Source organism: Micrococcus sp. HMSC067E09 (assembly GCF_001812555.1).
GTDB classification, from domain to species: domain Bacteria; phylum Actinomycetota; class Actinomycetes; order Actinomycetales; family Micrococcaceae; genus Micrococcus; species Micrococcus lylae.
On record NZ_KV809438.1, the window covers coordinates 65432 to 122174 of the forward strand.

Here is a 56743-nt window from a genome sequence, read left to right on the forward strand (position 1 = left end):
ATGCCGGCCGAGCGGACGCCGCGCAGACCGTTTCCGGCCCTGCCGACGCCCCGCAGACCGACACCGCCGACTCCGGACGCGAGACGGCCGCCCAGATGGACGGCTACTCCGTGACCGGCGTGCCCGGCTACGCGGGACCGGTCTCCGAGCGCGCCCGGCGCGAGATCGCCGAGGACGAGGCCAAGGCATCCGCCGCCGGCGCCTCGGACGCCGGTGCAGGCACAGCCGACACCGACAAGGTCGGCGCCGACCAGGCTGATGCGGACAAGGCCGCCACCGGCAATGCCGCCACCGGCAATGCCGGCACCGACCGTCATGAGGTCCAGTCCGAGGAGGCCCTCGGCGAGCACCACACCCCGGCCGCCCAGGGCCCGGTGTCCGTGGGTGCCTCCGGCACCGCGGCCGGCACCTCCGCCGAGGCCACGGCCTCGAAGCGTCAGGAGGACGGCTCCCTGAAGGAGACCATCGTGGAGACCGCCAAGGGTGCCGCTTCCGTGGCCGCGAAGGGGGCCGCCAAGGGCGCCGAGGCCGGCGCCAAGGGTGCTGTGAAGGGCGCCGCCTTCCTCCGCGAGAAGCTGGCCCAGGCCCAGGAGCGCCGCTGGAAGAAGTGATCCGCTGACAGGCGCCGCGGACGCACGCGGCTCCGGACAGACGACGGCCCCCTCACTTGCGAAAAGTGAGGGGGCCGTCGTCTGCCCATGGACGTCCTGCCGGATCAGACGCCCGGGATCTCATCTCCGGCGGCGGCCTTCACGGCCTCCTCGATCTTGGCGCCGGTCTCGGCGTCCACGTTCTTCCAGTACTCGAGGGCCTTGGAGAGCACCGGCTCCTTCACGCCGTCGAGGGCGCCGGCCACGGTCTGCACGAACTCGGCGCGCTCGGCGTCGGAGAACACCTCGCGGACCAGGATGCCGGCCTGGCCGAAGTCGTCGTCGTCCTTGCGGAGCGTCTGGGACTCGCGGGTCATCTCGCCGTCGGCCTCCCAGCCGTTGTCGACGCGGCCCTCCTCGTCGGACCACGAGTGGTCGAAGGAGTTGGGGACGTACTGCGGGGCGTTGCCCTGGTGGTGGTACGTCATCTGGCCGTCGAACGTGTAGGAGTTGACCGGGCACTTGGGCTGGTTGACCGGCAGCTGCGCGAAGTTCGTGCCGATGCGGTAGCGCGCCGCGTCGTGGTACGCGAAGGAGCGGGCCAGCAGCATGCGGTCCGGGGACAGGCCGATGCCCGGCACGGTGTTGCCCGGGGAGAACGCGGCCTGCTCGATCTGCGCGAAGTGGTTCTCCGGGTTCCGGTTCAGGGTCATGGTGCCGACCTTGATGCGCGGGTAGTCCTTCTGGGACCACACCTTGGTCAGGTCGAACGGGTTGTACCGGTAGGTCTTCGCCTCCTCGTACGGCATCACCTGCACGTACAGGTCCCACTTCGGGAAGTTCCCCGCGGCGATGGACTCGAACAGGTCCTGGCGGTGGTAGTCGGCGTTCTCGCCGGCCATCTTCACGGCCTCGTCATTGGTGAAGTTGTGCACGCCCTGCTGGGAGATGAAGTGGTACTTCACCCAGAAGCGCTCGCCCTCGGCGTTGACCCACATGTAGGTGTGGGAGCCGTAGCCGTTCATCTCCGCCCAGGTGCGAGGCAGGCCGCGCGGGCCCATCAGATAGGTGACCTGGTGGGCGGTCTCCGGGTTGTTCGCCCAGAAGTCCCACTGCATGGTGCCGTCACGCAGGCCGGAGTCCGGCAGGCGCTTCTGCGAGCGGATGAAGTGGGTGAACTTCATGGGGTCGCGCATGAAGAACACCGGGGTGTTGTTGCCGACCAGGTCGTAGTTGCCCTCCTCCGAGTAGAAGCGGAGGGAGAAGCCGCGCACGTCGCGCCAGGTGTCCGGGGAGCCCAGCTCACCGGCCACGGTGGAGAAGCGGGCGAGCATCTCGGTCTTGGTCCCCGGCTGGAACACGAGGGCCTTGGTGTACTGCGAGACGTCCTCGGTGACCTCGAACTCGCCGAACGCGCCGGAGCCCTTCGCGTGGGGACGGCGCTCCGGGATGTTCATCCGGTTGAAGTGCTGGTGTGTCTCCACGAGGTGGGAGTCGTGCAGGACGACCGGGCCGTCCGGGCCCACCGTCAGCGACTGGCGGTCCGACACGGCCGGGGCGCCCGACTGCGTCGTCGATCCGGTGGCGTGGGGAGTCTTCTTCTCGATCATGCTCACTCCTTGCGGTTCCGTCCGGGCCGGGCCCGGGTTTCCGCCCTCTTCCGGAGGGCTCACTCCACTGTGTCACCTGGCGTCCGAAGCTGTAAGGGGCGGTGTGCTCCGGCGGTGACGCCCACAGCGAAAGTGGTGCGGGCCGTCGTCGCCGAAGCGGCCATGGACGCACACCGCTGCGAGCGGCGCCACACCCCTGGCTAGGATGGTCCACGGAGCAGTCCGACCAGCCGAGGGTCGGAGCAGCCGACCGCCGAAGGGAAAGCCCGTGACCCAGCCCGATGTGAACACCCTCCCGCTGTCCGAGGTCGATCCAGAGATCGCCGCCGTCCTGGCCGACGAGCTGGGCCGTCAGCGCGGCACGCTCGAGATGATCGCCTCCGAGAACTTCGTGCCTCGCGCGATCCTCGAGACCCAGGGCTCGGTGCTGACCAACAAGTACGCGGAGGGCTACCCCGGCCGCCGCTACTACGGCGGCTGCGAGTTCGTGGACGTCGCCGAGAACCTCGCCATCGAGCGCGCCAAGGCGCTCTTCGGCGCAGAGCACGCCAACGTGCAGCCGCACGCCGGCGCCCAGGCGAACGTGGCCGTGATGACCGCCCTGATGGACCACGGGGACACCATGATGGGCATGTCCCTGGCGCACGGCGGCCACCTCACCCACGGCATGAAGATCAACTTCTCCGGCAAGAACTACACCATCGCCGCCTACGAGGTGGACCCGGAGACCTACACCGTGGACATGGACAAGGTCCGTGAGCAGGCGCTCGCCTCGAAGCCGAAGGTCATCGTGGCCGGCTGGTCCGCCTACCCGCGCCAGCTGGACTTCGCCGCGTTCCGTGAGATCGCGGACGAGGTCGGCGCCAAGCTCTGGGTGGACATGGCCCACTTCGCCGGCCTCGTGGCCGCGGGCCTGCACCCGAACCCGGTGCCGCACGCGGACGTGGTCTCCTCCACCGTGCACAAGACCCTCGCCGGCCCGCGCTCCGGCTTCATCCTCTGCAAGGAGGACCTGAAGAAGAAGATCAACTCGGCCGTGTTCCCCGGCCAGCAGGGCGGCCCGCTCATGCATGCGATCGCCGGCAAGGCCGTGGCCTTCAAGATCGCGGCCTCCGAGGAGTTCAAGGCCAAGCAGGAGCGCACCCTGGCCGGCGCCCAGATCCTGGCAGAGCGCCTCTCCGCGAAGGACATGCAGGACCAGGGCGTCTCCGTCCTCACCGGCGGCACCGACGTCCACCTGGTGCTCGTGGACCTGCGCAACTCGCAGCTGGACGGCCAGCAGGGCGAGGACATCCTGCACGAGGTCGGCATCACCGTGAACCGCAACTCCGTCCCGTGGGACCCGCGCCCGCCGATGACCACCTCCGGCCTGCGCATCGGCACCCCGGCCCTGGCCTCCCGCGGCTTCGGCGAGGCCGAGTTCCGCGAGGTCTCCGACGTCATCGCCGAGGCCCTCAAGCCCGGCGCGGACCTGGAGGCGCTGCGCGGCCGCGTGGCCCAGCTCGCCGACGACTTCCCGCTGTACGACGGCCTCGAGAACTGGTGACCGCCCAGATGACAGCACAGAAGCTGGACGGCAAGGCCACCGCGGCGGCCATCAAGGACGAGCTGCGCGGACGCGTGGCGCAGCTGGCCGAGCACGGCTTCACCCCGGGCCTGGGCACCGTCCTGGTGGGCGAGGACCCCGGCTCGCAGAAGTACGTGGCGGGCAAGCACCGCGACTGCGCGGAGGTCGGCATCCACTCCATCCAGAAGGAACTGCCGGCCGACGCCACCGAGGAGCAGATCCTCGAGGCCGTGCGCGAGCTGAACGAGGACCCGGACTGCACCGGGTACATCGTGCAGCTGCCGCTGCCGAAGCACGTGGACACCCAGAAGGTGCTCGAGGCCATCGACCCGGCCAAGGACGCCGACGGCCTGCACCCGATGAACCTGGGCCGCCTGGTCGCCTCCGTGGGCGGCGACCTGGACTCCCCGCTGCCGTGCACTCCGGCCGGCTGCGTGGAGCTGCTCAAGCGCCATGGCGTGGAGCTGGCGGGCAAGCACGTGCTGGTGATCGGCCGCGGCGTGACCATCGGCCGGCCCGCCGGCCTGGTGCTCACCCGCCGCGAGGTCAACGCCACGGTGACCCTGGCGCACACCGGCACCACCAACCTGGACGAGCTGCTGGCCGAGGCCGACGTGGTCATCGCCGCCGCCGGCTCCGCCCACATGGTGAAGCCGGAGCAGGTCAAGGAGGGCGTGATCGTCCTGGACGTGGGCGTCTCCCGGACCACGGACGCCGAGGGCCGTTCCCGCATCTCCGGGGACGTGGACCCGGCCGTGGCCGAGAAGGCCTCCTGGATGGCGCCGAACCCTGGCGGCGTGGGCCCGATGACCCGCGTCATGCTGCTCGCCAACGTGGTGGAGGCCGCCGAGCGGGCCGCCGCCTCGGGCGACTGGGCGGGGGAGACCCGCTGAGCCCGCTGGGCTGACCCGGCCGCCGTCCCCTGTGCGCGTCAGCCGTCGGGGGCGGAGTCTCGTCCGCGTCATGGTGCCGTCCATGCGTAGGATGCTGGCGTGAGCCACACCACCTCCTCTGCGGGCACCCCCGTGCCCTCCGCCACCGAGACCGCCACCGAGACCGCCGCCGGCACCTCGGGTACGTCCGTCATCCGCGCCCGCGGCCTGCGCAAGCACTACGGCGACTTCCACGCGGTCCAGGGCATCGACCTGGACGTCACACCGGGGGAGTGCTTCGGCCTGCTCGGCCCGAACGGCGCCGGCAAGTCCACCACCATGCGCATGCTCGCCGGCGTCTCCCAGCGCACGGCCGGAGAGCTGTCCATCATGGGCATCGACCCGGAGGAGGACGGCCCCGCGGTCCGCGCGCACCTGGGCGTGGTCCCGCAGCAGGACAACCTGGACGAGGAGCTCACCGCCCGGGACAACCTGCTGATCTACGGACGCTACTTCGGCCTGCCCTACTCCTACCTCAAGCCCAAGTCCCTGGAGCTGCTGGAGTTCGCGCAGCTCACGGACAAGGCGGACACCAAGGCCGACGCCCTCTCCGGCGGCATGAAGCGCCGCCTGGTGATCGCCCGTGCCCTGGTGAACGAGCCGCAGCTGCTGCTGTTGGACGAGCCGACCACCGGCCTGGACCCGCAGGCCCGCCACATCCTCTGGGACCGCCTCTACCGGCTGAAGGAGCGGGGCACCACGCTGGTGCTCACCACGCACTACATGGACGAGGCCGAGCAGCTCTGCGACCGGCTCGTGGTGGTGGACGGCGGGCAGATCATGGCCGCCGGCACCCCGCAGGCGCTGATCCGCGAGCACGCCTCCCGCGAGGTCCTGGAGGTCCGCTTCGGCACGGACCGCAACGAGGCCGCCGCCGAGGTGCTGCGGGCCGAGACCCGCGTGCACCGCATCGAGGTCCTCCCGGACCGTGTGCTGCTCTACGGCGACCGCGCTGACGAGCTCCAGGACGCCGTCACCGCGCTCGCCGAGGCCGGCCGCGTGACCGCCCCGGTCACCGCGCTGACCCGCCGCGCCTCCCTGGAGGACGTGTTCCTCATCCTCACCGGCCGCACCCTGGTGGACTGAGCATGGCCGAGACCTTCCCGACGACGGCCGCCTCCTCCGGCGGCCGCCCCGCCTCCTCGTCCGCGCGCCAGGATGCCGCAGGCGCCGCGCAGGGCGGTGCACCCGGCACCTCCACGGCGTCCGGCCCGCTCCAGCCGCCTTTCGGTCCGGCCGAGTCCGCGCGCCGGGTCAGGCGCCGCGGGCTCTGGTACTTCGCCGAGCACCAGCTGCGCTCCATGCGCCGCTACGGCTCGGTGCTGGTGGTCAACGCCGTGGGCGAGCCGCTGGTCTACCTGCTGGCCATGGGCCTCGGCCTGGCCACGCTGATCAGCGGCGGGGCCTCTGCCGAGGTGCTGGGCGGCGCCACGTACCTGCAGTTCATCGCGCCGGCGCTGCTGGCGTCCTCGGCGCTGATGACCGCCTCCGTGGAGTTCTCCTACCCGGTGATGGACGGCTTCAAGTGGCACCGGATCTACTATGCCCCGCAGGCCACCCCCATCAGCCCGACGCAGATCGCCGCCGGCCATCTGACCGCCGTGTCGCTGCGGTTCCTGGCCCAGTCCGCGGTGTTCTACCTGATCATGACGGCCTTCGGCGCCACGGACTCCCCGTGGTCCTGGCTGCAGGTGTTCTCCGCGACGCTCGGCGGCCTGGCGATCGGCTCCTGGATTATGGCGTTCGCCGCGTCCATCCGGGACGAGAAGGGCCAGTTCGCGCTGCTCCAGCGGTTCGTGGTGATGCCGCTGTTCCTGTTCTCCGCCACGTTCTACCCGCTGACCCAGCTGCCGCTGTCCCTGCAGTGGATCGGTTGGATCTCCCCGCAGTGGCACGCCGCCCAGCTCGGCCGCGTGCTGTCCTACGGCATGGACAACCCGGCCTGGCTGACCGCGGTGCACGTGCTCTACCTGATGGGCCTGGCCGCCTCCGGCGCCCTGGTGGCCGTCGCGATCTACACCCGCCGGCTCGGCTGGCGGTCCGGCCGCCCGGACCCGGACGCGGTGGTGACGCGGACGAAGGGGCCCCGCGGTTCCGTCCTGTCTCGCCGCGCCGAGCGCGCCTCATCGGCCCCGGCCGCCTCCGCGTCCTCGGCGGCGGAGGCCGCCGGCGAGGCGACCACCGCCGGCGAGGCGGCAGGACCCGGGGGAGCGGCCGTCGTCGGGACGCCGGGCACCACCGCCGGTGCCGTCCCGCCGATGCCGGAGATCACCGTGCGCACCGGCGCCCTGTCCGGCATGTACTCCGGCAACATCCGCGCCGTGCTGGAACGGGCGTTCCTGTCCCTGAAGTCGAACAACTGGGCGGTCTTCGTCTCCGGCTTCGCGGAGCCGGTGCTGTACCTGCTGTCCCTGGGCATCGGGCTGGGCTCGCTGATCGGCGAGCTGCCCGGCCCGGACGGAGAGCCGATCCCGTACGGCATGTACATCGCGCCGGCGCTGCTGGCGGTATCCGCCATGAACGGCGCCGTGTACGACTCCACCTGGAACGTCTTCTTCAAGCTGCGCTACGCGAAGACCTACCAGACCATGCTCGCCACCCGCCTCGGCCCCCTGGACGTGGCCCTCGGCGAGATCCTGATGGCACTGTTCCGCGGCGCCGTGTACGCCGCGTCCTTCCTGATCGTCATGGCGCTGATGGGGCTGGTGACCAGCTGGACCGCGCTGCTCATGGTGCCCGGCGCGCTGCTGGTGGCGTTCGGGTTCGCGGCGGTCGGCATGGCGGTGACCAGCTACATGAAGACGTTCCAGCACATGGACTGGATCATGATCGTGATGCTGCCGATGCTCCTGTTCTCCGCCACGTTCTTCCCGCTGCAGGTGTACCCCACCGGCGTGCAGTGGTTCATCCAGGCGCTGCCGCTGTGGCACGCGGTGGAGATGATGCGGCACCTGGCCGTCGGCGTGGTCACCTGGGCCACCGCCGGGCACATCCTCTATTTCGTGGTGATGGCCGCCGTGGGCCTGGTGTTCGCCTCGCGTCGCCTGGCCAGGCTCTTCCTGCGCTGACCAGGCCCTTCCTGCGCTGAGCCGTCAGGCGGCGCCGCGCTCCCGCCGGCGCTGCACGCCTCGGCGCGCCAGGTCTGCCGCACCGACGGCCAGCACCACGCACCAGCAGGCCAGCACGGCCCACAGGGCGTCCACCGCGGCCGCGCCGGAGGCCTCGCGCGCGGAGGCGTCCCGCATCCCCGCGGCGGTCACGAAGTACACACCGGTCACCGCGGCGATGCCGGTGGAGGTGCCGATGCGCTGGATGGTCTGGGAGACGCCACCGGCGGCACCGGCCTCGCGGGGGGCCACGTCGTCCATCATGAGCACCTGGGTGCTGGTCATGATCAGCGCCTGGGACACGCCCTGGGGCAGCAGGATCAGTGCCACGGTCCAGAACGGCCAGGACCCGTCCGTCACGCGTGCGAACGCCAGGATCAGCAGCAGCGCGGAGACCACGGCCAGCACCCCGCCGGCGAACACGAACCATGGGCCGAACCGGTCCACCCGCGCACCGATCCACGCCGAGAGCGACACCACCATCAGTGCCGAGCCGAGGGTGGAGACGCCGGCCAGGAACGGACTCAGCCCCAGCCCGTCCTGGGCGAACATCGCCACCACGGCGAACGCGGCCGGCATGGCGGCCATGTACACGGTCACCTGCAGGGTGCCGAGGCTGAAGGACGGGCGGCGGAACAGGGCCGGATCCACCATCGGGTACACGCCGGTCTGCACGGCGGTCCGCCGCACCCGCACCTCCCACGCCCACCAGGCGATCACCAGCACGACGGCTACGGCCAGCAGCCACAGTGCGTCCGTGAGGATGAACGGGAGCATCAGGCAGACGGTGGCGGCGGCCAGCAGCGTCATGCCCACCGGATCCAGGTACTTCAGCCCCCTGGGCACCAGGTCTGCTGAGGTCTGCGTCGGCGGGTGCAGCCAGAGCAGGCCCATCACCAGGGCGGCCAGGCCCAGCGGCACGTTCATCAGGAACAGCCAGCGCCAGCCCCAGTCGTCCCCCGCCACGCCGAGCAGCGCGCCGCCGGCAGGCGGGCCCACCGCCACGCCCAGGCCGATCACGGTGCCGAAGAACCCGTAGGCCCGGCCGCGTGCACGCCCGGTGAAGGAGGACTGGATGACGCCGATGATCTGCGGGTTGAACAGGCCCGCCCCGCAGCCCATGAGCAGACGCGAGGCGTTGAGCATCAGCGCGTTCGCGGCCAACCCGGACAGCAGCGAGCCGATCACGTAGACGAGGATGCCGGCCAGGAACAGCGGCTTGCGGCCCCAGAGGTCGCCGGCACGGCCGGCGGCCACGAGCACCACGCCGTAGGTCAGGGTGTAGCCGGAGAGCACCCACTGCAGGTCCGTGGCGGTGGCGCCGAGGCCTCGCTCGATCGCCGGCACCGCCACGTTCACCACGGACACGCTCATCAAGGCCAGGAACAGCGGCATGAGCAGCACCAGCAGGATGCGGGTCTGCTCCGGGCTGAAGCGCGTGGAGGTCGCCTCCGGGGTCGTCTCGGTCATCGGGACAGGATAGGCCAGGGGCCTCGATGAACGGTTCCGATCGCTTCAGGAGCCTGACTTGACGAGAAAGAGTTGCAGCAGCAAGAAGCTCAAGCTAATGTTCCGGGCAGGGGTCAATTGTGGCCAGATGTTATTAAGTATCCATGAGGGTCTTTTAAAGAGAAAAGAATGGAGGGTGCCCATGAGCTCGTGGATCAGCACCTACGCAGGATTCCTGCCCCTGCTCGTCGGCCTCGGCGTGGCCGTTGCCGTCGTCCTGGCCGTCCTGAGGTGGCGGGGGCTGCCGCGCGGCTGGTCCCTGGACCGGGTGACGGCGCTCTGGCTGTTCGTGATGTGGCTCATGGGCGTCGCGGTGGTCACCCTCGTCGGCACCGTCGGCATGGGCGGTGGCTACGACAGGCCCCTGTCCGACCGCGTGGACCTGGTCCCACTGCGCTCCGTGTTCACCGCCGCGGACGGCGTGGCCGCCACCTCGTACCTCGAGCCCCTGTTCAACATCGCGATGTTCGCCGTCGGTGGGCTTGTGGCGGCGTGGGCCTTCCGCTGGTCCGTGGCCCGCACAGCGGTGGTCTTCCTCGCGCTCGGAGTGGGCATCGAGCTGCTGCAGACCGTGGTCCCGGGCGATCGGTCCATCACCGTCGACGACGTCCTCTGGGCCGTGCTCGGCGGTGCCCTGGGCGCTCTCGTCGCCACCGCGCTCCGAGGCCGGTCCCGTCCAGCCTCCGGCGCCGCGCGCCCGGCCGCGCGCCCGGCCGCGCGCTGAGCCGCGGCGTCCCGCGCCCCGGTTCTCCTCGCGCCCACCGCCCCACGGAAAGGCCAGCGGCACGACGACGGACGGTGCCGTCGTCGGGACGCCTCACCTCGGTCCGGGCCCGAGTGGCACCGGCACCGCCGGTGCGGGAGAATGGAGGCTGATCCCGCACGCGAGCCCTCGAGGAGAGGAAGCACACCCATGGCCAACGCCCTGCCCGGTGCCCCCGGCACGCCCCGCAACGCACGAGGAGGAGGGCTGCAGGTCGGCGGTCTGGGCTTCGCGGTGATGGTCACCGTGCTGCTGGTGGCGCTGCTGTTCGCGGCCAACCAGAACTCGGTCATCGGCTGGCTGCTCGTGGCGATCTCCGCCGGCTGGCTGATCTTCGCGATCGTCGTGTTCCTGCTGATGCGCAGGGGGATCCAGGGCGCCGCCCGCCGCGTGGACTCCATGGTCGCCAACACCGCCCGCCGCCAGGAGACCCCGGTGGCCGCCGGCGCGCAGACGTCCGCGGACCCGATGCGGGACACCAAGCTGGACCACTCCTTCAAGATCTGCCAGGTGCAGGTGAAGGTGGTGCGCGAGCAGCTCGCCTCCGGCGAGCTGGACCGGGACATGGTGGACAGGGCGCTGGAGACCATCGACATCACCGCCTCCAACGCGCGGGACATGATCAAGGGCGACCACGCCCGCAAGGGCGAGGACGAGGGCCCGGTGTCCGGAACGGTGGTGGGCTGACATGGCGCAGCTGCCGCAGAAGGACCCCGTCACCGGCAAATACCCCGAGCCCGCCGAGGGCGAGCCGATCATCCACGCCAACGCCGGCGCCCCCAAGGCCGAGGGCGCGGTGCGCATCGCCTCGGTCAACGTCAACGGCATCCGCGCCTCCCACCGCAAGGGCATGATCGGCTGGTTCGCCGGCCGCGGCGTGGACATCATGACCCTCCAGGAGGTCCGGGCCCCGCAGGAGATCACCGCCGCGCTGGTCCCGGAGATCGTGGACGGCGCCTGGGACGAGGTGCACCTGGTGGACGTGGAGGCCGCCGCCAAGGGCCGCGCCGGCGTGGCGATCGCCTCCCGGTTCCCCATCGAGGACGTCCGCCGCGGCCTGCGGGACGAGGACGGCCACGTCAACGACCGGGGCCGCTGGATCGAGGCCGACGTGCGCCTGCCGGACGGCTCCCTGCTCACCGTGGTGTCCGCCTACGTGCACACCGGCGGCGTCGGCACCCCCAAGCAGGAGGACAAGTACCGCTTCCTGGACGAGATGGTCCACCGCCTGCCCGAGCTCGCCGCCACCGGGAACGAGGTCCTGATCACCGGCGACCTCAACGTCGGCCACACCGAACGGGACATCAAGAACTGGAAGGGCAACCTGAAGAAGGCCGGCTTCCTGCCCGAGGAGCGCGCCTACTTCGACCGCTTCTTCGGCGAGCTCGGCTACGTGGACGTGGCCCGCACCCTCGCCGGGGACGTGGCCGGCCCCTACACCTGGTGGTCCATGCGCGGCAAGGCGTTCGACAACGACGCCGGCTGGCGCATCGACTACCACATGGCCACCCCGTCCCTCGCGGACCGCGCCACCGCCGCCGTGGTGGACCGCGCCCCGTCCTGGGGCACCCGCTTCTCCGACCACGCCCCGCTCGTGGCCGACTACCAGTACTGAGCGCCCCGCCCCGGGACGCCCGCAGCAGCCATGCGCGGCCGCCGCGCAGCAGACACGAAGAGACAAGAAGAGCAATGACGAAGAACACCGTGGCCGACGTCCTGGCCAAGGATCCGTCCACCACCGCCCACCTGGCCGGCGCCGGCACCGGCCACCGCGTGCTCTCCGGCATGCAGCCCTCGGCCGACTCCCTGCACCTGGGCAACTACCTGGGCGCACTGGTGAACTGGGTCCGCACCCAGGACGACTTCGACTCCTACTTCTTCATCCCGGACCTGCACGCCATCACCGTGCCGCAGGACCCGGCCTCCCTGGCCCAGCGCACCCGCGTGGCCGCCGCCCAGTACATCGCCGGCGGCATCGACCCGGAGCGCTCCACCCTGTTCGTCCAGTCCCAGGTGCCCGAGCACGCCCAGCTGGCCTGGGTGCTGACCTGCATGACCGGCATGGGCGAGGCGATGCGCATGACGCAGTTCAAGGACAAGGCCGCCAAGCAGGGCACGGACGCCGCCGGCGTGGGGCTGCTGGCCTACCCGATGCTCATGGCCGCCGACATCCTGCTCTACCAGCCGCACGGGGTGCCCGTGGGCGACGACCAGCGCCAGCACGTGGAGCTCACCCGCGACCTCGCCCAGCGGTTCAACCACCATTACGGGGAGACGTTCGTGCTGCCGACCGGCTTCTACCCGGAGGCCGGTGCCCGCATCTATGACCTGCAGGACCCGACCTCCAAGATGTCCAAGTCCGCCCAGTCCCCGAACGGCCTGATCAACATCCTCGACGAGCCGAAGGTGATCGCCAAGCGCATCAAGTCCGCCGTCACGGACACCGGCACCGAGGTCCGCTTCGACCGCGACCAGAAGCCGGGCGTGTCCAACCTGCTGACCATCCTGTCCGCGGTGACCCAGAAGCCGATCGCCGAGCTCGAGGCCGAGTTCGAGGGCAAGATGTACGGCCACCTGAAGGTCGCGGTCGCGGACGCCGTGGTGGAGGCCGTGACCCCCATCCGCGAACGGGCCCTCGGCCTGCTCGAGGACCCGGCCGAGCTGGACCGCCTGCTCGCCGCCGGAGCCCAGAAGGCCCGCGAGGTCGCCACCCCGGTGCTGGAGGACGTCTACCGGAAGGTCGGCTTCCTGCCGCCGGTCGGCTGAGTCCGACTGCACCGAAGATCGCAGACGCACGGCGGGGATCTCCTCCTGAGGGGGGAGGTCCCCGCCGTGCTCTCTGCAGGACACTGGTGGTGCCGGGGGATTCCCGACGACGGCCGCCCGCCTGCCGCGCTCGGCTCGCCCCGGTCCGCAGCAACCGACGACGAGAGGGACGCATGGCCACCGCAGCGCCGCCGACCGAGCCCACCCCACCCGAGGCCCCAGCCGGCCGACCAGACGCCGATCCGATCCTGGAGACCGAGAACCTCGTGAAGTCCTATGGCCAGGGCGAGGCCCGCTTCGACGCCCTGCGCGGACTCACCCTGCAGATCGGGCGCGGGGAGTCCGTGGCGATCGTGGGCAAGTCAGGCTCCGGCAAGTCCACGCTCATGCACCTGTTGGCCCTGCTGGACCGGCCCTCCCACGGCGTGGTCGCCATGGACGGACGGCCGGTGTCCGAGCTGAAGGCGAAGGCCGTGGCACAGCTGCGCAACGAGACCTTCGGGTTCGTGTTCCAGCAGTTCTTCCTCAACCCGGCCCAGACCGTGCTGGAGAACGTGGTGCTGCCGCTGAAGATCGCCGGTGTGCCGCGCAGCGAGCGGCGCCGCCGCGGCATGGAGGTGCTCGAGCGCCTGGAGTTGGCGGAGAAGGCGGACAACCGCGCCACCGACCTCTCCGGCGGCCAGAAACAGCGCGTGTGCATCGCCCGCGCGCTCGTGAACAACCCGACGGTGCTGTTCGCGGACGAGCCCACCGGCAACCTGGACACCGCCACCTCGGCGGTGGTGGAGGACATCCTCTTCGGCCTCAACCGGGACGAGGGCATCACCCTCGTGGTCGTCACCCACGATGAGGACCTCGCCGCCCGCTGCGGCCGGCGCGTCGAACTGCAGGACGGGCAGATCGTCTCCGATGCGCCCGTCGCCGCCCCGGCGGCGGGAGCCGCCCCCGGCGGGCACATGGCGACGGCGGACGGAACGGCGAGCCGCGCGGCCGTCGTCGGGAAGGAGGAGGACCGATGAAGACCGCAGACCTGTTCGGCACCGCCCTGACCAACACCCTGCGCTCCAAGCTGCGCACCATCCTGACGGTCATCGCGATCGTGATCGGCGCGTTCGCCCTCACCCTCACCTCCGGCCTCGGCGCCGGCGTCAACCGCTACGTGGACACCATGGTGGAGGGCTTCGGCGCCCCCGACGAGCTCTACGTCTCCAAGCAGGCGGACATGGTCACCGGCATGCCCACCAACAGCGCCCCCGCCGAGTACGACGCCGAGGAGGCTGGGGCCGGCGAGATGTTCGGCATGCCCCTGCTGACGCAGAAGGACGTCGACACCATCGAGGGGATCGAGCACATCAGCGAGGTGGAGACCACCCGCCTGGTGGAGCCGGACTACGTCCAGACGGCCGACGGCAAGAAGTGGCAGGTGGCCTTCATGGGCTCCTCCTTCGAGACCGAGACCGCCTCCACGGCCGCCGGGCGCATGCCCGCCGAGGACGCGGACGAGGTCACCGTCCCGCTCGCCTGGGTGGAGACCCTCGGCGGCAGGGACCCCGAGGACGTGCTGGGGGAGACGGTGACGCTCGTGGCCTCCGACCCGCTCGGCGAGGAGGGCTCCGTGGAGGCCGAGGTGGTGGGGGTGACCGAGACCCTCGCCTCCGGCTCCGGAGCCGGCCCCGTGCCGTCGGTGAAGGTGGAGGAAGCGCTGCACGAGATCCAGACCGAGGGGCTGCCCGAGGAGCAGCGGGACACCTGGTTCAACGCCACCGTGACCGTGCAGGACATGGAGGCCAACGAGGCGGCCGTGAAGCAGGCCCTGGCGGACGAGGGCTACACCGCGCAGACGCTGGAGGACCAGCTGGGCATGATCCGCGGCGTGATCGACGCGGTGACCTGGGTGTTCAACGGCTTCGGCCTGATCGCCCTGCTGGCGGCGTCCTTCGGCATCATCAACACCCTGCTGATGTCCGTGCAGGAGCGCACCCGGGAGATCGGCCTGATGAAGTCGCTCGGCATGACCAGCGGCAGGGTCTTCGGGCTGTTCTCCATGGAGGCCGTGGTGATCGGCCTGATGGGCTCGCTGATCGGCGTCGGAGGGGGGCTGGCCGTGGGACTCGTGGGCAACCGTCTGCTCGTGGACGGTCCGCTCAAGGACGTCACCGGGCTGCAGCTGTTCGCCGTGGAGCCGCTGTCCGTGCTCGGCATCGTGGCGCTGATCGTAGGCATCGCCTTCGTGGCCGGCGCCCTGCCCGCGGTGCGGGCGGCGCGCAAGGACCCGATCACCTCGCTGCGTTACGAGTGACCGGCCCTCGGTCCGCCTGCCATCCTTGGAGGCATGGACATGCACACACGCCGAGACCCCGACGATCCGCGCTGGCTCCTGGACGACCGCCCGCCCCGCTGGGGGAACGTCGTCCGGCTGATGCCCGTGGTGGTGCTGACCGTGGTGGTCTACGCCTTCGCCGTGGGACCGATGCCCAGCGCCCTCACCACGGGCGCCGGGGCCCTGATCATCGGCGCCGGCGTGCTCGCCGGACTGATGAAGGTCTCGGACGGTGCCCGTTGGGCAGGCCTGGTCTTCACCGTCCTGGTCATGCTCGGGACCCTGCTGTCCCTCGTCTTCCGCACGGCGGCCACCGGCAGCATCACGCTCTTCTCCGTGGTGACCGCCGTGCTGGTGCTCGCCGCCGGCGCCTTCTGGATCACCCAGGCCTTCCACGCCCAGGTCACCGCCTGGTTCAATGCCCGCCGCGACGGCTGAGAAGCACAGACCGCCCGAGAGAACCGAGAGGAATCACATGCCCGAGCAGAACGACCGCCCGTCCTACGGGCAGGACCCGGAGGGAAGGGGGCCCTACGGCGTGCCCCCGCAGGGCCAGGACCGGCAGTCACGCCCGGACTACGGGCCGACCGGCCAGGGCGCCTACGGCATGGGCCCGGGCCGCCCGCAGAACGCTCACGGCCGGCCGCCGCAGGGCGGGTACGGCCAGCCGCCGCACGGCGGGTACGGCCAGCCTCCGCACGGCGGGTACGGCCAGCCGCCGCAGGGCTGGCCGCAGCAGCCGCCGCCCGGCGACCGCTACGGCACCACGCCGTACGAGGCCTACGGGATGCAACGGCTCGAGGAGCCGCCGAAGTACCGCGCCCTGCTGACCGCCACGCTGGTCTCGCTGGCCGTCTACGTGGTGTCCGCCGTCCCGGGCTTCCTGATGCTCGGGGACGCCGCCGGCTTCCGCTCCATGATCGACGAGTCCATCGCCGAGCAGGGCCGGCAGCTGAGTGCGGACCAGCTGGAGTCGATCGACCAGGTGTTGGGCATCGTGACCGGCATGGGCATGGCGTTCATGGCCTTCTGGATGCTCGTGGTCGTCGGCCTCTACCTGCTCGTGTACGTCGGCCTTCGCGGTCGGAGGAACTGGGCCCGCGTCACCGGCATCGTCTTCGCGATCCTCGCCCTGGTCTTCACGCTCCCGAGTCTGTTCGCCCTGCCCTTCATGGGCGGTGCCGGCATGTTCTCGGCCGTCGTCAGCCTGGTCTCCGTGGCCGTGGACATCTGGTGGCTGGTGCTCGCCTTCAACGGCCAAATCTCCCGCTACCTGGAGCAGCGCGCGCTCATGTCCTGAGCCGTCCGCTTCCCCTGGCACCATGGAGTCCATGGACTCCTCCCTCACCGCGCACGACGCCGCAGCCCGCCATCCCTTCGTGGAGCAGGGGCTGCGGCGTCTGTCATCGGCCACCGTGGCCGCCGGGCTCGTGTCCGCCGCGGCCTCGGTGGGCACCGTCCTGCTGAACCGGGACCCCGGCTACGTGCGCGCCCTGCTGACTTCCCGAAACTGGGGGACCGCCGAGCCCACCGCCGCGGACGTGGCGGCGGCACAGAGCACCGTGCTGGACGCCGTGCTCGTGGGCGCCGTCCTGCTGGCGCTCACCGCGCTGCTCGTGTGGCTGGTGCGTCGCCCCTGGCGTCCTGTGCGCTGGGTCGGCAGCGTCCTGACCGTGCTGGGCGCTTTCACGGCCGCGTTCTGGGCCGTGGACGGCGGCACGATGGTCCTCACCGCCGGCGCGGCCGGAGCGGTCGTCCTGGTGCTTGTCGGAGCCATGCTCGTGACCTGCGCCCTGTGGCTGCTCGTGGCGCACTCGCAGACGGTGCGCGAGGCTCTCAACGGCTGACCTGACCCGGAAACGCCGAAGGGCCCGCCGCCCCGGAACGGGACGGCGGGCCCTTCGTGTGATCGTCAGGATCAGAAGGAGCGGGCCAGGATGGCCTGCTTGACCTCGGCGATCGCCTTGGTCACCTGGATGCCGCGCGGGCACGCCTCCGAGCAGTTGAAGGTGGTGCGGCAGCGCCACACGCCCTCCTTGTCGTTGAGGATCTCCAGGCGCATGTCACCGGCCTCATCACGGGAGTCGAAGATGAAGCGGTGCGCGTTGACGATCGCGGCCGGACCGAAGTACTGGCCGTCGGTCCAGAACACCGGGCAGGACGAGGTGCACGCGGCGCAGAGGATGCACTTCGTGGTGTCGTCGTAGATCTCCCGGTCCTTCTGGGACTGGTAGCGCTCACGGGTCGGCTCGTGGCCCGAGGTGACCAGGAAGGGCATGATCTCGCGGTAGGACTGGAAGAACGGCTCCATGTCCACGATCAGGTCCTTCTCCACCGGCAGGCCCTTGATGGCCTCGACCGTGATGGGCTTGGACAGGTCCAGGTCCTTCAGCAGGGTCTTGCAGGCCAGGCGGTTGCGGCCGTTGATGCGCATGGCATCGGAGCCGCAGATGCCGTGGGCGCAGGAACGGCGGAAGGTCAGGGAGCCGTCGTGCTCCCACTTGACCTTGTGCAGCGCGTCCAGGACGCGGTCGGTGCCGTACATGGTGAGCTTCCACTCGTCCCAGTACGACTCCTCGGAGGTCTCCGGCACGTAGCGGCGGACCTTGAGGATGATGTCGAAGCTCTCGACGGCGCCGGCGCCGTCGCCCGACTGGTTCAGCTCGACCTTGGAGGCCGGCTCGGCGGTCTCGTTCACGGTGCTCATCAGTACTTACGCTCCATCGGCTGGTAACGGGTGACGACGACGGGCTTGGTCTCGAACCGGATGCCCTTCACGCCCTCCATCTCGGCGGTCTCGTCGCGGTAGATCATGGTGTGCGCCATGAAGTTGGCGTCGTCGCGGTCCGGGTAGTCCTCGCGGTAGTGGCCGCCGCGGGACTCCTTGCGGCCCAGGGCCGCCAGGGTCATGGCCTCGGCGATGTCCAGCAGGTAGCCCAGCTCCATGCCCTCGAGCAGGTCGAGGTTGAAGCGCTTGCCCTTGTCCTGCACGGAGATGTTGAGGTAGCGCTCGCGCAGGTCCTCGATCTCGGCCAGGGCGCGGCGGATGGACTCCTCGGTGCGGAACACCTGCATGTCGGCGTCCATGACCTCCTGGAGGCGCGAGCGCAGCGCGGCCACCTTCTCGGTGCCGGTCGCGGAGCGCAGGTTCTCGATCTGCTCCACCACACGGGCCTCGCCGTTCTCCGGCAGCTCGACGAACTCGGCGTCGTGCGCGTACTCGGCGGCGAAGATGCCGGCGCGACGGCCGAACACGTTGATGTCGAGCAGGGAGTTGGTGCCGAGGCGGTTCGAGCCGTGCACGGACACACAGGCGACCTCGCCGGCGGCGAAGAGGCCCGGGACGATCGTGTCGTTGTCCTGGAGGACCTCGCCCTTGACGGTGGTGGGGATGCCGCCCATGAAGTAGTGGCAGGTCGGGAAGACCGGCACCGGCTCCGTGTACGGCTCCACGCCCAGGTAGGTGCGGGCGAACTCGGTGATGTCCGGGAGCTTGGCGTCGATGTGCGCCGGCTCCAGGTGGGTCAGGTCGAGCAGCACGTAGTCCTTGTTCGGACCGCAGCCGCGGCCCTGGCGGACCTCCTCGGCCATGGAGCGGGCCACGATGTCGCGCGGCGCCAGGTCCTTGATGGTCGGGGCGTAGCGCTCCATGAAGCGCTCGCCGTCCGCGTTGCGGAGGATGCCGCCCTCGCCGCGGGCCGCCTCGGACAGGAGGATGCCCAGGCCGGCCAGGCCGGTCGGGTGGAACTGCACGAACTCCATGTCCTCGAGCGGCAGGCCCGCACGGTAGGCGATGGCCATGCCGTCGCCGGTGAGGGTGTGGGCGTTCGAGGTGGTCTTGAAGACCTTGCCGGCGCCGCCGGTGGCGAACACGACCGACTTGGCCTGGAAGACGTGGATCTCGCCGGTGGCGAGCTCGTAGGACACGACGCCGGCCACGCGCTTCTGGGTGTAGGAGGAGCCGTCCTCGCGGGTCGCCTCCTCGTCCACCAGGAGCAGGTCCAGCGCGTAGAACTCGTTGTAGAACTCCACGTTGTGCTTGACGCAGTTCTGGTAGAGCGTCTGGAGGATCATGTGGCCGGTGCGGTCCGCGGCGTAGCAGGCGCGGCGGACCGGGGCCTTGCCGTGGTCGCGGGTGTGGCCGCCGAAGCGGCGCTGGTCGATCTTGCCCTCCGGGGTGCGGTTGAAGGGCAGACCCATCTTCTCGAGGTCGAGGACCGCGTCGATGGCCTCCTTCGCCATCACCTCGGCGGCGTCCTGGTCGACCAGGTAGTCACCGCCCTTGATGGTGTCGAAGGTGTGCCACTCCCAGTTGTCCTCCTCGACGTTCGCCAGCGCGGCGCACATGCCGCCCTGGGCCGCACCGGTGTGCGAGCGCGTCGGGTAGATCTTGGTGAGCACGGCGGTGCGGGCACGCTGGCCCGACTCGATGGCGGCACGCATGCCTGCGCCACCGGCGCCGACGATCACCACGTCGTACTTGTGTACCTGCATTCTCAGGTTCTCTCTTCCGTTTCGTGTGGACGTCCGCTCCGCGTCGGTGCGGGCGGCGTCGCAAGCGTCAGACGTCGGTGTGCGGTCAGCCGGCGCAGAAGGCCGGGGTGCCGGACAGCAGCTGGCCGGTGGCGTCCACCATGCACGGCTCGAAGGTGAAGATCACCAGGGTGCCGAGGATGATGATGGCGGCGGTGGCCACGTACAGGATCATGGACAGCCAGAAGCGGACGCCGTCGCGCTGGGCGTAGTCGTTGATGATGGTGCGGACGCCGTTGGCTCCGTGCAGCATCGCCAGCCACAGCATCACGAGGTCCCAGAACATCCAGATCGGGTCGGCCCACTTGCCGGCGACGAAGCCGAAGTCGATCCCGTGGATGCCCTCGCCGAGCATCAGGTTCGAGAACAGGTGCCCGAAGACCAGGACGACGAGGATCACGCCGGAGACGCGCATGAACAGCCATGCGAACATCTCGAAGTTGCCCTTCTTGCCCTTGTCGCGGGTGTACTTCGCGTCGACGCGCGTGGAGCGCGGAGCGGCGATCGTGGTCTCAGCAGCGGTGCTCATGGATCACATACCTCCAAAGGCCAGCATGAAGTGGCGGACGCAGAAGCCGAGGGTGAGGACGACCCAGAGTCCCAGGACGACCCACAGGAGGGTCTTCTGATGCTTCGTGCCGCCCTTCCAGAAGTCCACGAGGATGATGCGCAGGCCGTTCAGCGCGTGGAACAGCACGGCAGCCACCAGACCCGCCTCGCCGAGAGCGAAGAGCGGGTTCTTGTACGAGCCGATCACCGCGTCGTAGGCCTCCGGGGAGACGCGCACGAGCGAGGTGTCCAGCACGTGGACGAGCAGGTAGAAGAAGATCACGACGCCGGTGATGCGGTGGCCCACCCAGGACCACATCCCGCCGTAGCCGCGATACAGGGTCCCGCGGCCGTTTTTGGCCGGGGCCTGTGCAGTGGCACTAGTCACGGTTGATTACCTCCCAGGGAAATGCACTGGCCCGGTGCGCGTCCGTGGGCGGGCGGGCAGGGGGCTGGGGTGCGAGTCGATTCCACCTTCCAGGATAGACCCTCCCCGGCCTCCGCCGGGTTCCGGGGGCGGCTGTGTGACACGGCGCCGCCCGCGCCCCGGTGCGCAGGGCACCGTCCACCGCCGGGGCATCGGTCCGCTCGACGGGGCACGGCGTTCCGTAGAGTGGACCCCGTGAAGAACGAGAGCACCGCGCCCGCGCCGCAGTCCGACGCCGCCGCCGAGGCCCTGTCCCGCTTCCACGCCGTGATCCCGGCCGGAGGCGTGGGCACCCGCCTGTGGCCGCTGTCCCGCGCCGCCGCGCCGAAGTTCCTGCATGACCTCACCGGCTCGGGCCAGACCCTGATCCGTGCGACCTGGGACCGCCTGGAGCCGCTGGCCGGCGCCGGGATGATGGTCGTCACCGGCCAGGTGCACCGCGACGCCGTGGCCCGTCAGCTCCCGGAGCTGGGGGAGGACGACTTCGTCCTGGAACCGGAGCCGAAGGACTCCGCGGCCGCGATCGGCCTGGCCGCCGCGATCCTCTCGCTGCGGGACCCGGACACCATCATGGGCTCGTTCGCCGCGGATCAGGTGATCTCTCCGCTCGAGGACTTCCAGAAGGTCGTGGAAGAGGCGGTCGTCACCGCGGCCACCGGCAAGATCGTCACCATCGGCATCACGCCGACCCACCCGGCCACCGGTTTCGGCTACATCCGTCGCGGCCGTTCGCTGCGCCTGGAGGACGCCCCGCACGCCTTCGACGTCGCCGCGTTCGTGGAGAAGCCGGACGCGAAGGTCGCGGCGCAGTACGTCCGCTCCGGAAAGTACCTGTGGAACGCCGGCATGTTCGTGGCCCCGGTGACGCTCATGCTGCAGCACCTCGAGGAGCACGAGCCCGAGCTGCACGCCGGCCTGATGGCCATCGCGCAGGCCTGGGACACGGACCGTCGTCAGGAGGTCCTCGCAGAGGTCTGGCCGACGCTGAAGAAGACCGCCATCGACTACGCGGTGGCCGAGCCGGCCGCCGCCGCCGGGGACGTGGCCGTGGTCCCAGGCGACTTCACCTGGGACGACGTGGGCGACTTCGCCGCCATCGCCCGTCTGAACCCGGTCAAGGACGGCTCCGGCATCACGGTCATCGGCGACACCCCGCGCGTGTACTCCTCGGAGGCCTCCGGGGTGGTCGTCACCGACTCGGATCGCGTGATCGCCCTGATCGGCATCGAGGACGTCGTGGTGGTGGACACCGGCGACGCCCTGCTGGTCACCACCACGGACCGCGCCCAGGACGTGAAGAAGGCAGTGGAGTCCCTCAAGGCCGAGGGCGCCGATGACGTCCTCTGACCCGGCGCGCCCCAGATGACGCGAGGCCCCCGCGATGTGAACACCAGGTGAACGTCGCGGGGGCCTCTGCGCTACCCTGCGGAGACATGACCGGCACCATCGAGAGCTCCGCCTTCCCGCACCGCAAGACCGCACCCGACGTCCCCACCGTCTCCTCGGCGGTCGAGGCCCTGGAGGGCGAGGTGCGCGTGCTGCGCCGGTCCATCCACCAGGAGCCGGAGCTCGGCTTCGAGGAGCACGAGACCACCCGGAAGGTCATGGAGTTCCTCCGCGGCGCCGGGCTGGAGCCCGTGCAGCTGGCGGACACCGGCTGCTTCGTGGAGGTCGGCGAGGGGCCGCTGGTGCTCGGCCTGCGTGCAGACATCGACGCGCTGCCGGTCGAGGAGCTCACCGGCCTGCCCTACGCCTCGAAGCGCCACGGCCTGGCCCACGCCTGTGGCCATGACATGCACACCTCGGTGATGGCCGGCACCGCCGTGGCCCTGCACCGCATCCTCACCGGGCAGGTGGTGGACGAGGACCTGAAGGAGGCCGGCGCCCGCGCCCACGGCCGGGTCCGCATCATCTTCCAGCCCGCCGAGGAGCAGCAGCCCGGCGGCGCCCTGCACGTGATCGAGCAGGGCGTCCTCGAGGGGCTGCCGCGCATCCTGGCCGCGCACTGCGAGCCGCGCTTCGACGTCGGCACGATCGGCACCCGCATCGGCGCCATCACCTCGGCGGCGGATACCATCCGCATCACGCTGACGGGCCGCGGCGGCCACACCTCGCGCCCGCACCTGACGGAGGACATGGTGTTCGCCCTGTCCCAGATCGCGGTGAACGTTCCGGCCGTGCTCTCGCGCCGCCTCGACGTCCGTTCGGCCGTGTCTGTGGTGTGGGGCCAGATCTCCGCCGGCTCCGCCCCGAACGCGATCGACTCCACCGGTCGCCTGTCCGGCACCATGCGCTGCCTGGACGCCGCGGTCTGGGAGGAGGCCGGCGAACTGCTGGACGAGGTCGTCACCCAGGTGGCCGCGCCGTACGGCGTGGAGGTGGAGCTCGAGCACATCCGCGGAGTGCCGCCGGTGGACAACGCCGAGGCCGAGACCGCCCTGATCGAGTCGGCCGCCCGCCGTGAGCTCGGCTCCGCGGCCATCCAGCTGACCCCGCAGTCCATGGGCGGGGAGGACTTCGCGTGGATGACCCAGAAGGTCCCCGGCTCCATGCTGCGCCTGGGCACCCGCACCCCGGGCGGCATCGACTACGACCTGCACCGCGGCGACTACGCCCCGGACGAGCGTGCCCTGGGCACCGGCATGCGCGTGTTCGTCTCCGCGGCCCTCGGCGAGATGCTCCGCGCCCCGCGGCCCTGAGCGGCTCCGGCGCGCCCCGACGACGGCACCCGGTCCGGACTCGCGGCGCGCCCCGGGTGCGCGCCGCACCCAGGACCCGCGCGCGTCGCCCCCCAGGGTCCACCCAGCTCGAGGTCAGCTTCGACGCGGGGGCGCGGGGCCGTCGTCGTGCGCCGTGCCACAGGTGTGGACTCAAGGTAAACTCACGGGTAACGAGCGTGCTCCTTCGCGTGCGCGCGGCACGCTCGAACCCGGTCCATGGGCGGACGCCCGTGCCCCGGGCATCGTCATCGCATCACGTGAAGTGAGGAAATCCATGGGCATCCTGTCCGACGAGAAGGCCCGTCGCCTTCTGCTTCCCGCCGCCGTCCTGTCCGTCTCGGGCCTGCTGCTCACCGCCTGCGGTGCCCCGCCGGAGGAGGGCGACTCCAACGCCAACGGCGAGGCCCAGGTCTCCACCGACCCGGAGGTCGGCGACGACAACTCCGACTACCTCGCCTGCATCGTCTCCGACGAGGGCGGCTTCGACGACCGCTCCTTCAACCAGTCCTCCTACGAGGGCCTGAAGGCTGCGGAGTCCGACTACGGCATCGAGATCCGCGAGGCCGAGTCCCAGGAGCCGGGCGACTTCACCCCGAACGTGAACTCCATGGTCGATGCCGGCTGCGACTCCATCTTCGGTGTGGGCTTCATGCTCGGTGACACCATCAAGCCGATCGCCGAGAAGGAGCCGGACACCCACTTCTTCGGCGTCGACGTCACCGACGGCGGCTTCTCGGACAACGTCCAGAACCTGACCTACGACACCGCCCAGGCCGCCTTCCTGGCCGGCTACCTGGCCGCGGGCATGTCCGAGACCGGCACCGTCGCCACCTACGGCGGCATGGAGCTTCCGACCGTGACCATCTTCATGGAGGGCTTCGCCGAGGGCGTCGAGTACTACAACGAGCAGAAGGACGAGGACGTCAAGGTCCTCGGCTGGGACAACGACGCCAAGACCGGCTCGTTCATCGGCGACTTCTCCAACCAGGCCGCGGGCAAGACCAACACCGCCAACTTCATCAACGAGGGCGCGGACATCATCATGCCGGTCGCCGGCCCGGTGGGCCTGGGCACCCTCGACGCGGTCGAGGAGGCCGGCGAGGACAAGGGCGTCAAGGTGATCTGGGTCGACTCGGACGGCTACGAGTCCACCGACAAGGGCCAGTACATCCTGACCTCCGTCATGAAGAACATGGGCCAGTCGGTCACCGACGTCATCGCCGAGGACCTCAAGGGCGAGTTCACCCACGAGGCCTACCTGGGCACCCTGGAGAACGAGGGCGTGGGTCTGGCCCCATACCACGACTTCGACGGCGAGGTCCCCGAGGACCTGAAGAAGGAGGTCGAGGACCTGCGGCAGCAGATCATCGACGGCGACGTGACGGTCGAGTCCTCGATCGACGAGGGCTGAGACGCCGCCTGAACGCCACGGGGCCGGACCCGGCAGCTCAGCAGGGTCCGGCCCCGTGGCGCGCACACCGCGTGCCGGAGCCCCGGCGCGTGACCGGATGGAGGAGACGGAACACCCCATGAAGCTCGAGCTGCGCGGCATCACGAAGCGGTTCGGCACGTTCGCCGCGAACGAGGACGTGGACCTGGTGGTCGAGTCCGGGCAGGTGCACACCCTGCTCGGAGAGAACGGCGCCGGCAAGTCCACCCTGATGAACGTGCTCTTCGGCCTGTACGACCCCACCGAGGGCGAGATCCTGCTCGACGACGAGCCGGTCGCCTTCGCCGGTCCCGGAGAGGCCATGCGCGCCGGCATCGGCATGGTGCACCAGCACTTCATGCTGGTGCCCGTGTTCACCGTGGCGGAGAACGTGGCACTGGGCGACGAGTACACGAAGGCCGCCGGCGTCCTGGACCTCGAGGCCACCCGCCGCAGGATCCGTGAGATCTCGGACCAGTACGGCTTCCACGTGGATCCGGACGCGATCGTCGAGGACCTGCCCGTCGGCGTGCAGCAGCGCGTGGAGATCATCAAGGCCCTCGTCCGCGATGCCCGCATCCTCATCCTGGACGAGCCGACCGCCGTGCTCACCCCGCAGGAGACCGACGAGCTGCTGAACATCATCCGGCAGCTGCGCGCCGACGGCACCGCGATCGTCTTCATCTCCCACAAGCTCCGCGAGGTCAAGGCGATCTCGGACACGATCACCGTGCTCCGCCGCGGCCGCGTGGTCGGCACCGCCGACCCGTCCGCCGAGGCTTCCGAGCTGGCCGCCCTCATGGTGGGCCGCGACGTGGTCCTCAACCGCCAGAAGACCGAGCCGAACCTCGGCGATCAGACGTTCTGCGTGGAGGACCTCACCGTGGTCTCGCCCACCGGCCAGGTGCTCGTGGACGGCGTCTCCTTCGGCATCCGCCAGGGCGAGGTCCTCGCGATCGCCGGCGTGCAGGGCAACGGCCAGACCGAGCTCACCGAGGCCATCATGGGCCTGCAGAAGGCGTCCGGCTCCATCCGCCTGGACGGGCGTGAGCTGCTCGGCCGCTCCACCCGCCAGATCATCCGCGCCGGCGTGGGCTTCGTCCCGGAGGACCGCTCCACCGACGGCCTCGTGGGCACGTTCACCGTGGCGGAGAACATGGTGCTCAACCGCTATGACACCGCTCCGGCCGGGACCTCGCTGCAGCTGAACCCGAAGGCCATCCGCCGCCTCGCCACCGAGAAGGTCGAGGAGTTCGACGTCCGCACCCAGGGCGTGGACATCCCGGTCGGCACGCTCTCCGGCGGCAACCAGCAGAAGGTCGTCATGGCCCGTGAGCTGGTGGACGACCTCTCCCTGTTCATCGCGTCCCAGCCGACCCGCGGCGTGGACGTGGGCTCGATCGAGTTCCTCCACTCCAGGATCATCGCCGAGCGCGATTCCGGCACCCCCGTCATGATCGTCTCCACCGAGCTGGACGAGGTCCTCGAGCTCGCCGACCGGATCGCGGTGATGTACCACGGCCGGATCGTCGGCATCGTCCCGGGGGACACCTCGCGCGACCACCTCGGCCTCATGATGGCCGGCCAGCTCCCCGACGACGTCGTCCTCGCGGACGGCTCCACCCCGACCCAGGAAGGAGCGCGCGCATGAGCACCGCCGCCCCGCAGCCCACGGCGTCGGAGGCGCCGGGTACGGCGTCCGGCACGCAGCCCGGCGCCGGCCGTCCGGCGCCGGACCAGGCCTCCGTGATGCGCCAGATCCTCTCCGGCAACGGCACGGTCACCGTGCTGGCCATCGTCCTGTCCCTGCTGATCTCCGGCCTGCTGATCGTCGTCACCGACGAAGACGTGCAGGAGACCGCCGGCTACTTCTTCGGCCGTCCGACGGACATGCTCGCGGCCGCGTGGTCCGCGTTCTCGGGCGCGTTCCTCGCCCTGTTCCGCGGCGCGATCTTCAACTACGAGGCCTCGAACTTCGAGGGCATGATCAGGCCGCTGACCGAGACCATGACGGTGGCGACGCCGCTGATCATCATCTCCCTCGGCATCGCCATCGCCTTCAAGGCGGGCCTGTTCAACATCGGTGGCCAGGGGCAGTTCATCTTCGGCGCCATGTTCGCCACCTGGTTCGGCGTCTCCATGGACCTGCCGTTCGGCGTGCACCTGCTGGTCGTCCTGGTCATGGGCGTCCTCGGCGGCATGCTCTGGGGCTCTGTGGTCGGCCTGCTCAAGGCCTACACCGGCGCCCACGAGGTCATCCTCACCATCATGCTGAACTACGTGGCGCTGAACCTGCTGGCGTACCTGCTGAACACGGACATCCTGCGCCGTGAGGGCACCACCAACCCGGTCTCGGAGTTCCTGCCGCAGCAGGCCCGCTTCCCGCTGCTGTTCGGTGAGGGCTTCCGCCTGCACTGGGGCTTCGTCCTGGCGCTGGCGGCCACCGCCTTCGCCTGGTGGCTGCTGCAGCGCTCCACGGTCGGCTTCCGCCTGCGCGCGGTCGGCGCCAACCCGGCCGCGGCCCGCACCGCCGGCATCTCCGTGAAGGGCGCCTACATCACCGCCATGGCGGTCTCCGGCGGCCTGGCCGGCCTGGCCGGCATGGCCCACGTGTCCGGCACCGAGGGCTCCCTGAACACCTCGGTGGCCGGTTCCTTCGGCTTCGACGCCATCACCGTGGCCCTGCTGGGCCGCTCCAACCCGGTGGGCGTCCTCTTCGCCGGCCTGCTGTTCGGCGCCCTGCGCGCCGGCGGCGTGACGATGCAGACCCAGACCGGCGTGCCGATCGACATCGTCCTGGTGGTGCAGTCCTTCATCGTGCTGTTCATCGCCGCCCCGCCGCTGGTGCGCACCATCTTCCGCCTGCCCGCCCCGGGCGCCGCCAAGGCCCGCCGCACCGCGGACCCGGTGACCCAGCCGGCCGTGGCCGGCGCCGCCGTCGCGGGCGCCTTGGGCGAGGCGGCCGTCCCGTCCGTGGAGACCCAGGAGGCCGCCGTGGCCGCCGAGTCCGCCGCGGACGGTGTGGAGGACCCGGACCCGGCACCCACCGCCGCCGAGCCGGCTCCGGCCGCCGGTGCTGACACCCAGACCTCCGAGAAGGGGGAGACCCGATGAGCGCCACCGCCGCTGAGAAGAAGACCGTGGCCGAGACTCCGGACGCCGCACGCCGCGGCAAGGACGACAAGCCGCTGGTGCGCAGCTGGAGCACCCCGATCCTGCAGACCGTCTTCGCGCTGCTCTCCCTGGGCCTGTTCGCGATCGGCGCCCCGGCGCACGACGCCGAGTTCCGCATCGCCACTCCGGGCGACCTGATCGAGCTGGCGGCCGTCACCGTGCCGGCCGCCCCGACCCTGTGGGTCCTCACCCTGGCGATGATCGCCATCACGGTCCTCGCCTGGGTCCGCGCCGCTGCCGGCCGCAAGAACCCGGTGTGGCTGAACGGCCTGTACGTGTTCGCCTTCGTGGCCGCCTTCCTCATCTGGGTGGTCGGCTCGGCAGCGAACAACTCCGTGTACCTGACCGGCCTGATCGCCGGCTCGTTCGCTCTGGCCGTGCCCCTGATCTTCGGCTCGATGGCCGGCATCCTGTCCGAGCGCTCGGGCGTGGTCAACATCGCGATCGAGGGCCAGCTGCTCGCCGGCGCCTTCACCGCCGCGATGGTCGGGTCCGCCACCGGCTCGGCCTGGATCGGCCTGGCCGCCGCGATCGTCGCGGGCGTGGCCGTCTCCAGTCTGCTGGCCGTGTTCTCCATCAAGTACCTGGTGAACCAGGTGATCGTGGGCGTCGTGCTGAACGTGCTCGTGATCGGCCTGACCAGCTTCCTGTTCTCCACGGTGCTGGCCCCGAACTCGTCCGAGCTGAACTCGCCGCCGCATTTCCCGAACATCCGCATCCCGTTCCTCGCGGAGATCCCGATCATCGGCCGTATCCTGTTCGATCAGTCGATCCTCGGCTACGGCATGTACCTGATCGTCGGCCTGCTGTGGTTCGGCCTGTTCCGCACCCGCTGGGGCCTGCGCGTGCGCGCCGTGGGCGAGCACCCGAAGGCCGCGGACACCGTGGGCATCGACGTGCTGCGCACCCGCTACGTCAACGTGCTGCTCGGCGGCGCGGTGGCCGGCATGGGCGGCGCGTTCTTCACCCTCGTCTCGGCGTCCTCCTTCTCCAAGGAGATGACCGCGGGCCAGGGCTTCATCGCCCTCGCCGCCGTGATCTTCGGCCGCTGGAATCCGATCGGCGCGTTCTTCGCCGCCCTGCTGTTCGGCTTCGCCACCAACATGCAGTACGTGTTCGCCATCCTCGGCACCCCGGTGCCGAGCCAGTTCATGGCGATGCTCCCGTATGTGGTCACCGTGTTCGCGGTGGCCGGCCTGGTGGGCCGCTCGCGCGGGCCGGCCGCGGCGGGCACGCCGTATGTGAAGGAGTGACCGTGGAGCCGAACGCTGTGGACTGGGAGGCGCTGACCGCGGCCGCCGTGGAGGCCCTGCAGCACGCCTACGTGCCGTACTCGGGCTACCGTGTGGGCGCGGCCGCGCTGACCGCCGACGGCCGTACGGTGAACGGCTGCAACATCGAGAACGCGTCCTACGGCATCACGCTGTGCGCCGAGTGCTCGCTCGTCTCCGCCCTGATGATGGGAGGCGGCGGGACGCTGGCCGCGTTCGTCTGCGTGAACGGGCACGGCGAGGTGATCATGCCGTGCGGCCGCTGCCGCCAGCTGCTGTCCGAGCACCGCGCGCCGGAGATGCTGCTGATGACCCCGGCGGGCGTGCTCACCATGGACGAGGTGCTGCCGCAGTCCTTCGGTCCGGCGGACCTGGAGTCCGCCTCCGGCTGACCGGCGTCAGCCGGCACCACGACGACGGCCGCCGCCCTCCGAGGCCATCCCACCTCGCCGGCGACGGCCGTCGTAGTCTGTTGTCTTCAGAGAACGTCTCCGAGGGAAGGATCCCGAGCCGCCATGACCGACGCCCCCGCCGCCGAGCCCTTCGACGCGATCGAGGTCATCCGTGCCAAGCGCGACGGCCACGAGCTGAGCCGCGAGCAGATCGACTGGGTCGTGGACGCCTACACCCGTGAGGTGGTGGCGGACGAGCAGATGTCCGCCCTGGCCATGGCGATCTTCCTCAACGGCATGCAGCGCCGGGAGATCGCGGAGTGGACGAACGCGATGATCGCCTCGGGCGAGCGCATGGACTTCTCCGGGCTGACCGCCCCGGACGGCCGCAGGCTGGAGACCTCGGACAAGCACTCCACCGGCGGTGTGGGGGACAAGATCACCCTGCCGCTGGCCCCGCTGGTGGCCTCCTACGGGGTGGCCGTCCCGCAGCTGTCCGGCCGCGGCCTCGGCCACACCGGCGGCACCCTGGACAAGATGGAGTCCATCCCCGGCTGGCGCGCCGAGCTGTCCAATGAGGAGATGATGCGCCAGCTCTCCGAGGTCGGCGCGGTCGTCTGCGCCGCAGGGTCCGGCCTGGCCCCGGCGGACAAGCGCCTCTACGCGCTGCGCGACGTCACGGGCACCGTGGAGGCCATCCCGCTGATCGCCTCCTCGATCATGTCCAAGAAGATCGCCGAGGGCACCGGCACCCTGGTGCTGGACGTGAAGTGCGGCTCCGGCGCCTTCATGAAGGACGAGTCCATGGCCCGCGAGCTGGCCCGCACGATGGTGGACCTGGGCCGGGATGCGGGAGTGAACACCACCGCCCTGCTGACGGACATGTCCGTGCCCCTCGGCCTCACCGCGGGCAACGCGCTCGAGGTCCGCGAGTCCGTGGAGGTCCTCGCCGGCGGCGGCCCGGCCGACGTGGTGGAGCTGACCGTGGAGCTGGCCCGCCACATGCTGGCCGGCGCAGGCGTCACCGGTGTGGATCCGGCCGAGAACCTCGCCAACGGCAAGGCCATGGACGTGTGGAACGCCATGATCTCCGCCCAGGGCGGCGACCCGAAGGCCGCGCTGCCCACCGCGAAGCACACCGAGACCGTCACCGCCGAGGCGGACGGCGTCCTCACCGAGCTGGACGCGATGGCCGTGGGGCTGGCCGCCTGGCGCCTCGGTGCCGGCCGTGAGCGCCAGGGCCAGCCGGTGCAGTTCGGCGCCGGTGTGGAGCTGCACGCCCGTCCGGGCGACGAGGTCAGGGCCGGGCAGCCGGTGATGACCCTGCACACGGACACTCCGGAGCGCTTCGAGCGCGCCCGGGCCGCCCTGGCCGGCGGCTGGACCGTGGAGCAGGCCGACGCCGAGCGCGCCGCCGCCCTGCGGGGCCGCTCCGTCATCCTCGACGAGATCCGCTGAGCGGTCGGGGAAGGTCGTGCTCGCCTGGCTCGAGGAGTTCATCCTCCACGCCGCAGCCCAGTGGTGGGTCCTGCCCGTCACGGGACTGCTGTGCCTGCTGGACGGCATCGTGCCGGCCTTCCCGTCCGAGTCCGTCCTGGTCGCGCTCGCCGCGATCGTGAAGGACGGCCAGCCATTCGCGCTCACCGCCCTGTGGGCGGTGGGCGCGTTCGGCGCCTTCTGCGGAGACAACCTCGCCTACCTGATCGGCCGCACCGTCGGAGCCGACCGCTGGCGCTGGATGCGTTCCAAGGCCGTGGCCGGGGCCATGGGCATGGCCCGCCGGAACCTGGACCGGCGCGGCGCCTTCCTGCTGTTCACCGCCCGCTTCATCCCGGGCGGACGCGTCGCCGTGAACCTCACCGCCGGCGCCACCCGGTACTCCTACCTCCGCTTCGTCCTGCTGGACGCGATCGCCTGCCTGTGCTGGTCCGCGTACTCGATCCTCATCGCCCGCGTGACCACCGGCTGGCTGGACTCCCCGCTGGCGAAGGTCGCCGTCTCCCTGGCCGGCGCCTTCGTGGTCGGCCTGCTGCTGGACCGCCTCATCCACCTGGTCCTCAGCCGCCGCGAGCAGGCGGTGGCGCGGCGCACGCCCGGCACCGGCCCCACGTCCTGAGCCGGGGATCGTCCGGCTCCCGGCCCGTCCGGCCCCTGCCGTAGACTCCGGGGCGTGACTGAGAGCATCCCCACCGCCGACGCCCCGAGCCCCCTCGAGATCGACCTCGCCGCCCTGCCGAAGGTCTCCCTGCACGACCACCTGGACGGCGGCCTGCGCGTGGCCACCGTCCTGGAGCTGGCGAAGGAGGCCGGCACGCCGGTCCCGGCCGAGACCGAGGAGGAGCTGGCTGCCTGGGTCCACTCCCACGCCAACGGCGAGTCCCTGGAGAAGTACCTCGAGGTGTTCGCGCTGACCACCTCCGTCATGCAGACCCGTGAGCAGCTGCGCCGCGTGGCCCGCGAGTTCGTCGAGGACCTCGTGGAGGACGGCGTGGTCTACGGAGAGATCCGCTGGGCGCCCGAGCAGCACCTGGCCGGCGGCCTGACCCTGGACGAGGCCGTCGAGGCCGTGCAGGAGGGCCTGGACGAGGCCGTCGCCGCCGCGGTGGACAACGGCCAGGACATCTCCGTCGGCCAGCTCATCACCGCCATGCGCCACGCGGACCGCGCCCAGCAGATCGCGGAGCTGGCCGTGCGCCACCGGGACCGCGGCGTGGTCGGATTCGACATCGCCGGCCCCGAGGCCGGCTTCCCGCCGTCCCGCTTCGCGGACACCTTCACCTGGCTGGCCGCCCAGCACCTGCCGGCCACCGTGCACGCCGGTGAGGGCGACGGTCTGGCCTCCGTGCAGGACGCGCTCGTCAACGGCCGTGCGCTGCGCCTGGGCCATGGCGTGCGCATCGCCGAGGACATCAGCGTGGAGTACGGCGCGGTGGACGAGGACGGCGCGCAGCTGGACGCGGACACCGGCCTGGTGGAGCTCGGCCCCACCGCCGCGTGGGTGCGGGACCGTCAGATCGCCCTGGAGGTCTGCCCGTCCTCGAACCTGCAGACCGGTGCCGTGGACCCGGCCGCCGGCATCGAGGGTCACCCGATCGACATGCTGGTCCAGCTCGGGTTCCGCATCACCGTGAACACGGACAACCGCCTCGTCTCGGACGTCTCGCTGACCGATGAGCTGTACCTGCTGGCCGAGACCTTCGGCTACTCCCTGTCCCAGCTGCTGGAGTTCCAGCTCAACGCCGCCGAGGCCGCGTTCCTGCCGGTCGAGGAGCGGGAGGAGCTCGCCGAGCTGCTCGTGGCCGCCTGGAACCCGGTGATCTCCGGCTCCGGGGACGCCCCGCACCTGGCCGAGCTGCCGGACGACGAGTCCGCTGACGCCGAGCAGGACTGACGCAGCAGCGTCTGACGAGCATGGGTGCCCGGGTCGACCGTCTGGTGTGGGTGGTGGCACAGCTGCGCCTCCACTGCCCCTGGACCCGGGCGCTCACACATGCGCAGCTGACGGAGTATCTCGTCGAGGAGGCCTACGAGGCCGTCGAGGCGATCGAGACCGGCGCGGACGAGGACACGCTCCGCTCCGAGCTCGGAGACGTGCTCTTCCAGGTGGTCCTGCACTCGGCGATCGCCCAGGACCGCGGCGCCTTCGCCATGGAGGACGTGGCCGAGGCGATCACCGCCAAGATGCTGCGCCGCAACCCGCACGTGTTCACCCCGGACGGCGCCCTCCGCCCGCCGGACGAGCTGCGGGAGATCACCGTCGAGCAGCTCGAGCGCCAGTGGGAGTCCATCAAGGCCGCCGAGAAGGCCGCGGCCTCCTCAGCCCCGCCGGCCGCACCGCCCTCCTGCGCACCCGGCCCCGCTCCCGAGGGGAGCGGGCAGACGGGGGAGGGGACCGTCGTCGAAACGCCGGGGGAGGACCTGCCGGGGCAGACCCGTGCAGCGGACGCGGCCCTGGCGGACCTGCTCGCCTCCCTGCCCGCGCACCTGCCGGCGCTCGCCGCCGCCGGCAAGGCCGTCGACCGCGCCGCCCGGCGCGAGCCGAACCCGCTGCCGGCCCCCACCCAGACCCCGGACCACCTGGCCGAGGCGCTCGCCGACGAGGCGGCGCTCGGCGAGGCGCTCTTCGCCCTCGTCCGCCACGCGCGGGCCGCGGGACTGGACCCGGAGCGCGCGCTGCGGCGGCGGCTCAGGGGTCCGGGCCCGGACCCCGCGCGGTAAGCTGGCAGGCGTAGGCCACCGGACCCACCACCGCATTCAAAGGAGACTGCTCCATGGCTCTGATCGACGCCATCCAGGCCCGTGAGATCCTCGATTCCCGCGGCAACCCCACCGTTGAGGTGGAGGTGCTGCTGACCGACGGCTCCGTCGGCCGCGCCGCCGTCCCGTCGGGCGCCTCGACGGGCGAGTTCGAGGCCGTCGAGCGCCGTGACGGCGACAAGGGCCGCTACCTCGGCAAGGGCGTGCAGGACGCCGTCGCCGCCGTCGACGAGATCGCCGACGAGCTCGAGGGGGCCTTCGCCGAGGACCAGCGCGCGGTCGACTACGCCATGCTGGACCTGGACGGCACCCCGAACAAGGGCAAGGTCGGTGCCAACGCCATCCTCGGCGTGTCCATGGCCGTGGCCGTGGCCGCCGCCCAGTCCGCCGAGCTCCCGCTCTTCAAGTACCTGGGCGGCCCGAACGCCCACGTGCTGCCGGTGCCGATGATGAACATCCTCAACGGCGGCGCCCATGCCGACTCCAATGTGGACATCCAGGAGTTCATGATCGCCCCGATCGGCGCGCCGACCTTCAAGGAGGCCCTGCGCTGGGGCGCCGAGGTCTACCACGCCCTGAAGAAGGTGCTGCAGGACAAGGGCCTGGGCACCGGCCTGGGCGACGAGGGCGGCTTCGCCCCGAACCTGGAGTCCAACCGTGCCGCCCTGGACCTGATCGCCGAGGCGGTCCAGGCCGCCGGGTACACCCTCGGCGAGGACATCGCCCTGGCCCTGGACGTGGCCTCCTCCGAGTTCTGCGAGAACGGCCGGTACACCTTCGAGGGCGAGCAGCGCTCCGCCGAGCAGATGGCCGCCTACTACACCGAGCTGGTGGACAACTACCCGATCGTCTCCATCGAGGACCCGCTCGACGAGAACGACTGGGAGGGCTGGCAGCTGCTCACCGAGTCCCTCGGCGGCCGCGTCCAGCTCGTGGGCGACGACCTCTTCGTGACCAACGTGGAGCGCCTGCAGCGCGGCATCGACGAGAAGGCCGGCAACGCCCTGCTGGTGAAGGTCAACCAGATCGGCTCCATGACCGAGACCTTCGACGCCATCTCCCTGGCCCAGCGCCACATGTTCCACTGCATGATCTCCCACCGCTCCGGCGAGACCGAGGACACCTTCATCGCGGACCTTGCGGTGGCCACCAACGCCGGCCAGATCAAGACCGGTGCCCCGGCCCGTTCGGACCGCGTGGCCAAGTACAACCAGCTGCTGCGCATCGAGGAGGAGCTGGGCGACGCCGCCGTCTACGCCGGCCGCACCGCCTTCCCGCGCTTCCAGGGCTGAACCACTGACGCAGTGACCCCGCCCCGCCGGTGACCGCCGGGCGGTAAGGGGACACACGAGGGCCCTACGCTGCGAGCGTGCGGGCCCTCGGTGCGTCCGGGCCGGGCCGCACGGGCCGTGCGGTCCGGCGCGTCAGCCCGGCTGCCGTCCAGGTGCGGCGACTACCCTGGGGACATCCCCGCCCGTGACCTCCTCGAAGGAGCCCGCCCCATGGTGAGCCGCCGCCCCCGCATGCCCCGCGTGCCCGGTGCCGAGCGTGCCCGGGCGGAGGCCGCCGAGGCCGAGCAGGCCAAGGCGGCGGCGGAGGCTCGCGCGGCCGCGGACGACGCCGTACGGCGCAGGGCCGCCGAGACCGCGGAGGACCTCGCCGCCGAACACAGCGCCGCGGACGGCGAGACGGCGAAGGAGGACGCGGCGTCGACGGGCGAGCGGTCGACGGGCGGAGACGTCGTCGAGCTGCGTCGTGCCGCGGACGCCGCCGAGACCTCCGTCGGTGAGGACGCCGCCGGCATCGTCGCCGAGCGTGAGGTGAAGGACTCCGCCGAGCACCCCGGGAGAAACGGGGAGGACCCGGAGAAGGACGGGGAGACGGCAGGGGGAACGGACGCGCCCGCGTCCACCGCCTCCTCCCGCATCGCCACCGAGCCGGGCCCGAGCGTCTCCCGCCTGCGCCCCGCAGGCGGTTCGCGCGGCGCCGGATCGGCCTTCGATCCCCGCCCGTCCGCCCGGTCCCACACCGCCGGGGCCCGCCCGGCCGGCTCCCCTCAGCGCCGCCTCGGCCCGGGACGCACGCCCGAGCAGGCAGCCCAGGATGTCGCCCGCCGCCGCCAGCCCGCCCCGAAGCCGGTGCCGGCACGCTCCGTCACCGGTCGCTCGCTGGTGGTGATCGCGGTGATCTTCATCGCCGCCACCCTCATGGCCCCGACGCTGCGGGTGTACCTGAACCAGTCCCTGGAGATCGCGGCCGCCGAGCAGGACATCGAGGACCAGCAGCGGCAGAAGGCCGAGTACGAGGAGCGGATCGCCCGCTGGGAGGACCCGGACTTCGTGCGCCAGCAGGCCCGCGACCGCCTGGACCTGGTGATGCCGGGGGAGACCCTCTACATGGTCACCGGCCAGGATCGGATCGAGGAGGTCCCCGAGGAGACGGACGACGCCCAGGAGGAGCCGGTGAACGAGCACCTGCCCTGGGCCGAAGGCCTCTGGGACTCCGTGGTCCGCGCCGCCACCGAGTGACCGGGGCCGGCCTCCACTCCGGCGGCCGGGACCTCCGACCACCGCACAGCCCGCGGGCCGGCACCGATGCCCGGCACCACAGCACCGAACCGCACAGCACCGAACCGCACACCTTCCGCACCCTGACGAGGACCCCCACATGAACACCGCTGACCGCACCGTCACCGAGCAGGACCTGGACACCCTGTCCCTGCAGCTGGGCCGACCTGTTCGAGACGTCGTGGAGATCGGCGCCCGCTGCGTGTGCGGCAGCCCGTTGGTGGCCACCACGGCCCCCCGCCTGTCCAACGGCATCCCGTTCCCCACCACCTTCTACCTGACGCACCCGGTGCTCACCGCCGCGGTGTCCCGTCTCGAGGCGGACGGGGAGATGACCCGCATGAACGAGCGCCTCGCCGAGGACGCCGAGCTGGCCGCCGCCCACCGCGAGGCGCACGAGGCCTACCTGGCCGAGCGTGACCGCATCGGTCGGCTCTCCGGCGTGGGCGAGGTGAAGGAGATCGCCGGGATCTCCGCCGGCGGCATGCCCGAGCGCGTCAAGTGCCTGCACGTGCTGGTCGGCCATTCCCTGGCCGCCGGACCCGGCGTGAACCGCCTCGGCGACGAGACCCTGGAGAAGATCGCTCCGTGGTGGACCCCGCAGGCCTGCCGCTGCGACGGCGCCTGGGACGCCTCCGCCGAGGTCCCCACCAAGGATCTGTCCCGCCACGTGAAGCACCTGGAGAAGGTCGAGGCCCTGAAGAAGGTCACCGTGGCCGGCATCGACTGCGGCACCAACTCCATCCGCCTGCTCATCGCCCGACCGGACGAGCAGGACCCGGAGACCCTGGTGGACGTCGTCCGTGAGATGACCATCGTCCGCCTCGGCGAGGGCGTGGACGCCACGGGCGAGTTCTCCGCCGCGGCCCTGGAGCGGACCTTCGCCGCCGTCGACGCCTACGCCCGCCTGGTGCAGCGTCACCACGCCGGTGCCGTCCGCTTCGTGGCCACCTCCGCCACCCGGGACGTGCAGAACCGCCAGGTCTTCGTGGACGGCGTGACACAGCGCCTCGGCGTGGAGCCGGAGGTCATCTCCGGCGCCGAGGAGGCCTCCCTGTCCTTCCGCGGCGCCGTCTCCGCGCTGCCGCCCGGCCTGGACCCGCAGGACCGCGTCCTGGTGATGGACCTCGGCGGCGGCTCCACGGAGTTCGTCGTCGGCACCGCCGCCGGCGAGGTCCTGGACGCCGTGTCCACGGACATGGGCTGCGTGCGCTTCACCGAGCGCTTCCTCCCGGACGCCGACCCCACCGAAGACCAGGTCGCCGCCGCCACGGCCGGCGTGGACGAGATCCTGGACCACGTCGCCGGGCGACTTCCCCTCGAGACGGTGAGTGCCGTCGTCGGGGTGGCCGGCACCGTCACCACGGTGACGGCCCACGCCCTGGGCCTGGAGGACTATGACTCCGAGCGGATCCACGCCACCGTCCTGCCCGTGGACGAGGTGACCGCCTCGGCCCGCGCGCTGCGGGCCGCCTCCCGTGAGGAGCGCACGGCGATGGGCTTCATGCATCCGGGCCGCGTGGACGTGATCGGGGCGGGCGCGCTGATCTGGTCGCGCATCGTCGAGCGCATGCGTGAGGTCGCGGGCGTGACGGACGTCGTCACCAGCGAGCGGGACATCCTGGACGGCATCGTCCTGTCAATGAAGGACCACTGATTTCCAGCCGCCCCCCGGTGGTCCTAGAATCGGTGGCATGACTGTCACCCCTGATCTTTCTCCCAAGCCCCGACTCCTGGTGGTCGGCGGCGGCTACGCCGGCTTCCACATCGCCAAGTCCCTGCAGACGAAGATCAAGGAGCGCGGCGGCGTCGTGACCGTGGTCGACCCGCTGCCGTACATGACCTATCAGCCCTTCCTGCCGGAGGTCGTGGGCGGTCACATCGACGGCCGTCACGCCGTCGTGGACCACGCCACCCACCTGAAGGACGCCGAGCTCGTGCGCGGCGCCGTGGTGAAGGTGGAGCACGCCCGCCGCACCGCCACCGTGCAGGGCCCGGACGGCTCCGAGTTCGAGGTGCCCTACCAGGACATCGTGATGACCGCCGGCGCCACCACCCGTACCTTCCCGATCCCGGGCCTGGCCGACGCCGGCATCGGCCTGAAGACCGTCGAGGAGGCCGTCGCCCTGCGCAACCAGATCCTGGAGCGCCTGGACGCCGCCGCCCGCATGACCGACGGCGAGGAGCGCAAGCGCGCCCTGACCTTCGTGGTGGTCGGCGGCGGCTTCGCCGGCGTGGAGGCCATCGCGGAGATGGAGGACCTGATCCGCAACGCCGTCTCCCGCAACCCGCAGCTGTCCCAGTCCGAGGTCCGCATCGCCATGGTCGAGGCCATGGGCCGCATCATGCCGGAGGTCTCCGAGGGCCAGGCCGAGCAGGTCGTCGAGCACCTGCGCGGCCGCGGCATCGAGGTGCTGCTGAACACCTCCCTGGGCAACGCCGAGGGTGGCGTCCTGGAGCTCATCTCCATGGCGGACAAGTCCGTGGTGGAGCGCTTCGGCGCGGACACCCTGGTCTGGACCGCCGGCGTGGCCGCCAACTCCGTGGCCAAGTCCACCGACTTCCCGGTCGAGGAGCGCGGCCGCATCGAGGTCACCGCGACCCTCCAGGTCAAGGACGGCGAGAACGGCGTCCTCGAGGGCGCCTGGGGCTGCGGCGACGTCTGCGCCGTGCCGGACCTGACCGGTGCCGGCCCGGGCGGCATGTGCGTCCCGAACGCCCAGCACGCCGGCCGTCAGGCCAAGCGCCTGGTCGCCAACTACCTGGCCGTGCGCCACGGCGAGGGCGAGGTCCAGGAGTACGAGCACAAGTCGCTCGGCGCCGTGGCCGGCCTCGGCTTCGGCAAGGGCGTCGGCAACCCGATGGGTGTGAAGCTCTTCGGCCCGCTCGCCTGGCTGGCCCACCGCGGCTACCACGCGATGGCCCTGCCGCAGCTGGAGCGCAAGGCCCGCGTGCTCGGCGGCTTCGTCATGGAGACCGTCTTCGGCCGTGACACCACCGCCGTGTTCGACCTGGAGCGTCCGCGCAACGCCTTCCTCAAGGCCGCCGGAGGCACGCCGGTCCTCGGCCGCTTCGCCAAGAAGCAGCTGGAGGACAAGGAGAAGGCCTCGGCCTGATCCGGTGAACACCACCCCCTGACGTCGCCTCCCACGCGGGGCGTCTCGGGGGACCACGACGACGGCGGCCTCCCCTGTCGCAGGGGACGGTCGCCGTCGTCGCGTCGTCGCCTCCTAGGCGGCGCGCCCCACGGTGCGTCAGTCAGGGGAGCGACGGCCACGCCCCCGTGGCCCAACTGGCAGAGGCAGGCGACTTAAAATCGTCTTCGGTGCGGGTTCGACTCCCGCCGGGGGCACGCGATCTGACGTCGGGACATCAGGCATGCCGGGCGCCCACGGCGGGTCCGCCGCGGCCGCCGCCGTCCGCTCTCTGTGAACACGGTGTCCCAGGATGCAGAGAATTCGCCCGGTGACCTGCCCGGACGCGCGGGGGACCGGTAGACTTCCAGACAGGAAAACGTCCCGCCGTCCGCCGACGGGTGCCTCACGCAGACGCAGCCCCGGCGCGGTCCGGGCCGAGTCGATCGTGAAGGAGCACACCGTGGCGAACCCGGTGATGAACAGCCGCAACTTCCAGGAGCAGATGGGCGGCGGACAGCAGCCCGGCTGGTACGGCGGCGGTGAGCAGACCCAGCAGAACCCCTACGTGCAGCAGGGGCAGGGCGGCCAGCAGTACCAGGACCAGTACGCGGCCACCCAGTACGCCCAGCAGCAGGGGCGCGAGCAGCGTCTCGAGGACATGTACAACGCCCCGGCCGCCCACGCGGGCGACACCGGCCGCATGACCTACAACGACATCATCGGCAAGACCGGCATGTGCCTGGTCCTGGTGGTCGTCGGCGCCGTCGTCGGCTGGATGTTCCCGAGCATCGGCATCGTCGGTGCGATCGTCGGCCTCGTGCTCGGCCTGGTCAACTCCTTCAAGAAGGAGCCGTCCGCTCCGCTGATCCTGGCCTACGCCGGTGCGCAGGGCCTGTTCCTCGGCGCCCTGTCCATGATGTTGGAGTACCAGTTCTCCGGCATCGTGATCCAGGCCGTCCTGGCGACCCTCTCCGTGTTCGCCGTCGTGCTGGCCCTGTACTCCTCGGGCAAGTTCCGCCCGACCCCGAAGATGACCAAGATCTTCATGGTCGCCATGCTCGGCTACCTGGCGTTCTGCCTCGTGAACCTCGTGGTGTCCCTGCTGGGCGTCACCGACGGCATGTTCGGCCTGCGTGACGGTCCGATCGGCCTGATCATCGGCGCCATCGCCGTGCTGCTGGCCTCCTACTCGCTGGTCATGGACTTCAGCATGGCGGAGCAGGGCGTCCGCAACGGCGCCCCGCAGAAGTACTCCTGGACCGTGGCGTTCGGCCTGACCGTCACCCTGATCTGGCTGTACGTGGAGATTCTGCGCATCATCGCGATCCTGCGCAGCAACGACTGACACGCAGAGCCCGGGCGGCACCCGCCGCCTCCGGCCCCGGAGCCCCCGTCCTCCCCGGACGGGGGCTCCGTCGTGTCTGGGGATGTGGGAGGCGGACGTGAGCCTGTCCACAGTCCGGGCCGCGGGGTCGCCCCGCCGCGCGCACAGGCGTAGCCTCAACCAGAGTCCGTTCTCCGGCCGCATCGGTCGGAGAGCACCAGGGGTGAGGAGAGAGACGTGGAGCCGAACGAGCAGGGATCGCTCGCGGAGGACACCGCCGCCACCGGCATGCAGTACCGCCTGGAGCGGGGTCGCGCCGAAGCGGTCGTGGTGGGCCTGGCCGGCGCACTGCGCACGTACCGCGTGGGCGGCGAGGACCTCACCGAGCCCTACGACGAGGACACGATCCCGCCGGCCGGCAACGGCATCCAGATGACGCCCTGGCCCAATCGCGTGGCCGACGCGCGCTGGGAGCTGGACGGCCGGACCCAGCAGCTGGACGTCACCGAACCCGCTCGTGGCCATGCCAGCCACGGCCTGCTGCGGAACACCCAGCTGATGCTGGAGTCCAAGACCTCGCACCGGGTGAGTCTGCGCGGCGAGATCCACCCGCAGCACGGCTGGCCCTTCCGCCTCACCCATCGCGTCTCCTACACGCTGGAGGCGGACGGCTCGCTGACCGTCGCCCAGACGCTCACCAACCACTCGCCCCAGGCCGCCCCCGCCGCCTTCGGCAGCCACCCGTTCCTGCGGCTCGGGGACGTCCCCTCAGCCGAGCTCACCCTCACCGTGGACGCGGAGCGATGGATCGAGGCCGACCCCCAGACCCTCATCCCGGTGGGCACCCGCGAGGCCGCCGGCACCGCATTCGACTTCCGGCAGGGACGGCAGGTGGGCTCCGCTCCGCTCGATGTCTGCCTCACCGGTCTCACCGCTGCGGAGGGCGGCCGGCACGAGGCCCGTCTCACCGCTGCCGACGGCCGCACCCTGACCCTGTGGTCCGACCCCGTGTTCGCCTACACCCACGTGTTCGTCACGGACCGCCTGCCGGGCCGTGACGCGGCCGTCGCGGTGGAGCCGATGACCGCCCCCGCCGACGCCCTGAACTCAGGACAGGGCCTGCGCTGGCTTGAGCCCGGGCAGAGCCTCACCGGCTCCTGGGGACTGATCCCGCCGGCCGGCGAGGACACTGCCGACACCGACGAGAGGACCACCCGCCGATGACCACCCCCGCCTCCACTGCACGCCGCGTGGACCGCGACGTCCCGTACGGCCTGACCGTCGCCGCCGCGTGGTCGTGGCGCGTGATCGTCATCCTGGTCATGGCCGGTGTGCTGATCTGGCTGCTCAGCCACGTCAGCCTCTTGGTCATCCCGGTGATCGTGGCCGGACTGCTCGCCACGCTGCTGAGTCCGGTCTACCGGTGGATGGTCGGCATGCGGACCCCGCCGATCCTGGCCTCGCTGCTGTGCGTGCTGCTGCTGATCGTGGTGGTCCTGGGTCTGCTGTTCCTCTCCGGCCAGCAGCTGGCAGTGGGCTTCGCGGACATGTCCGAGCAGGTCGGCCAGGGCATCGAGGCCGGACGCCGCTGGCTCGAGTCCACCGGCATCCCGATGCCGTGGCAGGAGGGCAACGGCGGCTCCAGCGTCCAGGACATCCTCAACACCGTGCGGGAGAACTCCAGCACCATCATGGGCGGTGCCATCTCCTTAGGCTCCACCGCCGCCAATGTGCTGGCCGGCACCGTCATGGCGCTGTTCACCCTGATCTTCTTCCTCTACGACGGCGGCCGCATCTGGGCGTTCATGCTCCGCTTCGTCCCGGCCGCCCGCCGTGAGGCGATCGACAACGCGGGCCACTCCGGCTGGCGCGCCCTCGGCTCCTACGTGCGGGTGCAGATCTTCGTGGCCTTCGTGGACGCCGTCGGCATCGGCCTCGGCGCCTGGCTGCTGGGCGTGCCGCTGGCGTTCCCGCTGGCCGTGCTCGTCTTCCTGGCCTCCTTCATCCCCATGGTCGGCGCGGTCCTGACCGGCGCCCTGGCCGTCCTGCTGGCCCTGATCACCAACGGCATGTGGAACGCCGTCTTCATGCTCCTGGTGGTGCTGCTCGTCCAGCAGCTCGAGTCCAACGTGCTCCAGCCGCTCGTGATGGGCAAGGCGGTCTCCCTGCACCCGCTGGCCGTGTTCCTCGCCGTGGCCGGTGGCTCCGCCGTCCTCGGCCTGGTCGGTGCCGTGTTCGCCGTGCCGCTGCTGGCCTTCGTCAACGCCTTCGTCCGCGGACTGACGGGTGAGGGCCCGCATGTGGGCGTCGACGACGAAGCGCTGACCCTTGAACCGGGCGACGAGGCCCGCAGGCCGGACCCGGACGGCCAGGACCGCTCCGTGCGCCGGGAGAAGGCCCTCGTGGCCTCGCACGGGATCGCGGCGGAGGAGGCGGCCGCGGACGCCGGCATCGACCCGTTCGAGCGTCGCCGGGACGGCGAGGACGCGGGCGAGCCCGGCGCCGGACAGGATGCCGAGCGCGGCGACGACTCCGCAGGCTCCCGCCGCGCCGAGGACGAGGGCCGCGCATGAGCATCGCCCGCCGTCGCCCCCGTCCTGACGAGCTGCCCCGGTGGGTGCGCCCGGCCGTGCCCGCCGGTACCGGCGCGACGTCGCAGGCCTCTGCGTCCGGCGTCGGCTCCGGCGCGCAGTCCGGCGCCGCCCCCACGCTGCCGGTGACCCTGGCCGACGTCCGGGCCGCCGCTGAGACCCTGCGGGACACCGCCCTGACCACCCCGCTGCTCACCGCCCGCGCCCTCGGCCGGGACGTGGACACCGAGGTCTACTACAAATGCGAGAACCTGCAGCGGGCAGGCTCCTTCAAGGTCCGCGGCGCCTATGTCCGGATGGCACTGCTGACGGAGGAGGAGAAGTCCCGCGGCGTCGTGGCCGCCTCGGCCGGCAACCACGCCCAGGGTGTGGCGCTGGCCGCCCGCCGGCTCGGCATCCATGCGCGCATCGTGATGCCGCGCGGCGTGGCCCTGCCGAAGCTGCAGGCCACCCGGGACCACGGTGCCGAGGTCGTGCTCTACGGCACCACCGTGGACGAGTCCCTCGCCGAGGCCGAGCGCTACGCGGAGGAGACCGGCGCGGTGTTCATCCACCCCTTCGACAACCCGGCGATCATCGCCGGGCAGGGCACCGTGGGCCTCGAGATCCTCGAGCAGCTGCCGGACGTGGACACCGTGATCATGGCGATCGGCGGCGGCGGTCTGCTGGCCGGGGCGGCGATCGCCCTCAAGGAGTCCGCCCGCGAGGCCGGGCGTGAGATCCAGGTGATCGGCGTACAGGCCTCGGACGCGGCCGCCTACGTCAGCTCGCTCGAGGCGGGGAGCGTGCAGTCCCTGCAGGGCGTGAGCACCATCGCCGACGGCATCGCGGTGGGCCGTCCGGGGGCCGTGCCGTTCGAGGTCATCAGTTCCCTGGTGGACGCCGTGGTGACCGTGACCGACGACGAGATCGCCGAGGCCATCGTGCACCTGATGGAGCGTTCGAAGCTCGTGGTGGAGCCCGCCGGCGCCGTCGGTGCGGCCGCACTGCTCTCCGGGCGCGTGGGCGCCCTGGGGATGGACCTCGGCAAGACCGCCGTGGTGCTCTCCGGCGGGAACATCGACCCGATGCTCATGCTCAAGTCCATCCAGGTCGGCCTCGCCTCCAACGGCCGCTACATGGGCGTGCGCATCCCGTTGCGGGACCGCACCGGCGAGCTCGCCACCATCTCCCGGCTCATCGCGGACGCCGAGGCGAACGTGGTCCGCGTGGACCACACCCGCGTGGGCCCGGAGTTCTCCATGGGCGGCGTGCACATCACCATCGACATGGAGACCCGCGGGCACGAGCACTCCGAGCACGTGCTCGCCGCGCTGCGCGAGGCCGGCTACGCCCCCGAGCAGCTGTACTGACGCCGGCAGTTGTACTGACACCGACCGTCGCGTACACGACGAGGGCCGCACCGGACATCCGGTGCGGCCCTCGCGGCGTCACGGCGTCGGGGGACTCGGCCCCTGTCACCCGGCGATGCGACTCAGTGCTCGGCCTTCTGCGGCCCGGCGGCCAGCTTGGCCTTCGCCGCCTTCTCGGCCTCCTGCTCGGCGGCGTGGGACTTCGCGGCGGCCTCGTCCACCGTGGCGGCGCGCTCGGTGTCCTCGGCCGGGCTGCCGGAGGAGGCGTCCTCGTGGCTCTGCAGGGTCTCGAGCGTGGCCGGGAGGGCTGCGGCGGCGGTGTTGCCGGCGAAGGAGGAGGTGGCGGCACGCAGGGCGCGCACGTGGCGGTCGTCCCGGGTGAGGCGGTTGATGCGGCGGCTGAGCTCACGGCGGCCGTGCTCGGCCTCGGCGCCGGGGATGAGCACACGGGCGATGTTCAGCGCGTCCAGGGTGCCCAGCAGCAGGGAGGTGGACGGGGTCATCGCCTCCTCGGAGTGAAGAGCGGTGCGGACCTCGTCGATCACCTCGTCGCGGGCGCGGGTGGACTCCGGGCGGATCTCGGTGTTGAGCAGGCCCTTCTTCTCCTTCACGAGCGTGCCGCGCTCGATCAGGTGCTTCTCCAACGGCTTCTGCACGGCCGGCTTGCCCTTCTTCACGAGGGCGTGAAGCGGTGTGCCGTCCAGGCCGTCGACCTGACCCAGCACGGCATCCAGGACCGGGTGGCCGGTGGTGCCTGCGGACACGACGCGCACGCGGGCCTGCGCCGGCTCCGCGTCCTGCTCGACGGCCACGATCCCGGCGTCGGCCAGGTCGACCAGCGCGGCGGCGGCGAGGGCGTTCTTGTGCGCTTTCGGGGACTCGACGGTGCCGTCCGGGCGGGTCAGCATCAGGTGCATCTTCTCAACGGTGAGCATGCACTCAACCTAGCAGTGGGCACCGGGCTCGGCAGAGCCCGGGCGCACGGTACGTCCCCGCGTGCTCGACCTCCCCGGCCCCGCCCGCTGTACGACGACGGCCCCTTGCCCTCCCATCCACGGCAGGTGCCGCGGAACGGGGGAGGGGAGGGGCCGTCGTCGTGGGTCCGTCCGACAGGGACGGTCGCCTCATGGGGAGGGGATCAGGCGCGGTAGAGCTGGACGTCCAGGATCTCGACCGTGATCTCCTTGCCGTTCGGGGCCGTGTAGGAGACCTTCTCTCCCTTCTTGGCGCCGTTGATGGCCTCGCCGAGCGGGGAGCGCTCGGAGTAGACATCGAGCTTCTCGCCGTCGTCGGCGATCTCGCGGGAGCCGAAGAGGAAGGTCATCTCGTCGCCGGCGACGGTCGCCTTCACCACGGTTCCCGGGTGCACGTGGCCGTCGTTCTCGGCGGCCTCGCCCACGGTGGCGGTCTCGAGGAGGTGCTTGAGCTCGGCGATGCGGCCCTCGTTCTTGGACTGCTCCTCGCGGGCGGCGTGGTAGCCGCCGTTCTCCTTCAGATCGCCCTCCTCGCGGGCGGCCTCGATGCGGTCGATGATCTCCTGGCGGTACGGGCCGGAGATGTGCTCGAGCTCCTTGGAGAGGCGGTCGTAGGCCTCCTGGGTGAGCCACGGGGCGTCGGCAGAGTTCGTGGTCATGCTGACTCCTTCCATTCGGGTCGGTGCCCGGTTCTTCGTCAGGCACTCGTGGGCGTCGGCGCCTGCACTGCCTGCAGATGACAAGAACCCCGCCGGTGTGTCCGGGCCGTGCGGTCCGCGGTCCGTTCCTCGACCACGTTCCGACGTCCACCGAGAGACACATGCGTTCGGCGGGGCAGAAAGCGCTGGGTCCGACTATACCAAGTGGGGTGAGCCACAGGGATCTGTGACGGCCCTGAGCCGCCCTTGTCAGCCGCGGGCGAAACCCCGGCGGGGGCGCGTCAGAGCGAGCGGCAGGTGTGGACCACGCCGGTGTTGCCGCGGACCACGGTGCGCACGTCCACGGTGTAGGTCCAGGTGTCGTCGCCGGGGGCGGAGCGCTGCTCCGGCTCGAGCCCTGAGACCAGCACGGTGCGGAAGCCGACGGGGGCTGCCTGGGCGTCCTGGACCTCCACGTCGCACTCGGCCTGGGTGTCCGCAGGCGCGCTGACCTGGAAGGTGACGCGGGTCAGGTGGTCGTCCACCACCTCGAAGCCCACATCCTTGTAGGTGATCTTGCCGATGGAGGTGGAGAGCGCGAACCAGGCGGTGACCAGAACCGCCGCCACGACCGCGAGGGCGGCCACCAGACGCACACGCCGCGAGACCCCTGCGGACGGGCGCCGTTGAGCGCCTCCGTAGCGGTTGGCTAGGCTTTCCTCCGGCGTGTCGCCGGTGGAGGCGTGCGGTGCAGCGGTGGGAGAGGCCATCGGCACCAGCCTACCGTCGGGCGGACCCGCGCCGCGTTGCCCCACGGCATCGTGACGGGTCCGGCCAGGCCGCCGCACATCCGTTCCCGTCAGGAGTCCCGCCCGTGAGCGACAAGCACACCGCAGACCCGGCCGTCCCCTCGGCCGGTGGCATCCCGGTCGGCCACACCGGCCGCCACAGCGTCTCGGAGGCGGTGGAGGCGCGCCCGGGCGCCACCGTGCCGCCGTCCCCGGGCCTGCGCCTGATGGCCGTGCACGCGCACCCGGACGACGAGTCCTCGAAGGGCGCCGCCATGATGGCCGCCTACGTGGACGCCGGGGCCGAGGTCATGGTGGTCACCTGCACCGGCGGCGAGGCCGGAGACCTGCTGAACCCGCTCTACGAGGACACCGTGGCCTGCGACCGGGACATCACCGCGGTGCGCCGCGTGGAGATGGCGGAGGCCCAGGCCGCCCTCGGTGTGGAGCACGAGTGGCTGGGCTTCCACGACTCCGGCCTGCCGGAGGGCGACCCCGTCCCGGAGCTGCCGGCGAACTGCTTCGCCATGACCCCGCTGGAGACCGCCGCCCTGCCGCTGGTCTCGCTGATCCGCCGCTTCCGCCCGCACGTGCTGATCTCCTATGACGAGGTGGGCGGCTACCCGCATCCGGACCACGTGATGTCCCACAAGGTCACCGTGGAGGCCTACCGCGCTGCGGGCCTGGCGGACGAGTACCCGGAGGCGGGGGAGCCGTGGGAGATCTCCAAGCTCTACTACGACCGCGCCTTCAACCCGGCGAAGTTCCGCACCCTGCACGAGGCCTACACGGCGGCCGGCGAGGACTCCCCGTTCGCCGACCGCCTCGGCTGGTACGAGAAGATGGAGCGCCTCCGCGAGGTCCGCGCCCGGCAGGCCGCCGGCGAGGACATCCCGGACCCGGAGGACGCCCCGGCCTGGTTCATCCCGGACCACGCCGTCACCACGCAGATCCCCGTGGCCGACTACCTGGAGCGCCGGGACGCCGCGCTGCGTGCCCACCGCACCCAGGTGGACCCCACCGGCTTCTTCTTCGCCGCCCGCAACGAGGTGCTGCGCGAGGCCTGGCCGTGGGAGGACTACGTGCTGATCGACTCCCGCGTGGAGGTCGACCTGCCGGAGCACGACCTCTTCAACGGCGTCCGCTGACGACCCGCCGGTAGACTGGACCGCTGTGACGACCTGGACCTGTCTGAACTCCGCCCTGCTCACGCTGCAGGCGCAGGCGCCCTCCCCCGCGGTGCCCGAGCCGAGCCTGCGCCCCGGCCTGGACGAGGCCGACATCACCCCGGGCGTGGTGGGCTTCCTGTTCACCGCGCTGATGGTGGTCATGGCGATCATCGTGCTGCGTCTGATGGTGCGCTCCGTGCGCCGCGTGCAGCTGCGCTCGCCCGAGGCCGAGGAGATGCTCGTCGAGCGCAACCAGCCGCGCCTGACGGCGGAGCAGCGCACCGCCGGCGAGGGCATCGATGCCTCCGGTGAGGACCGGCTGCAGCGCCTGCGCAAGAAGTACCCGGGCTACCTGGACGAGCCCACCCCGGAGCCGCAGGAGCCGGACACCGGCCGCTGAAGTTCCACCCCTGATGCGCTGAGGGCGGAGGGCTGCCACGGCCCGGCGTTTCGGGGAAGAGACACGGTCACCCGGTAGATGCGGCCCGGTGCCGCCACGGCCTCGCGTTTCGGGGAAGAGACACGGTCACGTTCTGCGATCTCAACACCGTGTCTTGCCCTCACGTGCGCAGGGGTGAGGCCGTCCCGTCAGCCGGCCCCGAGCACGCCGAACATGATCGCGATGTAGTGGCAGACGAAGCCGCCCACCGTGAAGGCGTGGAACAGCTCGTGGAAGCCGAACCACTCCTTGTGGAGGGACGGCGCTTTGAGCGCGTAGAACACGGCGCCCACGATGTACGCGGCACCGCCGGCGCAGATGAGCACGGCGGCCGGGACGTTCGCGGCGAAGAAGTCCCCGATGTACAGCAGCGCCGCCAGGCCGAGGCACACGTAGACGGGCGTGTAGAGCCAGCGCGGGGCGTGGGTCCAGAAGACGCGGAACAGCACGCCCACGATCGCGCCGCCCCAGACCAGGGACAGTAGCAGGAGGGCCTTGTCCTGCGGCAGCAGCGCGATGGACAGCGGCGTGTAGGTGCCGGCGATGACCAGCATGATGTTGGTGTGGTCCAGGCGCTTGAGCACCAGGGAGACCTGCTCGTTCCACTGGACGAGGTGGTAGGTGGCGGAGACGCCGAACAGCAGCAGGCCGGTGGTCGAGTACACCACCGAGGCCCAGGTCAGCGCAGTGCCGGGGGCGAGGACGATCAGCACGATGCCCGCGACCAGCGTCAGCGGTACCATGACGGCGTGGATCCAGCCGCGCAGACGGGGCTTGAACAGGGGGTCGGACGGGTCGGTAACGCGGGCGATCCGCCAGCGCGAGGGCGGGGCCACGGCGCCGTCGGCGGCGGGGGCCAGGCGATCGCCGGCCACGCGTCCGTCATGGTCCGTGGCGAGCGCCCCCGTGGTGGGGATGTCAGGACGGGTGCTCATGGCCCCATCCTTCCACCGCCGCCTGGGCGTGGGCCGCGTATTCTGTTCATGACCGGATGCGCGTCCGCGTGGCGACGCCCGGGTGAGCCCGAGCGGGCTTCGAACCGAGCAGGCTTCGAATCAGACAGGAGTGGTCCGCGTGCGCCAGCCCGAGGTCGTCTACCGCATGTACGAGCGGCGCCTGGCCCAAGACCTGGACCCGGAGCGCATGCCGCGGCACATCGGCGTGATGGTGGACGGCAATCGCCGCTGGGCCCGGGCGTTCGGTGCCTCCACCCAGCAGGGCCATCAGGCCGGTGCGGACCGGATCATCGAGTTCATCGGCTGGTGTGACGAGCTGAGGATCCCGGTGGTCACCCTGTACATGCTGTCCACGGACAACCTGGCCCGGGATCCGCAGGAGCTGGCCCCGCTGCTGGAGATCATCAAGACGACGGCCCGGAGGCTGGCTGAGCCGCAGGACGGCCGTCTGCGGGCTCGGGTGCAGCCGGTGGGTGCGGTGGACCTCCTCCCGGAGGACCTGGCCGCGTGCCTGACGGCCGTGGCCGAGGAGACGAAGGACAGCGAGGGCATCCACATCAACGTGGCGGTCGGCTACGGCGGCCGCCGGGAGATCGTGGACGCGGTGCGCGAGCTGCTGGTGGAGGCGGACGCGCAGGGCCGTTCGGCGGCGGACGTGGCCGCGGAGCTGTCCGTGGACCAGATCTCGGACCGTCTCTACACGCGCGGCCAGCCGGACCCGGACCTGGTGATCCGCACCTCCGGCGAGCAGCGTCTGTCTGGGTTCCTCATGTGGCAGTCCGCGTATTCGGAGTTCTATTTCTGCGAGGCCCTGTGGCCGGATTTTCGGCGGGTGGACTTCCTCCGCGCGCTCCGGGACTACGCCTCCCGCCAGCGCCGCTTCGGGGCCTGACCGACCGCCTCAGCGGATGCCGGCGCGCATCTCGGCCCGCTCGAGCCAGGACGGGCCGCGCTCCCGGCGGTCCTTGCGCCCCCACAGCAGGGCCAGCACGAGCCCTGCGAGGAAGCCGGCGATGTGTCCGGTCCAGGACAGGCCGGCCTGCGGGATCATGCCGAGGAGGGTGCCGCCCAGCAGCGGCAGGGAGACCAGCAGGGAGACCACCACGGCGATCCAGCGCCGCGCGACGATGCCGTAGACCAGCAGGAACGCGGTGAACGCGTAGACGATGCCGGAGGCGCCGATGTGCACGCCGGGGGTGCCGATCAGCCAGTTGATCAGACCGGAGCCGAGCCAGGTCCAGAGCATGAGCCGCAGCGGGCGTCGGGAGACCACGGCGGCCACGGGGGAGAGCACGAGCAGGGCGGTGGTGTTGCCGATCAGGTGTCCCCAGCCGCCGTGCAGCAGCGGGGAGAAGAGGATGCCGTCCAGCCCCTCGAGCCGGCGCGGGATGAGGCCGAACCCGGACACCAGGGCGCGCCCGCCGACCATGCCGAGCAGCCCGCCGAGCCACATGAACGCCAGCAGGAACACGGACGGGGCGAACCAGCGGACCAGGTGGTCGCGCCACTGGGGGCGCTCGCGCACCGAGCCGTCGCGTCCTCGGGGCGCGGGCTGGTCGCCGAAGCCGACCGAGCTATATCGGTCGGGGCTGTGGTGGTGGGTCATGTCGGCCTCCTGCGGTCCAGTCTAAGCAGACGCCCGCGCAGGTCTTCGCCTGCACCGAACGCTGCGGTCACCGGCCCGTCACCGCCGTCACCGGGGCTTCACGCGACATTCATCCGGTGTGTCTGACGGGGCCGGTCTGCCCGCTTCTAGCGTGAGAGGCATCCGGACAGGCAGGGGCGTCGAGGCCCCGGCGAGGAGGCACACGTGCAGCAGACCACCCATCCCGTCCAGGCCGGCGAGGAGCGCGGCCGAGACCGCCTCAGCGTGGGAGATCGGACCTATGTGCTGGACACCTCGGTGCTCCTGTCCGACCCGCGGGCGTTGCTGCGCTTCGCCGAGCACGAGGTGATCCTGCCGCTGGTGGTGATCTCGGAGCTGGAGCACAAGCGGCACGACCCAGACCTGGGCTACTACGCCCGCTCCGCGCTGCGCCTGCTGGACGAGCTGCGCACGCAGCACGGCGGGCTGTCCCAGGATCTGCCGCTGAACCCGGAGGGCGGAACGCTGCGGGTGGAGCTGAACCACATCTCCACGGACGTGCTGCCGTTCGGCATCCGCGGCACGGACAACGACTCGCGCATCCTGGCCGTGGCCAAGTCCTTCGCGGACGAGGGGCGGGACGTGACGGTGGTGTCCAAGGACCTGCCGATGCGTGTGAAGGCCTCGGCCATGGGCCTGGCCGCGGACGAGTACCGCAACGACCAGGTGAAGGACTCCGGCTGGACCGGCACCGTGCAGCTGAGCGTGGAGGAGGCCGCTGTGGCCGCCCTGTACGAGGACGGGTCGGTGGACCTGGAGGACCTCCTCCTGCCGGCCGTCTCCGGCCTCTCCCTTCCCGACGACGGCGCCCTCACCTCCACGGGGCTGCTCACCGTGGGCGGGGGCCTCGCCACGTCCGACGACCTGCCGGTGAACACCGGGCTGGTGCTGACGAGCCCGCGAGGCTCAGCACTGGCCCGCGTCGGGCAGGGCGGTCGTGCCCACCTGGTGCAGGGGGACCGGGAGGTCTTCGGCCTGCAGGGCCGCTCGGCGGAGCAGCGACTGGCGATCGACCTGCTCACGGATCCGTCCGTGGGCATCGTGTCTCTGGGCGGGCGTGCCGGGACCGGCAAGTCCGCGCTGGCCCTCTGTGCCGGCCTCGAGGCGGTGATGGAGCGGCGCGAGCACCGCAAGGTGGTCGTGTTCCGCCCGCTGTACGCGGTGGGAGGCCAGGAGCTCGGGTACCTGCCCGGCAGCGAGGCCGAGAAGATGAACCCCTGGGCGCAGGCGGTCCACGACACGCTCTCGGCCGTGGTCTCGGAGAACGTGATCGACGAGGTGATGGACCGCGGGCTCGTGGAGGTCCTGCCCCTGACGCACATCCGCGGGCGCTCCCTGCACGACTCGTGGGTGGTGGTGGACGAGGCGCAGTCCCTTGAACGCAACGTGCTGCTCACGGTGCTCTCCCGCATGGGCCGGAACTCCAAGGTCGTCCTCACCCATGACGTGGCGCAGCGGGACAACCTGCGGGTCGGCCGGCACGACGGCATCGCGGCCGTGGTGGAGACGCTCAAGGGGCATCGGCTGTTCGGGCACATGACGCTGACCCGCTCCGAGCGCTCGGAGATCGCCGCTCTGGTGACCGAGCTGCTCGAGGAGCGCGGCCGCTGAGCTCCCCGGAGAAGACCCTGCAGACGTGAAAAGGGGCCGCTGCATGGCAGCGGCCCCTGGCGGGGGTGCTCGGCCCCGTGGAGGGGGGATGTGGGACCGAGGAAGCCCGCCACCATGGCCCCTTGAAACGGGATCGAGGCCATGGGGTCTTTCACGGCCGAACCGGATGTCATTCCGTGTCCGACTGCCACCAGCCTAGCCGCCTGTGGGCAGACCGTGCAACAGTCTCTGTGGACAGATCACCTTCGAATCCGCTGTGTCTGGCAGAGTGGGGTCCATGGGGTGGAACGCGACGTCCGGAGGATGGGGGACGGCCGTTGCGGGAGCGGCCGAGAGCGGCCTGATCGCGGGACTGGCCTGGGCGGCCGTGTGCGCTGCGGTCCTGTTCGCCACAGATCTTCGTGAGCACCGGCTCCCGAACCGCTGGACCGGGGCGCTCGCCGTCGGGGGAGTGCTGACCGCCGTCCTCGTCGCAGCGCTGTCCGGGGACGCGTCCGTGCTGCCGACGTCCCTGCTCTGCGGGGCCGGCTACCTGGCTGCGATGGCCGTGCTGCACCTGCTCACCCGGGGCGGCCTCGGCATGGGGGACGTGAAGCTCGCCGGTGGCCTCGGCCTCTATACGGGTGTGCTCGGCCCCGGCGCCACCGTGGCCGCCGGAGTGCTCGCGATCCTGCTCGGCGGGCTCGTGGCGGCCGTCCTCGTGCTGCTGCGCCGGGCACGGGCCTCCACACACCTGCCGTTCGGGCCGCCCATGCTCGTCGGCGCCGCGGCGGTGCTGTCCACCGCCTTCCTCTGAGCCTGTCCACCGCCTTCCTCTGCGCCCCGAGCGGCAGACGATGCGTCGGCCGGCACCGCCCTCGGGATGAGACTCGCCATGGCCGGCACGGCGTCGGGTGACGGTGCGGCAGCCGGCGAGCGGCCGTCGTCGTGAAGAGGCCCGGCACACGCGCAACGGCGCGGCCCCTGAAGAAGGGGACCGCGCCGTCGCAACGGGACAGGTGCCGTCAGGCACCGGCCGGGATCACTCGCCCGGGTGGGTCATCGACATGGTGTCCAGCGCCTTGTCCAGCTGCTCCTCGGTGACCTCGCCGCGCTCCACGTAGCCGAGGTCGACGACGGCCTCGCGGACGGTCATCTTGTTGGCCACGGAGTGCTTGGCGATCGTGGCGGCGGCCTCGTAGCCGATCACCTTGTTCAGCGGGGTGACGATGGACGGGGAGGCGCCGGCCAGGAAGGTGCAGCGCTCCTCGTTGGCGGTCAGGCCGTCGATCATCTTGTCCGCCATCACGCGGGAGGTGTTGGCGAGCAGGCGGATGGACTCGAGCAGGTTGGCGGCCATCACCGGGATGCCGACGTTCAGCTCGAAGGCGCCGTTGGTGGAGGACAGGGCCACGGTGGTGTCATTGCCGATCACCTGGGCGCACACCATGATGGCGGCCTCACAGATCACCGGGTTGACCTTGCCCGGCATGATCGAGGAGCCCGGCTGCAGGTCCGGGATGGCGATCTCGCCGAGGCCGGTGTTCGGGCCGGAGCCCATCCAGCGCAGGTCGTTGTTGATCTTCATGATCGAGTAGGCGATGGTGCGCAGCTGACCGGAGGCCTCCACCAGGCCGTCGCGGTTGGCCTGGGCCTCGAAGTGGTCGCGGGCCTCGGTGATCGGCAGGCCGGTCTCCTCGGCGAGCAGCTCGATCACACGGGCGGAGAAGCCCTTCGGGGTGTTGATGCCGGTGCCGACGGCGGTGCCGCCGAGCGGGACCTCGGCCACCCGGGGCAGGGAGGCCTCGACGCGCTCGATGCCGTAGCGGATCTGCGCGGCGTAGCCGCCGAACTCCTGGCCCAGGGTCACCGGGGTGGCGTCCATCAGGTGGGTGCGGCCGGACTTCACGATGCCCTTGAACTCCTCCGCCTTCTTCTCCAGGGAGGCGGCGAGGTGCTCGAAGGCCGGGATCAGGTCGTTGATCAGGGCGCCGGTCACGGCGACGTGCACGGAGGTGGGGAACACGTCGTTGGAGGACTGGGAGGCGTTCACGTGGTCGTTCGGGTGGACCTCGTCCTCGGAGCCGGCCTCCTTCAGGGTGCGGGTCGCGAGGGTGGCGAGCACCTCGTTGGTGTTCATGTTCGACGAGGTGCCGGAGCCGGTCTGGAACACGTCGATCGGGTAGTGGTCGTCATGGGCGCCCGAGATGACCTCGTCGGCGGCCTTCACGATCGCGTCCGCACGCTCCTGGGAGATGATGCCCAGCTCCGCGTTCGCCTTCGCCGCGGCCTTCTTGACCTGTGCGAGGGCGTGGATGTGGGCCGGCTCCAGGGTCTTGCCGGAGATCGGGAAGTTCTCCACGGCACGCTGGGTCTGGGCGCGGTAGAGGGCGTCCACCGGGACCTTCACCTCGCCCATCGTGTCGTGCTCGATGCGGTACTGCTGCTCGTTCTGTGCGCTCATGTGACCGAGTCTAGTCCGCCCGGGCGGGGCGGGAGAGGGGCGTGGGACTGTTGCGCTCCGATCGCTGCGGCGCAGGTGCACGGCGGCCTCATGCCGGCCGGCACGCGGAGATCAGTCGATGTCGCCGAGCACCCGTCCGAGGGTGGTCTCGCCGTCCGCCAGCGAGTAGGTCAGACCGATGACCGCGGTGCGGCCGTCGCGCACGGCGCGGTAGAGGTGGCGGGAGGACTCCACGAGCCGGTCGCAGGTCTGGTCCACGTGCTCGGCCACGGTGCCGTCCACGTCCGTGATGCCCTTGCGCTGTGCGGCGAGCACGGACGGGGTGATGCGCTCGACCAGGGAGCGGATGAAGCCCGGGGGCATCCGGCCGGTCTCATAGGACTCCACCGCGGCGGTGACGGCGCCGCAGGAGTCGTGGCCCAGGACCACCACGAGCGGGATGTCCAGCACGTCCACGGAGTACTCGAGGGAGCCGAGCACGGCGTCGTCGATCACCTGGCCGGCCGTGCGGATCACGAACACGTCGCCCAGGCCCACGTCGAAGATGATCTCCGCGGCGAGCCGGGAGTCCGCGCAGCCGAAGATCACGGCCTTCGGGTGCTGTCCGGACGTCAGCGAGGAGCGGTACTCGGCGCCCTGGTTCGGGTGGCCGGGGGTGCCGGCCACGAAGCGGTCGTTGCCCGCCTCGAGCATCCGGTAGACCTCGCCGGGCGTCAGCCGCGGCTCGGAGGGGGACTGCGGGGTCGGAGTGCTGGCCATGGGGATCCTTCCGTGCGGGCCGCGGCGTCGGGCGGCGCCGTCCGAGGCCTATGGTGCCACGGCCGGACCGGCGGCCGTGCCCGTCCGGCGTCATGTCTATCAGCGGACCGCCGTGAGGTCCGTCACCGGGCCGCCGCGGTCACGGACTCGGCGAGCTCGCGCATCACGGACTCGTCGCCGGTGACGGTGAGCACCACGGTGGTGCCGTCCACCTCGCCGACCCAGAACAGGTCCTTGCCCTCCGGGTCGTGCGGGGTCCAGGAGACGCCTCCGACATCCACGGGGTCGCCGGCCGGGGACTGCTTCACGCGCATGGCGGTCCAGGTGGGGTTGGCCTCGGCGGCCTGCTCCAGGCCGGCGAACACGTCGTCCGACACCACCCAGCCGACGTCCCACGAGGAGACGCCGTCCCGGGTGGTCCAGCGGGCGTAGTT

At 71.2% G+C, this 56743-nt stretch carries 52 protein-coding genes and 1 tRNA gene (1 of these 53 only partly in view); 39 read left to right on the forward strand and 14 right to left on the reverse strand.

Annotation, left to right across the window (positions count from 1 at the left end; translation table 11 throughout):
• On the forward strand, positions 1–611 hold a 611-nt coding region (locus tag HMPREF2863_RS05730; protein WP_371327622.1), incomplete at its 5' end, for a hypothetical protein.
• 104 nt (positions 612–715) lie between these two features.
• On the opposite strand, the gene HMPREF2863_RS05735 is transcribed toward HMPREF2863_RS05730, so the two are convergent.
• Positions 716–2200, reverse strand: a complete 1485-nt coding sequence (locus HMPREF2863_RS05735) for a catalase (RefSeq protein ID WP_067188009.1) — start codon at positions 2198–2200, stop codon at positions 716–718.
• Between the two features lie 268 nt (positions 2201–2468).
• Here HMPREF2863_RS05735 and glyA point away from each other — a divergent pair, with 268 nt between their 5' ends.
• The 4 genes from glyA (at position 2469) to HMPREF2863_RS12465 (ending at position 7767) form a co-directional block, all read left to right on the forward strand.
• Positions 2469–3746: a serine hydroxymethyltransferase gene (gene glyA, locus HMPREF2863_RS05740; protein ID WP_067188012.1), complete on the forward strand. Its 1278-nt coding sequence runs from the start codon at positions 2469–2471 to the stop codon at positions 3744–3746.
• A gap of 8 nt (positions 3747–3754) precedes the next feature.
• Positions 3755–4660 carry a bifunctional methylenetetrahydrofolate dehydrogenase/methenyltetrahydrofolate cyclohydrolase gene (locus HMPREF2863_RS05745; RefSeq protein WP_067188289.1) on the forward strand — a complete coding sequence of 302 codons (906 nt, stop codon included), beginning with the start codon at positions 3755–3757 and terminating at the stop codon, positions 4658–4660.
• Between the two features lie 132 nt (positions 4661–4792).
• Positions 4793–5785 (forward strand): ABC transporter ATP-binding protein, encoded by a 993-nt coding sequence (locus HMPREF2863_RS05750; RefSeq protein WP_067188292.1) that lies wholly within the window; start codon positions 4793–4795, stop codon positions 5783–5785.
• 2 nt (positions 5786–5787) lie between these two features.
• Positions 5788–7767, forward strand: coding sequence for an ABC transporter permease (locus HMPREF2863_RS12465; protein WP_083315254.1), 1980 nt, complete (start codon positions 5788–5790; stop codon positions 7765–7767).
• A gap of 24 nt (positions 7768–7791) precedes the next feature.
• Here the strand turns inward: HMPREF2863_RS12465 and HMPREF2863_RS05760 are convergent, their stop codons facing one another.
• Positions 7792–9276 (reverse strand): MFS transporter, encoded by a 1485-nt coding sequence (locus tag HMPREF2863_RS05760; protein WP_070638726.1) that lies wholly within the window; start codon positions 9274–9276, stop codon positions 7792–7794.
• A 181-nt stretch (positions 9277–9457) separates the two neighbouring features.
• On the opposite strand from HMPREF2863_RS05760, the gene HMPREF2863_RS05765 reads away from it, so the two are divergent.
• The 9 genes from HMPREF2863_RS05765 to HMPREF2863_RS05805 all read left to right on the forward strand — a co-directional run bounded on the left by HMPREF2863_RS05765 (position 9458) and on the right by HMPREF2863_RS05805 (position 17011).
• Complete coding sequence (locus tag HMPREF2863_RS05765) at positions 9458–10039, forward strand: VanZ family protein (RefSeq protein WP_070638728.1); 582 nt, start codon at positions 9458–9460, stop codon at positions 10037–10039.
• A gap of 189 nt (positions 10040–10228) precedes the next feature.
• On the forward strand, positions 10229–10765 hold the full coding sequence (locus HMPREF2863_RS05770) for a hypothetical protein (RefSeq protein WP_067188016.1): 537 nt from the start codon (positions 10229–10231) through the stop codon (positions 10763–10765).
• Position 10766: 1 nt separating this feature from the next.
• A complete protein-coding gene (locus tag HMPREF2863_RS05775; RefSeq protein ID WP_082739463.1) occupies positions 10767–11693 on the forward strand; it encodes an exodeoxyribonuclease III in 927 nt (308 codons plus the stop codon).
• A gap of 74 nt (positions 11694–11767) precedes the next feature.
• On the forward strand, positions 11768–12844 hold the full coding sequence (trpS, locus tag HMPREF2863_RS05780; protein ID WP_067188019.1) for a tryptophan--tRNA ligase: 1077 nt from the start codon (positions 11768–11770) through the stop codon (positions 12842–12844).
• A 173-nt stretch (positions 12845–13017) separates the two neighbouring features.
• Positions 13018–13863 (forward strand): ABC transporter ATP-binding protein, encoded by an 846-nt coding sequence (locus tag HMPREF2863_RS05785; protein ID WP_083315256.1) that lies wholly within the window; start codon positions 13018–13020, stop codon positions 13861–13863.
• A complete protein-coding gene (locus HMPREF2863_RS05790; protein WP_067188023.1) occupies positions 13860–15143 on the forward strand; it encodes an ABC transporter permease in 1284 nt (427 codons plus the stop codon). Before HMPREF2863_RS05785 ends, HMPREF2863_RS05790 begins: the two co-directional genes overlap by 4 nt.
• Positions 15144–15176: 33 nt before the next feature.
• Entirely contained in the window at positions 15177–15602 is a 426-nt protein-coding gene (locus tag HMPREF2863_RS05795) for a hypothetical protein (RefSeq protein WP_067188026.1), read from the forward strand.
• Positions 15603–15639: 37 nt separating this feature from the next.
• Positions 15640–16464 carry a hypothetical protein gene (locus tag HMPREF2863_RS05800; protein WP_083315257.1) on the forward strand — a complete coding sequence of 275 codons (825 nt, stop codon included), beginning with the start codon at positions 15640–15642 and terminating at the stop codon, positions 16462–16464.
• Between the two features lie 31 nt (positions 16465–16495).
• A complete protein-coding gene (locus HMPREF2863_RS05805; RefSeq protein WP_083315258.1) occupies positions 16496–17011 on the forward strand; it encodes a hypothetical protein in 516 nt (171 codons plus the stop codon).
• 71 nt (positions 17012–17082) lie between these two features.
• On the opposite strand, the gene HMPREF2863_RS05810 is transcribed toward HMPREF2863_RS05805, so the two are convergent.
• The 4 genes from HMPREF2863_RS05810 to sdhC form a co-directional block, all read right to left on the reverse strand.
• A complete protein-coding gene (locus tag HMPREF2863_RS05810; RefSeq protein ID WP_067188035.1) occupies positions 17083–17871 on the reverse strand; it encodes a succinate dehydrogenase iron-sulfur subunit in 789 nt (262 codons plus the stop codon).
• On the reverse strand, positions 17871–19658 hold the full coding sequence (gene sdhA, locus HMPREF2863_RS05815; RefSeq protein ID WP_070638732.1) for a succinate dehydrogenase flavoprotein subunit: 1788 nt from the start codon (positions 19656–19658) through the stop codon (positions 17871–17873). Before sdhA ends, HMPREF2863_RS05810 begins: the two co-directional genes overlap by 1 nt.
• Before the next feature lie 85 nt (positions 19659–19743).
• Positions 19744–20226 (reverse strand): succinate dehydrogenase hydrophobic membrane anchor subunit, encoded by a 483-nt coding sequence (locus HMPREF2863_RS05820; protein ID WP_070638734.1) that lies wholly within the window; start codon positions 20224–20226, stop codon positions 19744–19746.
• A gap of 3 nt (positions 20227–20229) precedes the next feature.
• Positions 20230–20634, reverse strand: a complete 405-nt coding sequence (gene sdhC, locus HMPREF2863_RS05825) for a succinate dehydrogenase, cytochrome b556 subunit (protein ID WP_082739465.1) — start codon at positions 20632–20634, stop codon at positions 20230–20232.
• Between the two features lie 234 nt (positions 20635–20868).
• Here sdhC and HMPREF2863_RS05830 point away from each other — a divergent pair, with 234 nt between their 5' ends.
• The 20 genes from HMPREF2863_RS05830 to ilvA all read left to right on the forward strand — a co-directional run bounded on the left by HMPREF2863_RS05830 (position 20869) and on the right by ilvA (position 44887).
• Positions 20869–22020, forward strand: a complete 1152-nt coding sequence (locus HMPREF2863_RS05830) for a mannose-1-phosphate guanylyltransferase (protein WP_070638736.1) — start codon at positions 20869–20871, stop codon at positions 22018–22020.
• Positions 22021–22106: 86 nt separating this feature from the next.
• Positions 22107–23372: an amidohydrolase gene (locus HMPREF2863_RS05835; RefSeq protein ID WP_070638738.1), complete on the forward strand. Its 1266-nt coding sequence runs from the start codon at positions 22107–22109 to the stop codon at positions 23370–23372.
• A 295-nt stretch (positions 23373–23667) separates the two neighbouring features.
• The gene (locus HMPREF2863_RS05840; RefSeq protein ID WP_070638740.1) at positions 23668–24804 is read left to right on the forward strand and encodes a BMP family lipoprotein; all 1137 of its coding nucleotides are present in this window, start codon (positions 23668–23670) and stop codon (positions 24802–24804) included.
• A 118-nt stretch (positions 24805–24922) separates the two neighbouring features.
• Positions 24923–26473, forward strand: coding sequence for an ABC transporter ATP-binding protein (locus tag HMPREF2863_RS05845; protein WP_070638743.1), 1551 nt, complete (start codon positions 24923–24925; stop codon positions 26471–26473).
• Complete coding sequence (locus tag HMPREF2863_RS05850) at positions 26470–27936, forward strand: ABC transporter permease (protein ID WP_070638745.1); 1467 nt, start codon at positions 26470–26472, stop codon at positions 27934–27936. Before HMPREF2863_RS05845 ends, HMPREF2863_RS05850 begins: the two co-directional genes overlap by 4 nt.
• Entirely contained in the window at positions 27933–29249 is a 1317-nt protein-coding gene (locus HMPREF2863_RS05855; RefSeq protein WP_070638747.1) for an ABC transporter permease, read from the forward strand. The genes HMPREF2863_RS05850 and HMPREF2863_RS05855 overlap by 4 nt, the downstream gene beginning before the upstream one ends.
• A gap of 2 nt (positions 29250–29251) precedes the next feature.
• Positions 29252–29659: a cytidine deaminase gene (locus HMPREF2863_RS05860; RefSeq protein WP_245829974.1), complete on the forward strand. Its 408-nt coding sequence runs from the start codon at positions 29252–29254 to the stop codon at positions 29657–29659.
• Between the two features lie 123 nt (positions 29660–29782).
• Positions 29783–31117, forward strand: a complete 1335-nt coding sequence (locus HMPREF2863_RS05865) for a thymidine phosphorylase (RefSeq protein WP_070638751.1) — start codon at positions 29783–29785, stop codon at positions 31115–31117.
• Positions 31118–31133: 16 nt separating this feature from the next.
• Positions 31134–31775, forward strand: coding sequence for a DedA family protein (locus tag HMPREF2863_RS05870; protein ID WP_070638753.1), 642 nt, complete (start codon positions 31134–31136; stop codon positions 31773–31775).
• A gap of 54 nt (positions 31776–31829) precedes the next feature.
• Complete coding sequence (locus tag HMPREF2863_RS05875) at positions 31830–33050, forward strand: adenosine deaminase (RefSeq protein WP_070638755.1); 1221 nt, start codon at positions 31830–31832, stop codon at positions 33048–33050.
• A gap of 20 nt (positions 33051–33070) precedes the next feature.
• Positions 33071–33877 carry a MazG nucleotide pyrophosphohydrolase domain-containing protein gene (locus tag HMPREF2863_RS05880; protein WP_070638757.1) on the forward strand — a complete coding sequence of 269 codons (807 nt, stop codon included), beginning with the start codon at positions 33071–33073 and terminating at the stop codon, positions 33875–33877.
• A 53-nt stretch (positions 33878–33930) separates the two neighbouring features.
• Entirely contained in the window at positions 33931–35208 is a 1278-nt protein-coding gene (eno, locus tag HMPREF2863_RS05885) for a phosphopyruvate hydratase (RefSeq protein ID WP_067188082.1), read from the forward strand.
• A 210-nt stretch (positions 35209–35418) separates the two neighbouring features.
• Positions 35419–36444, forward strand: a complete 1026-nt coding sequence (locus tag HMPREF2863_RS12170) for a septum formation initiator family protein (RefSeq protein WP_246828839.1) — start codon at positions 35419–35421, stop codon at positions 36442–36444.
• Between the two features lie 139 nt (positions 36445–36583).
• The gene (locus HMPREF2863_RS12470; protein WP_070638759.1) at positions 36584–38140 is read left to right on the forward strand and encodes a DUF501 domain-containing protein; all 1557 of its coding nucleotides are present in this window, start codon (positions 36584–36586) and stop codon (positions 38138–38140) included.
• Between the two features lie 37 nt (positions 38141–38177).
• Positions 38178–39599: an NAD(P)/FAD-dependent oxidoreductase gene (locus HMPREF2863_RS05900; RefSeq protein ID WP_070638761.1), complete on the forward strand. Its 1422-nt coding sequence runs from the start codon at positions 38178–38180 to the stop codon at positions 39597–39599.
• A gap of 161 nt (positions 39600–39760) precedes the next feature.
• Positions 39761–39835: transfer RNA gene (locus HMPREF2863_RS05905), tRNA-Leu, on the forward strand.
• Between the two features lie 245 nt (positions 39836–40080).
• Positions 40081–40965 (forward strand): Bax inhibitor-1/YccA family protein, encoded by an 885-nt coding sequence (locus tag HMPREF2863_RS05910; RefSeq protein WP_070638764.1) that lies wholly within the window; start codon positions 40081–40083, stop codon positions 40963–40965.
• Between the two features lie 216 nt (positions 40966–41181).
• Positions 41182–42168 carry an aldose 1-epimerase family protein gene (locus HMPREF2863_RS05915; RefSeq protein ID WP_342743430.1) on the forward strand — a complete coding sequence of 329 codons (987 nt, stop codon included), beginning with the start codon at positions 41182–41184 and terminating at the stop codon, positions 42166–42168.
• On the forward strand, positions 42165–43517 hold the full coding sequence (locus HMPREF2863_RS05920; protein ID WP_070638766.1) for an AI-2E family transporter: 1353 nt from the start codon (positions 42165–42167) through the stop codon (positions 43515–43517). Before HMPREF2863_RS05915 ends, HMPREF2863_RS05920 begins: the two co-directional genes overlap by 4 nt.
• Positions 43514–44887, forward strand: a complete 1374-nt coding sequence (ilvA, locus tag HMPREF2863_RS05925) for a threonine ammonia-lyase (RefSeq protein WP_083315259.1) — start codon at positions 43514–43516, stop codon at positions 44885–44887. Before HMPREF2863_RS05920 ends, ilvA begins: the two co-directional genes overlap by 4 nt.
• Before the next feature lie 122 nt (positions 44888–45009).
• Here ilvA and HMPREF2863_RS05930 read toward each other — a convergent pair whose 3' ends face one another.
• The 3 genes from HMPREF2863_RS05930 to HMPREF2863_RS05940 form a co-directional block, all read right to left on the reverse strand.
• A complete protein-coding gene (locus HMPREF2863_RS05930) occupies positions 45010–45822 on the reverse strand; it encodes a GOLPH3/VPS74 family protein (RefSeq protein ID WP_070638768.1) in 813 nt (270 codons plus the stop codon).
• A 203-nt stretch (positions 45823–46025) separates the two neighbouring features.
• Positions 46026–46520 carry a transcription elongation factor GreA gene (gene greA / locus HMPREF2863_RS05935; RefSeq protein WP_067188102.1) on the reverse strand — a complete coding sequence of 165 codons (495 nt, stop codon included), beginning with the start codon at positions 46518–46520 and terminating at the stop codon, positions 46026–46028.
• Positions 46521–46801: 281 nt separating this feature from the next.
• Positions 46802–47269 carry a DUF4307 domain-containing protein gene (locus HMPREF2863_RS05940; protein WP_070638770.1) on the reverse strand — a complete coding sequence of 156 codons (468 nt, stop codon included), beginning with the start codon at positions 47267–47269 and terminating at the stop codon, positions 46802–46804.
• Positions 47270–47514: 245 nt separating this feature from the next.
• Here HMPREF2863_RS05940 and mca point away from each other — a divergent pair, with 245 nt between their 5' ends.
• Positions 47515–48435 (forward strand): mycothiol conjugate amidase Mca, encoded by a 921-nt coding sequence (gene mca / locus HMPREF2863_RS05945; RefSeq protein WP_067188307.1) that lies wholly within the window; start codon positions 47515–47517, stop codon positions 48433–48435.
• A gap of 25 nt (positions 48436–48460) precedes the next feature.
• On the forward strand, positions 48461–48856 hold the full coding sequence (locus HMPREF2863_RS05950; protein ID WP_067188109.1) for a hypothetical protein: 396 nt from the start codon (positions 48461–48463) through the stop codon (positions 48854–48856).
• A 188-nt stretch (positions 48857–49044) separates the two neighbouring features.
• Here the strand turns inward: HMPREF2863_RS05950 and HMPREF2863_RS05955 are convergent, their stop codons facing one another.
• Positions 49045–49830, reverse strand: coding sequence for a PAQR family membrane homeostasis protein TrhA (locus HMPREF2863_RS05955; protein ID WP_082739467.1), 786 nt, complete (start codon positions 49828–49830; stop codon positions 49045–49047).
• A gap of 139 nt (positions 49831–49969) precedes the next feature.
• Between HMPREF2863_RS05955 and HMPREF2863_RS05960 the strand changes: the two genes are divergently transcribed.
• Positions 49970–50743, forward strand: a complete 774-nt coding sequence (locus tag HMPREF2863_RS05960; RefSeq protein WP_067188112.1) for an isoprenyl transferase — start codon at positions 49970–49972, stop codon at positions 50741–50743.
• A gap of 9 nt (positions 50744–50752) precedes the next feature.
• Here HMPREF2863_RS05960 and HMPREF2863_RS05965 read toward each other — a convergent pair whose 3' ends face one another.
• Positions 50753–51457 carry a rhomboid family intramembrane serine protease gene (locus HMPREF2863_RS05965; protein WP_083315260.1) on the reverse strand — a complete coding sequence of 235 codons (705 nt, stop codon included), beginning with the start codon at positions 51455–51457 and terminating at the stop codon, positions 50753–50755.
• Between the two features lie 264 nt (positions 51458–51721).
• Between HMPREF2863_RS05965 and HMPREF2863_RS05970 the strand changes: the two genes are divergently transcribed.
• Positions 51722–53107: a PhoH family protein gene (locus HMPREF2863_RS05970; protein WP_246828846.1), complete on the forward strand. Its 1386-nt coding sequence runs from the start codon at positions 51722–51724 to the stop codon at positions 53105–53107.
• 277 nt (positions 53108–53384) lie between these two features.
• The gene (locus HMPREF2863_RS05975; RefSeq protein ID WP_082739468.1) at positions 53385–53903 is read left to right on the forward strand and encodes a prepilin peptidase; all 519 of its coding nucleotides are present in this window, start codon (positions 53385–53387) and stop codon (positions 53901–53903) included.
• Positions 53904–54128: 225 nt separating this feature from the next.
• Here HMPREF2863_RS05975 and HMPREF2863_RS05980 read toward each other — a convergent pair whose 3' ends face one another.
• The 3 genes from HMPREF2863_RS05980 to HMPREF2863_RS05990 all read right to left on the reverse strand — a co-directional run.
• The gene (locus HMPREF2863_RS05980) at positions 54129–55550 is read right to left on the reverse strand and encodes a class II fumarate hydratase (protein WP_067188118.1); all 1422 of its coding nucleotides are present in this window, start codon (positions 55548–55550) and stop codon (positions 54129–54131) included.
• 111 nt (positions 55551–55661) lie between these two features.
• Positions 55662–56309 carry a carbonic anhydrase gene (locus tag HMPREF2863_RS05985; protein WP_067188121.1) on the reverse strand — a complete coding sequence of 216 codons (648 nt, stop codon included), beginning with the start codon at positions 56307–56309 and terminating at the stop codon, positions 55662–55664.
• Between the two features lie 122 nt (positions 56310–56431).
• On the reverse strand, positions 56432–56743 hold the final stretch of the coding sequence (locus HMPREF2863_RS05990; RefSeq protein ID WP_246828840.1) for a DUF4245 domain-containing protein. 363 nt of this gene lie beyond the right edge of the window; 312 of the gene's 675 nt are visible here — the last part of the coding sequence; the start codon falls outside the window, past its right edge; its stop codon occupies positions 56432–56434.

Coding starts and splice junctions, on each gene's coding strand:
- HMPREF2863_RS05790 (WP_067188023.1), top strand. CDS start 13,860: ATGAAGACCGCAGACCTGTTCGGCACCGCCCTGACCAACACCCTGCGC.
- HMPREF2863_RS05775 (WP_082739463.1), top strand. CDS start 10,767: ATGGCGCAGCTGCCGCAGAAGGACCCCGTCACCGGCAAATACCCCGAG.
- HMPREF2863_RS05920 (WP_070638766.1), top strand. CDS start 42,165: ATGACCACCCCCGCCTCCACTGCACGCCGCGTGGACCGCGACGTCCCG.
- greA (WP_067188102.1), bottom strand. CDS start 46,520: ATGACCACGAACTCTGCCGACGCCCCGTGGCTCACCCAGGAGGCCTAC.
- HMPREF2863_RS05820 (WP_070638734.1), bottom strand. CDS start 20,226: ATGAGCACCGCTGCTGAGACCACGATCGCCGCTCCGCGCTCCACGCGC.
- HMPREF2863_RS05800 (WP_083315257.1), top strand. CDS start 15,640: ATGCCCGAGCAGAACGACCGCCCGTCCTACGGGCAGGACCCGGAGGGA.
- HMPREF2863_RS12170 (WP_246828839.1), top strand. CDS start 35,419: ATGGTGAGCCGCCGCCCCCGCATGCCCCGCGTGCCCGGTGCCGAGCGT.
- HMPREF2863_RS05795 (WP_067188026.1), top strand. CDS start 15,177: ATGGACATGCACACACGCCGAGACCCCGACGATCCGCGCTGGCTCCTG.
- HMPREF2863_RS05930 (WP_070638768.1), bottom strand. CDS start 45,822: ATGCTCACCGTTGAGAAGATGCACCTGATGCTGACCCGCCCGGACGGC.
- HMPREF2863_RS05855 (WP_070638747.1), top strand. CDS start 27,933: ATGAGCGCCACCGCCGCTGAGAAGAAGACCGTGGCCGAGACTCCGGAC.
- mca (WP_067188307.1), top strand. CDS start 47,515: ATGGCCGTGCACGCGCACCCGGACGACGAGTCCTCGAAGGGCGCCGCC.
- HMPREF2863_RS05850 (WP_070638745.1), top strand. CDS start 26,470: ATGAGCACCGCCGCCCCGCAGCCCACGGCGTCGGAGGCGCCGGGTACG.
- HMPREF2863_RS05965 (WP_083315260.1), bottom strand. CDS start 51,457: ATGACCCACCACCACAGCCCCGACCGATATAGCTCGGTCGGCTTCGGC.
- HMPREF2863_RS05810 (WP_067188035.1), bottom strand. CDS start 17,871: ATGAGCACCGTGAACGAGACCGCCGAGCCGGCCTCCAAGGTCGAGCTG.
- HMPREF2863_RS05805 (WP_083315258.1), top strand. CDS start 16,496: ATGGACTCCTCCCTCACCGCGCACGACGCCGCAGCCCGCCATCCCTTC.
- HMPREF2863_RS05835 (WP_070638738.1), top strand. CDS start 22,107: ATGACCGGCACCATCGAGAGCTCCGCCTTCCCGCACCGCAAGACCGCA.
- HMPREF2863_RS05765 (WP_070638728.1), top strand. CDS start 9,458: ATGAGCTCGTGGATCAGCACCTACGCAGGATTCCTGCCCCTGCTCGTC.
- sdhA (WP_070638732.1), bottom strand. CDS start 19,658: ATGCAGGTACACAAGTACGACGTGGTGATCGTCGGCGCCGGTGGCGCA.
- HMPREF2863_RS12465 (WP_083315254.1), top strand. CDS start 5,788: ATGGCCGAGACCTTCCCGACGACGGCCGCCTCCTCCGGCGGCCGCCCC.
- trpS (WP_067188019.1), top strand. CDS start 11,768: ATGACGAAGAACACCGTGGCCGACGTCCTGGCCAAGGATCCGTCCACC.
- eno (WP_067188082.1), top strand. CDS start 33,931: ATGGCTCTGATCGACGCCATCCAGGCCCGTGAGATCCTCGATTCCCGC.
- HMPREF2863_RS05900 (WP_070638761.1), top strand. CDS start 38,178: ATGACTGTCACCCCTGATCTTTCTCCCAAGCCCCGACTCCTGGTGGTC.
- HMPREF2863_RS05770 (WP_067188016.1), top strand. CDS start 10,229: ATGGCCAACGCCCTGCCCGGTGCCCCCGGCACGCCCCGCAACGCACGA.
- HMPREF2863_RS05985 (WP_067188121.1), bottom strand. CDS start 56,309: ATGGCCAGCACTCCGACCCCGCAGTCCCCCTCCGAGCCGCGGCTGACG.
- HMPREF2863_RS05865 (WP_070638751.1), top strand. CDS start 29,783: ATGACCGACGCCCCCGCCGCCGAGCCCTTCGACGCGATCGAGGTCATC.
- ilvA (WP_083315259.1), top strand. CDS start 43,514: ATGAGCATCGCCCGCCGTCGCCCCCGTCCTGACGAGCTGCCCCGGTGG.
- HMPREF2863_RS05735 (WP_067188009.1), bottom strand. CDS start 2,200: ATGATCGAGAAGAAGACTCCCCACGCCACCGGATCGACGACGCAGTCG.
- HMPREF2863_RS05975 (WP_082739468.1), top strand. CDS start 53,385: ATGGGGTGGAACGCGACGTCCGGAGGATGGGGGACGGCCGTTGCGGGA.
- HMPREF2863_RS12470 (WP_070638759.1), top strand. CDS start 36,584: ATGAACACCGCTGACCGCACCGTCACCGAGCAGGACCTGGACACCCTG.
- HMPREF2863_RS05785 (WP_083315256.1), top strand. CDS start 13,018: ATGGCCACCGCAGCGCCGCCGACCGAGCCCACCCCACCCGAGGCCCCA.
- HMPREF2863_RS05745 (WP_067188289.1), top strand. CDS start 3,755: ATGACAGCACAGAAGCTGGACGGCAAGGCCACCGCGGCGGCCATCAAG.
- HMPREF2863_RS05760 (WP_070638726.1), bottom strand. CDS start 9,276: ATGACCGAGACGACCCCGGAGGCGACCTCCACGCGCTTCAGCCCGGAG.
- HMPREF2863_RS05880 (WP_070638757.1), top strand. CDS start 33,071: ATGGGTGCCCGGGTCGACCGTCTGGTGTGGGTGGTGGCACAGCTGCGC.
- HMPREF2863_RS05955 (WP_082739467.1), bottom strand. CDS start 49,830: ATGAGCACCCGTCCTGACATCCCCACCACGGGGGCGCTCGCCACGGAC.
- HMPREF2863_RS05840 (WP_070638740.1), top strand. CDS start 23,668: ATGGGCATCCTGTCCGACGAGAAGGCCCGTCGCCTTCTGCTTCCCGCC.
- HMPREF2863_RS05980 (WP_067188118.1), bottom strand. CDS start 55,550: ATGAGCGCACAGAACGAGCAGCAGTACCGCATCGAGCACGACACGATG.
- HMPREF2863_RS05845 (WP_070638743.1), top strand. CDS start 24,923: ATGAAGCTCGAGCTGCGCGGCATCACGAAGCGGTTCGGCACGTTCGCC.
- HMPREF2863_RS05940 (WP_070638770.1), bottom strand. CDS start 47,269: ATGGCCTCTCCCACCGCTGCACCGCACGCCTCCACCGGCGACACGCCG.